49 protein-coding genes and 1 pseudogene (2 of these 50 only partly in view) are annotated in these 56,470 nt (G+C 64.7%); 14 read left to right on the forward strand and 36 right to left on the reverse strand.

What is annotated here, in order from left to right; all coding sequences use genetic code 11:
• The 23 genes from ACSQ3Q_RS15985 to surE all read right to left on the reverse strand — a co-directional run.
• Positions 1 to 386: the 5' portion of a phosphoribosyltransferase gene (locus ACSQ3Q_RS15985; protein WP_436135331.1), read on the reverse strand. 139 nt of this gene lie to the left of the window's left edge; the window shows 386 of its 525 coding nt (coding positions 1-386); the start codon lies at positions 384 to 386; the stop codon falls past the left edge of the window.
• A gap of 40 nt (positions 387 to 426) precedes the next feature.
• Complete coding sequence (locus ACSQ3Q_RS15990) at positions 427 to 1,803, reverse strand: adenylosuccinate synthase (protein ID WP_436135332.1); 1,377 nt, start codon at positions 1,801 to 1,803, stop codon at positions 427 to 429.
• A 27-nt stretch (positions 1,804 to 1,830) separates the two neighbouring features.
• Positions 1,831 to 2,979, reverse strand: coding sequence for an ATP phosphoribosyltransferase regulatory subunit (locus ACSQ3Q_RS15995; protein ID WP_436135333.1), 1,149 nt, complete (start codon positions 2,977 to 2,979; stop codon positions 1,831 to 1,833).
• Positions 2,980 to 3,068: 89 nt separating this feature from the next.
• On the reverse strand, positions 3,069 to 3,251 hold the full coding sequence (locus ACSQ3Q_RS16000; RefSeq protein ID WP_436135334.1) for a DUF2065 domain-containing protein: 183 nt from the start codon (positions 3,249 to 3,251) through the stop codon (positions 3,069 to 3,071).
• Positions 3,252 to 3,293: 42 nt separating this feature from the next.
• A complete protein-coding gene (gene hflC / locus ACSQ3Q_RS16005) occupies positions 3,294 to 4,202 on the reverse strand; it encodes a protease modulator HflC (protein WP_436135335.1) in 909 nt (302 codons plus the stop codon).
• Positions 4,203 to 4,211: 9 nt separating this feature from the next.
• A complete protein-coding gene (gene hflK, locus ACSQ3Q_RS16010; protein WP_436135336.1) occupies positions 4,212 to 5,576 on the reverse strand; it encodes an FtsH protease activity modulator HflK in 1,365 nt (454 codons plus the stop codon).
• A 53-nt stretch (positions 5,577 to 5,629) separates the two neighbouring features.
• On the reverse strand, positions 5,630 to 6,811 hold the full coding sequence (gene hflX / locus ACSQ3Q_RS16015) for a GTPase HflX (protein ID WP_436135337.1): 1,182 nt from the start codon (positions 6,809 to 6,811) through the stop codon (positions 5,630 to 5,632).
• A 59-nt stretch (positions 6,812 to 6,870) separates the two neighbouring features.
• A complete protein-coding gene (gene hfq, locus ACSQ3Q_RS16020; protein ID WP_436135338.1) occupies positions 6,871 to 7,125 on the reverse strand; it encodes an RNA chaperone Hfq in 255 nt (84 codons plus the stop codon).
• Positions 7,126 to 7,231: 106 nt separating this feature from the next.
• Positions 7,232 to 8,575: a ribosome biogenesis GTPase Der gene (der, locus tag ACSQ3Q_RS16025; protein ID WP_436135339.1), complete on the reverse strand. Its 1,344-nt coding sequence runs from the start codon at positions 8,573 to 8,575 to the stop codon at positions 7,232 to 7,234.
• A gap of 17 nt (positions 8,576 to 8,592) precedes the next feature.
• A complete protein-coding gene (gene bamB / locus ACSQ3Q_RS16030; protein ID WP_436135340.1) occupies positions 8,593 to 9,759 on the reverse strand; it encodes an outer membrane protein assembly factor BamB in 1,167 nt (388 codons plus the stop codon).
• 2 nt (positions 9,760 to 9,761) lie between these two features.
• Complete coding sequence (locus tag ACSQ3Q_RS16035) at positions 9,762 to 10,451, reverse strand: YfgM family protein (protein WP_436135341.1); 690 nt, start codon at positions 10,449 to 10,451, stop codon at positions 9,762 to 9,764.
• Between the two features lie 14 nt (positions 10,452 to 10,465).
• Positions 10,466 to 11,734 (reverse strand): histidine--tRNA ligase, encoded by a 1,269-nt coding sequence (hisS, locus tag ACSQ3Q_RS16040; RefSeq protein WP_436137013.1) that lies wholly within the window; start codon positions 11,732 to 11,734, stop codon positions 10,466 to 10,468.
• A gap of 142 nt (positions 11,735 to 11,876) precedes the next feature.
• Positions 11,877 to 13,157, reverse strand: a complete 1,281-nt coding sequence (gene ispG / locus ACSQ3Q_RS16045; protein WP_436135342.1) for a flavodoxin-dependent (E)-4-hydroxy-3-methylbut-2-enyl-diphosphate synthase — start codon at positions 13,155 to 13,157, stop codon at positions 11,877 to 11,879.
• Positions 13,157 to 14,083 (reverse strand): helix-turn-helix domain-containing protein, encoded by a 927-nt coding sequence (locus ACSQ3Q_RS16050; protein WP_436135343.1) that lies wholly within the window; start codon positions 14,081 to 14,083, stop codon positions 13,157 to 13,159. Before ACSQ3Q_RS16050 ends, ispG begins: the two co-directional genes overlap by 1 nt.
• Positions 14,076 to 14,909 carry a type IV pilus biogenesis/stability protein PilW gene (gene pilW, locus ACSQ3Q_RS16055; protein WP_436135344.1) on the reverse strand — a complete coding sequence of 278 codons (834 nt, stop codon included), beginning with the start codon at positions 14,907 to 14,909 and terminating at the stop codon, positions 14,076 to 14,078. Before pilW ends, ACSQ3Q_RS16050 begins: the two co-directional genes overlap by 8 nt.
• Positions 14,910 to 14,945: 36 nt before the next feature.
• On the reverse strand, positions 14,946 to 16,067 hold the full coding sequence (rlmN, locus tag ACSQ3Q_RS16060) for a 23S rRNA (adenine(2503)-C(2))-methyltransferase RlmN (protein ID WP_436135345.1): 1,122 nt from the start codon (positions 16,065 to 16,067) through the stop codon (positions 14,946 to 14,948).
• 84 nt (positions 16,068 to 16,151) lie between these two features.
• Positions 16,152 to 16,577, reverse strand: a complete 426-nt coding sequence (ndk, locus tag ACSQ3Q_RS16065) for a nucleoside-diphosphate kinase (protein ID WP_056173919.1) — start codon at positions 16,575 to 16,577, stop codon at positions 16,152 to 16,154.
• 91 nt (positions 16,578 to 16,668) lie between these two features.
• Complete coding sequence (locus ACSQ3Q_RS16070; protein WP_436135346.1) at positions 16,669 to 18,270, reverse strand: pseudouridine synthase; 1,602 nt, start codon at positions 18,268 to 18,270, stop codon at positions 16,669 to 16,671.
• Complete coding sequence (gene scpB / locus ACSQ3Q_RS16075) at positions 18,270 to 19,019, reverse strand: SMC-Scp complex subunit ScpB (protein WP_436135347.1); 750 nt, start codon at positions 19,017 to 19,019, stop codon at positions 18,270 to 18,272. Before scpB ends, ACSQ3Q_RS16070 begins: the two co-directional genes overlap by 1 nt.
• Positions 19,020 to 19,164: 145 nt before the next feature.
• On the reverse strand, positions 19,165 to 20,082 hold the full coding sequence (locus tag ACSQ3Q_RS16080) for an RluA family pseudouridine synthase (protein ID WP_436135348.1): 918 nt from the start codon (positions 20,080 to 20,082) through the stop codon (positions 19,165 to 19,167).
• A gap of 123 nt (positions 20,083 to 20,205) precedes the next feature.
• The gene (locus ACSQ3Q_RS16085) at positions 20,206 to 21,135 is read right to left on the reverse strand and encodes a peptidoglycan DD-metalloendopeptidase family protein (protein ID WP_436135349.1); all 930 of its coding nucleotides are present in this window, start codon (positions 21,133 to 21,135) and stop codon (positions 20,206 to 20,208) included.
• A gap of 12 nt (positions 21,136 to 21,147) precedes the next feature.
• Entirely contained in the window at positions 21,148 to 21,924 is a 777-nt protein-coding gene (locus tag ACSQ3Q_RS16090; RefSeq protein WP_436135350.1) for a protein-L-isoaspartate(D-aspartate) O-methyltransferase, read from the reverse strand.
• Entirely contained in the window at positions 21,921 to 22,709 is a 789-nt protein-coding gene (surE, locus tag ACSQ3Q_RS16095; RefSeq protein ID WP_436135351.1) for a 5'/3'-nucleotidase SurE, read from the reverse strand. Before surE ends, ACSQ3Q_RS16090 begins: the two co-directional genes overlap by 4 nt.
• Positions 22,710 to 22,869: 160 nt before the next feature.
• Between surE and ACSQ3Q_RS16100 the strand changes: the two genes are divergently transcribed.
• The 4 genes from ACSQ3Q_RS16100 (at position 22,870) to ACSQ3Q_RS16115 (ending at position 29,435) form a co-directional block, all read left to right on the forward strand.
• Positions 22,870 to 23,844 (forward strand): NADPH:quinone oxidoreductase family protein, encoded by a 975-nt coding sequence (locus ACSQ3Q_RS16100; RefSeq protein WP_436135352.1) that lies wholly within the window; start codon positions 22,870 to 22,872, stop codon positions 23,842 to 23,844.
• A 165-nt stretch (positions 23,845 to 24,009) separates the two neighbouring features.
• Positions 24,010 to 25,560 carry a GGDEF domain-containing protein gene (locus tag ACSQ3Q_RS16105; protein WP_436135353.1) on the forward strand — a complete coding sequence of 517 codons (1,551 nt, stop codon included), beginning with the start codon at positions 24,010 to 24,012 and terminating at the stop codon, positions 25,558 to 25,560.
• A 135-nt stretch (positions 25,561 to 25,695) separates the two neighbouring features.
• The gene (locus ACSQ3Q_RS16110) at positions 25,696 to 27,279 is read left to right on the forward strand and encodes an alkaline phosphatase D family protein (protein ID WP_436135354.1); all 1,584 of its coding nucleotides are present in this window, start codon (positions 25,696 to 25,698) and stop codon (positions 27,277 to 27,279) included.
• Positions 27,280 to 27,575: 296 nt separating this feature from the next.
• Entirely contained in the window at positions 27,576 to 29,435 is a 1,860-nt protein-coding gene (locus ACSQ3Q_RS16115) for a gamma-glutamyltransferase family protein (protein WP_436135355.1), read from the forward strand.
• Between the two features lie 194 nt (positions 29,436 to 29,629).
• Here the strand turns inward: ACSQ3Q_RS16115 and ACSQ3Q_RS16120 are convergent, their stop codons facing one another.
• The 3 genes from ACSQ3Q_RS16120 to ACSQ3Q_RS16130 all read right to left on the reverse strand — a co-directional run bounded on the left by ACSQ3Q_RS16120 (position 29,630) and on the right by ACSQ3Q_RS16130 (position 31,808).
• On the reverse strand, positions 29,630 to 30,070 hold the full coding sequence (locus ACSQ3Q_RS16120; RefSeq protein WP_436135356.1) for a cupin domain-containing protein: 441 nt from the start codon (positions 30,068 to 30,070) through the stop codon (positions 29,630 to 29,632).
• Positions 30,071 to 30,256: 186 nt separating this feature from the next.
• Positions 30,257 to 31,012 (reverse strand): sulfite exporter TauE/SafE family protein, encoded by a 756-nt coding sequence (locus tag ACSQ3Q_RS16125; protein WP_436135357.1) that lies wholly within the window; start codon positions 31,010 to 31,012, stop codon positions 30,257 to 30,259.
• A gap of 136 nt (positions 31,013 to 31,148) precedes the next feature.
• Complete coding sequence (locus ACSQ3Q_RS16130) at positions 31,149 to 31,808, reverse strand: pyridoxamine 5'-phosphate oxidase family protein (protein ID WP_436135358.1); 660 nt, start codon at positions 31,806 to 31,808, stop codon at positions 31,149 to 31,151.
• 78 nt (positions 31,809 to 31,886) lie between these two features.
• Between ACSQ3Q_RS16130 and ACSQ3Q_RS16135 the strand changes: the two genes are divergently transcribed.
• Entirely contained in the window at positions 31,887 to 32,813 is a 927-nt protein-coding gene (locus ACSQ3Q_RS16135) for a LysR substrate-binding domain-containing protein (protein WP_436135359.1), read from the forward strand.
• Positions 32,814 to 32,868: 55 nt separating this feature from the next.
• Here ACSQ3Q_RS16135 and ACSQ3Q_RS16140 read toward each other — a convergent pair whose 3' ends face one another.
• Complete coding sequence (locus ACSQ3Q_RS16140) at positions 32,869 to 33,435, reverse strand: carboxymuconolactone decarboxylase family protein (protein WP_436135360.1); 567 nt, start codon at positions 33,433 to 33,435, stop codon at positions 32,869 to 32,871.
• Between the two features lie 151 nt (positions 33,436 to 33,586).
• Here ACSQ3Q_RS16140 and ACSQ3Q_RS16145 point away from each other — a divergent pair, with 151 nt between their 5' ends.
• Both ACSQ3Q_RS16145 and ACSQ3Q_RS16150 read left to right on the forward strand, forming a co-directional pair.
• Positions 33,587 to 34,489: an AraC family transcriptional regulator gene (locus tag ACSQ3Q_RS16145; RefSeq protein WP_436135361.1), complete on the forward strand. Its 903-nt coding sequence runs from the start codon at positions 33,587 to 33,589 to the stop codon at positions 34,487 to 34,489.
• 229 nt (positions 34,490 to 34,718) lie between these two features.
• A complete protein-coding gene (locus tag ACSQ3Q_RS16150) occupies positions 34,719 to 35,231 on the forward strand; it encodes a hypothetical protein (RefSeq protein WP_436135362.1) in 513 nt (170 codons plus the stop codon).
• 24 nt (positions 35,232 to 35,255) lie between these two features.
• On the opposite strand, the gene ACSQ3Q_RS16155 is transcribed toward ACSQ3Q_RS16150, so the two are convergent.
• Both ACSQ3Q_RS16155 and ACSQ3Q_RS16160 read right to left on the reverse strand, forming a co-directional pair.
• Entirely contained in the window at positions 35,256 to 36,914 is a 1,659-nt protein-coding gene (locus ACSQ3Q_RS16155) for a diguanylate cyclase domain-containing protein (RefSeq protein ID WP_436135363.1), read from the reverse strand.
• Between the two features lie 10 nt (positions 36,915 to 36,924).
• A complete protein-coding gene (locus ACSQ3Q_RS16160) occupies positions 36,925 to 38,025 on the reverse strand; it encodes an ABC transporter substrate-binding protein (protein ID WP_436135364.1) in 1,101 nt (366 codons plus the stop codon).
• Between the two features lie 60 nt (positions 38,026 to 38,085).
• Between ACSQ3Q_RS16160 and dnaG the strand changes: the two genes are divergently transcribed.
• From dnaG to ACSQ3Q_RS16180, 4 genes are all read left to right on the forward strand, one after another.
• A complete protein-coding gene (gene dnaG, locus ACSQ3Q_RS16165) occupies positions 38,086 to 40,152 on the forward strand; it encodes a DNA primase (protein ID WP_436135365.1) in 2,067 nt (688 codons plus the stop codon).
• Between the two features lie 254 nt (positions 40,153 to 40,406).
• Positions 40,407 to 42,788, forward strand: a complete 2,382-nt coding sequence (rpoD, locus tag ACSQ3Q_RS16170; protein WP_436135366.1) for an RNA polymerase sigma factor RpoD — start codon at positions 40,407 to 40,409, stop codon at positions 42,786 to 42,788.
• A gap of 286 nt (positions 42,789 to 43,074) precedes the next feature.
• Positions 43,075 to 44,100: a Bug family tripartite tricarboxylate transporter substrate binding protein gene (locus ACSQ3Q_RS16175; RefSeq protein WP_436135367.1), complete on the forward strand. Its 1,026-nt coding sequence runs from the start codon at positions 43,075 to 43,077 to the stop codon at positions 44,098 to 44,100.
• A gap of 155 nt (positions 44,101 to 44,255) precedes the next feature.
• Positions 44,256 to 45,836, forward strand: coding sequence for a methyl-accepting chemotaxis protein (locus tag ACSQ3Q_RS16180; RefSeq protein WP_436135368.1), 1,581 nt, complete (start codon positions 44,256 to 44,258; stop codon positions 45,834 to 45,836).
• Between the two features lie 187 nt (positions 45,837 to 46,023).
• Here the strand turns inward: ACSQ3Q_RS16180 and ACSQ3Q_RS16185 are convergent, their stop codons facing one another.
• The 3 genes from ACSQ3Q_RS16185 to ACSQ3Q_RS16195 form a co-directional block, all read right to left on the reverse strand.
• Positions 46,024 to 47,049: a tripartite tricarboxylate transporter substrate binding protein gene (locus tag ACSQ3Q_RS16185; RefSeq protein ID WP_436135369.1), complete on the reverse strand. Its 1,026-nt coding sequence runs from the start codon at positions 47,047 to 47,049 to the stop codon at positions 46,024 to 46,026.
• A 71-nt stretch (positions 47,050 to 47,120) separates the two neighbouring features.
• On the reverse strand, positions 47,121 to 48,260 hold the full coding sequence (locus tag ACSQ3Q_RS16190; RefSeq protein WP_436137014.1) for a CaiB/BaiF CoA transferase family protein: 1,140 nt from the start codon (positions 48,258 to 48,260) through the stop codon (positions 47,121 to 47,123).
• Between the two features lie 151 nt (positions 48,261 to 48,411).
• Positions 48,412 to 49,398 (reverse strand): hydroxymethylglutaryl-CoA lyase, encoded by a 987-nt coding sequence (locus ACSQ3Q_RS16195; RefSeq protein WP_436137015.1) that lies wholly within the window; start codon positions 49,396 to 49,398, stop codon positions 48,412 to 48,414.
• A gap of 154 nt (positions 49,399 to 49,552) precedes the next feature.
• Between ACSQ3Q_RS16195 and ACSQ3Q_RS16200 the strand changes: the two are divergent.
• The 3 genes and pseudogenes from ACSQ3Q_RS16200 to ACSQ3Q_RS16210 form a co-directional block, all read left to right on the forward strand.
• Positions 49,553 to 50,437 (forward strand): annotated as a pseudogene (locus tag ACSQ3Q_RS16200) (LysR family transcriptional regulator); the annotation flags it as partial.
• Positions 50,438 to 50,935: 498 nt separating this feature from the next.
• On the forward strand, positions 50,936 to 51,250 hold the full coding sequence (locus tag ACSQ3Q_RS16205; RefSeq protein ID WP_056173851.1) for a winged helix-turn-helix transcriptional regulator: 315 nt from the start codon (positions 50,936 to 50,938) through the stop codon (positions 51,248 to 51,250).
• 138 nt (positions 51,251 to 51,388) lie between these two features.
• Entirely contained in the window at positions 51,389 to 51,748 is a 360-nt protein-coding gene (locus ACSQ3Q_RS16210) for an FKBP-type peptidyl-prolyl cis-trans isomerase (protein ID WP_436135370.1), read from the forward strand.
• A 115-nt stretch (positions 51,749 to 51,863) separates the two neighbouring features.
• On the opposite strand, the gene ACSQ3Q_RS16215 is transcribed toward ACSQ3Q_RS16210, so the two are convergent.
• The 4 genes from ACSQ3Q_RS16215 to ppsA form a co-directional block, all read right to left on the reverse strand.
• Positions 51,864 to 52,379 (reverse strand): hypothetical protein, encoded by a 516-nt coding sequence (locus ACSQ3Q_RS16215; protein WP_436135371.1) that lies wholly within the window; start codon positions 52,377 to 52,379, stop codon positions 51,864 to 51,866.
• A 206-nt stretch (positions 52,380 to 52,585) separates the two neighbouring features.
• Entirely contained in the window at positions 52,586 to 54,676 is a 2,091-nt protein-coding gene (locus tag ACSQ3Q_RS16220; protein ID WP_436135372.1) for a VC_2705 family sodium/solute symporter, read from the reverse strand.
• Positions 54,669 to 55,031, reverse strand: coding sequence for a DUF4212 domain-containing protein (locus ACSQ3Q_RS16225; RefSeq protein ID WP_436135373.1), 363 nt, complete (start codon positions 55,029 to 55,031; stop codon positions 54,669 to 54,671). Before ACSQ3Q_RS16225 ends, ACSQ3Q_RS16220 begins: the two co-directional genes overlap by 8 nt.
• 49 nt (positions 55,032 to 55,080) lie before the next feature.
• Positions 55,081 to 56,470: the 3' portion of a phosphoenolpyruvate synthase gene (gene ppsA, locus ACSQ3Q_RS16230; RefSeq protein ID WP_436135374.1), read on the reverse strand. 1,001 nt of this gene lie beyond the right edge of the window; 1,390 of the gene's 2,391 nt are visible here — the last part of the coding sequence; its start codon lies off the right edge, out of view; the stop codon is at positions 55,081 to 55,083.

Consider the following 56,470-nt stretch of genomic DNA (forward strand, 5'->3'; position numbering starts at 1 on the left):
ACCGCGCTACGCAGTTCGGTGATGGGGGCATAGTTAGTCTTCAGCATGTTGATCACAGCGTGCAATGTGTGACCCGAGTCTGCAAGGTCATCCACCAACAGGACCTTGCCTGCGATCTCGCCTTTGGGTGTTGTGATGAACCTCGCAATGTCCAAATGGCCTTGTACCGTCCCAGCCTCCGCACGGTAAGAACTGGTAGACATGATGGCCAGCGGCTTGTCGAAAATGCGGCTGAGAATGTCTCCGGGGCGCAAGCCGCCGCGAGCGAGGCACAGAATCGTGTCGAATTCCCACTCGGACTGATGCACCTTGAGCGCCAGCTTCTCAATCAGGCTGTGGTACTCGTCGTAGCTCACGTAAAGGTGCTTGCCGTCTTCAGTCAACATGAAATAGCTCCTGCTTATATAAGAGACTCGTGTCGTCAGATCAGTCGGCAACGTAAGGGTGGCGCATCATGATCGTGTGATCCCGATCCGGGCTGGTCGAAATCATGGCGATCGGCACACCAGTGACCTGCTCGATGCGCTCCAGATAGTTGCGCGCGCTCTGAGGGAGCTTGGAATAGTCCGTGACGCCCACAGTGGATTGACTCCAACCGGGCAGTGCCTCGTAGATCGGAGTGCAGCGGGCGATGTCTTCAGCTCCCATGGGCAGCAGGTCAATGTGCTCACCGTCGAGTTCGTAGCCAGTGCACAGCAGCAGTTCTTCCAGACCGTCGAGCACGTCAAGTTTAGTGATACACAAGCCCGAAAGACCATTGACCTGGGCGCTGCGCTTGAGCAGTGCCGCGTCAAACCAGCCGCAGCGGCGGCTGCGCCCCGTGGTTACGCCCTTTTCAGCGCCCACGGTGCTCATGTGATAACCAGGCGTACCGGGGACTTCCCAATCCAGTTCGGTAGGGAAAGGTCCTCCACCAACACGCGTGCAATAGGCTTTTGTAATCCCAAGGATGTAGTGCAGCATTCCTGGGCCCACGCCCGAACCTGCTGCTGCGTTGCCTGCCACGCAGTTGCTTGATGTAACGTACGGGTAGGTACCATGGTCTACGTCGAGCAAGGTGCCCTGCGCACCTTCAAACAGCAGATTGGCACCTGCGCGATTCGCTTCGTTCAACTCGCGAGAGACATCCGCCATCATGGGCTTGAGCAACTCAGCGTGGCGCATGGCCTCTGCATACACGATGTCAAATTGCACCTTGCCGTCCTGGATGTACTGCTTCAGACCGTCTCCAAAGACGAATGAGGCCGAACCGAGGTACGTAGTGAGTACGTGGTTGTGCAAATCAAGCAACTCGCGCAACTTGGCGGCGAAGCGCTCGGGGTATTTCAGATCCTGCACACGCAGCGCGCGGCGTGCAACTTTGTCCTCGTAGGCCGGGCCGATACCACGGCCTGTCGTGCCGATTTTTTCAGTCCCGCCTTGTTCACGCGCCGCTTCCCGCGCAACATCGATTGCGGCGTGGAAAGGCAAAATCAGCGGGCACGCCTCGCTGATGCGCAGGCGCGAGCGCACCTCAACCCCCGCCTTCTCAAGGCCTTCAATTTCTTCGAAGAGCTTGGCCGCCGACAAGACCACGCCGTTGCCGATGTAGCACTTCACACCGGGGCGCATGATGCCGCTGGGGATCAGATGCAGCGCAGTTTTCACGCCGTTGATCACCAGTGTGTGACCCGCGTTGTGGCCCCCTTGGAAGCGCACGACGCCCTGAGCGCTCTCGGTCAGCCAATCGACCAACTTGCCTTTGCCCTCGTCGCCCCACTGCGTTCCGACCACTACTACGTTGCGACCTTTGGTTGCTTTCATCTCAAACCCACTTCAATATTCAATTGCTTAAACAGCCTGCACGACCCACCGGTCCGCAACCCGCACTAGTTCCCGGTCGCAGTGAAACTCGTCCACTTCGCTCTCATGCCCCGGCAATACACACACGACGGTCTCCCCTGCTGCGCGCAACTGCGCGATGGCCGCGTTGACGTCAGAAGCTTCGCCCCATGGCGCCCGAATAGCGGCTTTCAACGCGCGGGGCAACACCACGCTTACTACTTGCTTGATGTCCAGGCTGAAACCCGCAGCCGGGCGATTGCGGCCGAATACGGCGCCAACTTCGTCATAACGCCCACCCCGCACCAGCGCATCACTTGCGTTGGGAGCATAGATTGCAAAGCGCGCGCCGCTGTAGTACGCGTAGCCGCGCAAGTCAGCCAAGTCGAAGGTAACAGTGGCCCCATCAAGACGAGATGCCAGCCACTTCAAATTTGATAGCAGACGAGGCACATCAGAAAAGCGCTGGAGCACTTTTTCCGCCTCAACCAACACACTCTGATCTCCATACAGGTGCGGCAATGCCATAAGGCCTTCGCGCGAATCCCGCGGGAAATCGCGGGTCAGCACCGCCAACTCGCCCGTGTCTTTGGCTGCCAGTGCCGCATGGATCGCTGCGAGCACTTGGGCATCCGGCGCTACACCTCGCAGCAGGCTGCCCACGACCCGCACGTCCGCCAGATCGACCGTCGTATCTTGAACATCTGCTACGCGCAGGCACTCACGAGCCAGCTGCAACGCTTCGAGGTCGGCTTCAAGCCCCGCGTGTCCATAGATTTCTGCACCGAACTGCAGTGGCTCGCGGGTGGCATGGGGCCTGTCAGGGCGCGTGTGTAAGACCGGGCCGCAATAACACAGGCGCGTAATACCTTGGCGGTTGAGCAAATGTGCGTCAATGCGAGCAACCTGGGGAGTCGTGTCCGCCCGCAGCCCCATGGACCGGCCGGACAATTGATCTACAAGTTTGAACGTTTGCAGATCCAGCGCTTCGCCCGTGCCCGTCAGCAAGGATTCAAGATGCTCCAACAACGGCGGCATGACCAGTTCATAGCCATAACAACGGGCTGTATCAAGCAGCCCGCGACGCAATTCTTCGATGTGCCGCGCTTCGGACGGCAAGACATCGGCAATGTGATCCGGCAGGACCCAAGCAGACATGGAGAAAAGGGGAGGCTGTTAAAACCGCGATTCTACCGGGAGCCGAGAAGGGCCCCGACAGACATCCTGCTGAACACGATAGAAGGGAGTCAGAACCAGAACATTGCCAAACCAGCCAAGATGGCCAACAGGGCAAAGAAACGGATCTGACCGTCCTGCAATTGCGCGATCTGGCCGACCGCCCGCCGCCAGGCTTGCGGCGAAAGAAAAGGCAACAATCCTTCGATCACAAGGACCAGCGCAAGCGCTGCCCACAGGCTCTCAGAACTCACGAATGGGCAGACGACAGCAAGCGCAAGGGCAGTCCGACAAGATTACTTACGGGCAGCAGCAGGCGCAGCCGCCGACGTTCCACCGCGGAAGGTCTTGAAGAACTCCGAGGACGACGGATCCAGCACCATCACATCGCTCTTCTTATTGAAGCTCAGCTTGTAAGCCTCCAAGCTCCGATAAAACTGCGCAAACTGGGGATCACGGCCAAACGCCTCGGCATAAATTCGCGCTGCTTCAGCGTCTCCCTCGCCCTTGATCTTTTGTGCATCGCGGTACGCATTTGCAATTGTGATTTCACGCTGGCGGTCTGCATCCGCGCGGATTTTTTCACCCTCGGCGGCGCCTGTAGAACGCAGCTCGTTGGCTACGCGCTTGCGCTCGGCCTCCATACGGCGATAGACAGATTCGGTGATGGCTTCAACGTAGTCGACCCGGGTGATTCGCACATCCACGACGTCTACGCCCCAAGGCTTGGCACCACGAACTGTTTCCAGGACCTCGCGCTTGACGTCGGCCATCAGCGCTTCGCGCTTGAGGGACAGCAGGTCTTTCACCGTACGCTTGTTGATCTCTTCCTGGAACGCATTGCGCACCACGCGATTGAGCTGCATTGCGCCAGAACTTTCATCAAGCCCCACATTGCGGATGTACTCGGTGGGCTCCGAAATGCGCCAGCGCACGTACCAGTCGATTACGACGCGCTGCTTTTCCGCTGTCAGCATCGGCTCGGTGTCACTGCTGTCCAGTGTCAAGAGACGCTTGTCGATGTACGACACATTCTGAAAGGGCGGAGGCAACTTGAAGTTGAGCCCCGGCTCGGTGATGACTTCTTTGATCTGGCCTAGCGCATACAACACACCAAACTGCCGCTGGTCCACCACGAAAAGCATGGAGCTCATGAGGGCAAGCACCACCAGCAGGGTGGTTGCAATAAATCCAACTCTGTTCACGAGCAGCTCCTAGCGAGATTCACGATCACGGGTGCGACTGCTGTCGCGCGCCCGAGGGTCATTCGAAAAGGTGGACGGGGGCACAGCGGCCGGAGGAGCCACCGGTGTCGCGGGGCTCGCAGCCGCCGCGTCCTGCGAGCCGCTGGCCACGCTCTGCATGATTTTGTCGAGCGGTAGATAAAGCAGATTGGAACCTTGGCGTGACTCCACCAAGACCTTGGTCACGCTGCCGTAGATCTGTTGCATGGCTTCCAGGTACATGCGATCACGCGTGACTTGCGGCGCTTTTTGGTATTCCGCCAAAACGGACGTGAAGCGCTGTGTATCACCCTGTGCCTGCGCCACGATGCGGGCTTTATAAGCAGCCGCTTCCTCGTTCAACCGCGATGCAGAACCAACGGCGCGCGGAATCACGTCGTTGGCATACGCCTGGGCTTCGTTTTTGGCGCGTTCCCGCTCTTGCCCTGCTTTCAAAACGTCGTCAAACGACGCTTGTACTTGTTCGGGCGGCCGAACGCCTCCCTGCTGCAGGTTGATGCCGACCACCTCAACGCCTACCTTGTACCGATCAAGGATCGTTTGCATGAGTGCGCGTACCCGCGGCGCAATCTGGTCGCGCTCCTCGGCCAATGCCGTGTCCATACGCATCTTGCCTACAACCTCACGCACCGCCGTTTCAGCGGCCTGCACCACGGCGTCCGAGGGATTTTTGCTCTCGAACAGCCAAGCACGGGCGTCGCTCAAGCGGTATTGCACGGCAAACTTGATTTCGACGATGTTCTCGTCTTCCGTGAGCATTGCAGACTCGCGCAAGCCCGTGCTCTTGATGACGGTATCGCGTCCCACATCCGCAGACCGGATCTGCGTGACAAAAACCAATTCGTGGCGCTCGATGGGATAAGGCAGGCGCCAGTTGAAGCCCGCCCCTACCGTGCTCTTGTACTTCCCGAACTGGGTAATAACGGCTTGCTGGCCTTCCTGCACGATGAAGAAACCCGTCCCCATCCAGATGACAAAGGCGATCCCAGCAATCAAACCAACACCCACACCAGCGCTCTTCATGTCTGGCTGAAAGCCGCCGCCCGAACCGCCGCCGGAACCACGGCCTCCGCCATTTTTTCCGCCAAATAGCCCACCCAGTTTTCGATTGAGATCGCGCCAGAGCTCGTCGAGATCGGGGGGCTGGCCGTTGTTGGGACGCTGGTCGCCTCCTCTGTTGCCAGACGGCTGACTCGCTGGCCGGTCATCAGGCCGGACAGTGTCATCGGGTTTATTGTCGTCACCACGCCCCCATCGAGGGTCGTTCAGATTGAACATGCCCCGTACACGGTCTGGCAGCGAAGCCCAGCGTAGGGTGCGTTTTTGAAAAGTCATACGCAAAGTCTCTGGTTCTCTGGTGGCGTTGGTAATGCCGGCATTGTGCCCAATCAGGCCAAATCCCCTGGCAATTCAATGGCGGCATCAGGGGTCATGTTTTCCTGCGCGGCAGCGACGACTGTGGACGCAAGCGAACCGCGAAGTGCATCCAAGCCTTCGCCGGACCGTGCACTCACAAACAGCCGCGGAAGCATCTGCCCGTCCACGTCATAGTGATCCTGCAGAACCGACGGGCGCTGCTCGGGCGCCAGTGAATCGAGCTTATTGAAGATCAGTATCTGGGGAACGTCAGCCGCACCGATCTCGTGCAGTACTTTCTGCACTTGGGCCATCTGCTCCGGAAAACCGGGATTGGAAGCATCGACAATGTGTAGCAGCAGGTCGGCATCCACAGCTTCCTGCAACGTGGCCTGGAAGGCATCCACCAAGCCATGCGGTAGATCGCGAATAAAACCCACTGTGTCCGACAGCGACACGGATCGCCCGGCATCACCCAAATACAGCTGCCGCGTTGTCGTATCGAGCGTCGCAAAGAGCTGGTCGGCTGCATAGGCTCGCGCCTTCACCAACGCATTGAAAAGCGTGGACTTCCCTGCGTTGGTATACCCCACCAGAGAGATATTGAAGGTCTCTCGCCGCTCCCGCTGCCTGCGCTGGGTGGACCTTTGACGCTTGACCTTTACGAGGCGCTCGCGCGTCCGTTTGATGGCGTCGCTGATCATCCGGCGATCCAGCTCAATCTGCTTTTCGCCAGGACCGCCACGGGCACCGATGCCCCCGGTTTGACGCTCCAAATGGGACCAGCGTCGAACCAGCCGGGTGCTTAAATAATGAAGCCGAGCAAGCTCCACCTGGAGCTTGCCCTCATGGCTGCGCGCGCGCTGCGCAAAGATCTCAAGGATCAGAAGGGTACGGTCATTGACCGGAAGCTCAAGATGACGCTCAAGGTTGCGCTGCTGCGCAGGGCTCAGCGACTGGTCAAAAAGAACCTCGGAGGCGCCATGCATTTGCGCCAGGGTTCGTATCTCGTCGGCCTTGCCGCTGCCCACAAAAAGCGCTGCATCGGGCGCCTTGCGCTTGCAAGTCATCCTCGCCACGGGATTCATACCCGCAGTTTGCGACAGCAAGCCCAACTCCTCGAGATCACCGTCAAAATGGGGAAGACCAAAGTCTACCCCCACGAGCAGCACGGGTGTGCCACCCGGCGGAGAAGAGGTCGTCGAACTACTCAAGGCAGAGGGTCCTCTCGCGCCGTAGGGGCAAGAAGCAGCAATCAGATCGGAGTAACAACTCAGGCGTTATTGCTGTCCGCATCCGGGGTTTCGGCAGTAGAAAAGTTGACTGCGCGACCCGGCACGATGGTGGAGATTGCGTGCTTGTAGACCATTTGGGTGACCGTATTGCGCAGCAACACCACATACTGGTCGAAAGATTCGATTTGCCCCTGGAGTTTTATGCCGTTTACCAAATAAATGGAAACCGGCACATGCTCCCGACGCAGGGCGTTCAGGAAAGGGTCTTGCAAAAGCTGGCCTTTATTGCTCACGATATTCTCCGTGTTCAAAGATGTTGTTGTAAACCAGCACCTTACCACACGAAAAGAGCCGCGCCATCCGTGCAGCGCATGGCCCTTTCACACCCCGGCCTTTCAATCAGGCATCATCCCTATCCGCGAAGGGATTGTGGGAAGTTTTCATCTCGATGCGCAGAGGAGTGCCGACCAAATCGAACTCTTTGCGAAAGCGCCCTTCCAGGAAACGCTTATAGGCGTCCGTCACATGTTCCAGAGAATTTCCATGAATAACGATCACCGGCGGGTTCATGCCACCCTGGTGCGCATACCGCATCTTGGGGCGGAACATCCCCGCGCGCTTCGGACTTTGGAACTGTACAGCCTCCAACAAGAGGCGAGTGAGTACAGGCGTGGACATCTTGCAGGTCGCTGACTTGTGCGCTTGAGCAATTGACGCCCATAGAGGGCCCAATCCCTGGCGCTTCTTCGCCGAAATGAAGTGCATTGCAGCAAACTTCAGGAAGGCCAGCCGGGTCTCAATGGAACGCTCCAAAAGCTGGCGCTGATAGTCGTCTACCGCATCCCACTTGTTTACCGCTAGCACTACCGCGCGACCGCTCTCCAGGATATAGCCTGCGATGTGAGCATCCTGGTCGGTGACACCCTGCGTGGCATCGAGGAGGAGCAGCACCACATTCGCAGACTCAATAGCCTGCAGCGTCTTGACCACCGAAAATTTCTCGATGGCTTCGAAGACTTTGCCTTTGCGTCGCAAACCGGCGGTATCTACCAATTCAAAGCGCTGTCCATTGCGCTCGAAAGGCACGGTAATCGCGTCGCGGGTCGTTCCAGGCATGTCGAAGGCGACCAACCGTTCCTCACCCAGCCACGTATTGATCAGTGTTGACTTGCCGACGTTTGGCCGCCCCGCCACCGCCAGCTTGATCACGCTCTTGTCTACTTCGGCATCTGCATCGTCGGGATCGGGCAGCTGCAAAGGCTCGAGCGCCACGTCCACAAGGCCACGGATACCTTGGCCGTGCGCCGCCGAGACCGGGAAGACCTCGCCGAGGCCCAACTCATAAAACTCGGCGAGCTGCACACCTTCCAGCATGCCCTCGGCCTTGTTCGCCACCAGCACGCACGGCTTGCTCAGCCTGCGCAAGTATTTGGCAATGTCATGGTCCTGCGCAGAAACACCCGCCCGCGCGTCCACGACAAAAACGACTACGTCCGCTTCGGCGACCGCCTGCTGGGTCTGCTTCGCCATTTCACGATAAATGCCGCTGGCTGCGTCAGGCTCGAAACCTCCAGTGTCGATGACGATGTACTCGTGCTTGCCCTGCTTGCCATTGCCATAGTGCCGATCTCGTGTCAGCCCTGCAAAGTCAGCAACGATGGCATCACGCGACTTGGTGAGACGATTGAAAAGCGTCGATTTACCGACGTTCGGACGCCCCACGAGGGCGATAACTGGCTTCATTGAATACGACCGATCAATCAATCAGGACGGAATCCGTAGACCCCACCATTGCGCGTCACTACGACCAGCGTATCTGCCGCCACGACTGGCGCTGCGGCAATGCCAGACCCGTCCGTGGCAACACGATTGAGCGGCGTACCGTCCGCACGGGAGAGCAAATGCACCAAGCCGCTTTCGTCGCCGACAACCACCGACCGGCCCAAGAGCAGCGGTGCAGTCAGTCTGCGGTGCTTGAGCCTGTCGGTAGCCCACAGACGCGACCCGTCGCTGCGGCGCCATGCGATCACAGAACCATTGCTTTCAGAACCGAATACTGCATCACCATCGCCGTGTACGCCCTCAGCCCCACTGGCAGGTTGTGTCCAGACCGTCGATCCCCGGGCAGCGTTCACACAGCCCACCGCAGCTTGGAAGGCTCGAGCACAAACGCTATCGCCGATGCGGGTCGCGCGCCCCACCAGTTCCACCAAGCGCTCTACATCATTGGTACCACGCGAGCTGCCCAGCGGAGCCTCCCATCGAACGCTTCCATTGTCGGGATTCAGGCCCACCATACGTCCGGAAAATCCGACCACCAGGGTATCGCCAACAGCCAGCATCAAGCCAGCCTGACGCAAAACCAGCGCTTCACCTGGCCGTTGCTGATTCCAGAGCCTGCGGCCTGTGGCGCCGTCATAAGCAGCAACGGACCGATCGGCGGACAGTACAAAGACACGACCGCCCGCCACCAGCGGCGGAGTGAACACCTGAGCCGCCAACGGCTGGCGCCAACGCTCGCGCCCAGATTCCAGCAGAATCAGCGCGTTGGTACGGGAAACCACAGCGGCAGACTTGCCGTCGCTTCCGACACCTGCAGACAAAGGCTCACCCAGCGCGGTGCGCCACACATCTCCGCCCGTGCGCGCATCCACAGCCGCCACGACACCATCGGCCGAGGCCAGGGTGACTACGTTGCCAGCTGTGTGAATGTCCAGAGGCATTCCGCTGACCGTGCCGATGCGGGCAGTCCATGCCTGACGCACGCCCAAAACGGCCACATTGGCCCCAAGGTCTCCAGGGACCGGCTTTGCACTGCCGCTGTTCCAAAGGGAGCATCCCGCCAAAGTGGCCAACAGCACCACGGATGACACGGCTCGCACGAAGGGCAGCCCACCTTGAAGGCTATTGCTGAGGTTGCGCACCATGATCACTTCGCCCCTTCCGAAGGCGCGGTGGTTGCCGCGATAACCACGCTCTGGGGCGCAACACCCAGCGCGCCCAATTTAATTTCAACAAGGCGGCGGTATTCAACGCCTTCCTCAAACGCTTTATAGGCCTTGGTGTACTCTGCAATCGCCTCTGCGCGCTTGTCCTGAAGCACCAGAATGTCGCCCTTGCGATCCGCAAAGACCGCTTCAAACTCGACAGGGGGACTACCAGCAAGCTGCTTGAGCGCGTCGTCGTAGTTCTTCTGATCCATCAGCACACTGGCAAGGCGCAGCTTGGCGAGTGCTTTGAGGCCGTCGTCGCGCGCATGCTCTGCCACCCAGCCAAGCGATTCCTTGGCAGCATCGGCATTGCCCGCGTCTACCGAAATTTTCGCCAACGTCAGCCCAGCTTGCGCAGCCTGCGTGGTGCCCGCGTACTTCGCTTTGAGGTCCCCAAAAGCTTGAGTTACTCGCGCTTGGTCTCCAGACCGTGCGGCTACATCCACTGCATCGAAAAGCGCTGCAGCTTGCCCCGCCTGACGGTTCTGCCAATACTGATAGCCGTTCCAGGCGGCTAACGAACCTGCGACCACAATCAGCACCGAGCTGATCAAGGTGCCCCAGGTATTCCAAAAATGCTTGAGTTGGTCAAGCTGTTCTTGTTCTTCAAGATCGAGGTGATTTGCCATGGCGTGTATTCGGTTTACCTTTTGGATTGTAGGGTGGGCGCCCAGTCGGAGACAGCATTGAGCGGATGCTCTGCCTGAGCCCCCCCTGCGCCGTCGCGAAGCGACTTGACCACGACCATGCCTCTGGAAAGTTCATCGTCGCCAAAGACGAGCGCGTAAGGTGCGCCGCTCGCGTCGGCCTTCTTGAACTGGGATTTCATGCTCCCCATGCCCTCCCCTCCTGCCGGGGTAGCGTGCATTTGCACACTCACTCCCAGCGCACGGAGGCGCTCTATCGTGCTCACCGCAGTGGGCAAAGCAGCGACATTGGGAATCACCGCATAAACGTCGGGTGCGAGCGCTGGCACCGCATGGGTTTGCTCTTTCAAAAGCTCGAGCACACGCTCCACACCCAGTGCCCACCCCACTGCGGGAGCGGGCTTGCCACCGATCTGCTCGATCAGGTAGTCATAGCGGCCGCCACCGCAGATCGTGCCCTGAGAGCCCAATTGATCCGTGACAAACTCAAACACTGTGAGGTTGTAGTAGTCCATGCCACGTACCAATCGGGGATTGACAGTCCAGGGAACTCCGTTGGCTGTGAGGATGGATTTGACCGCATCGAAGTGCGCAAGGGACTTCGCCCCCAGAAAATCGATCAGGCGAGGCGCAGTCTCTACCAAACCCTGCATAGCCGGGTTCTTGGTGTCGAGAATGCGCAGGGGATTGCTGTGCAAACGGCGCCGGGCCTCCTCATCAAGCACTGCAGCGTTCGCTTCAAAATAAGCAATCAACGCTGCGCGGTGGGCCTTGCGCTCGTCGGGCTCACCCAGGCTGTTGAGCTCCAGGCGCACGTGTTGCAGCCCCAGTTCTCGCCACAACGACTGAGCCAACAAAATCAATTCAGCATCGACTTCCGCGCCGGAGAAACCCAGAGCTTCAGCGCCGATCTGGTGGAACTGGCGATAGCGCCCGCGTTGTGGGCGCTCATGGCGAAACATCGGTCCCATGTAGTAGAGCCGTTTGCCTCCGTCATAAAGCAACGAGTGCTCCGCTACGGCGCGCACCACGCCGGCTGTCGCCTCAGGGCGTAAGGTCAGTTGCTCGCCATTGAGCCGATCCTCGAACGAATACATCTCTTTTTCGACGATGTCCGTCACCTCGCCAAGACCACGCACGAACAATGGAGTGGGTTCGACGATGGGGGTCCGGATGTTGCGATAGGCATAGCGCGCCATCAGGGCACGCACTTTCGCCTCGAGCCATTCCCACCGCGCAGACTCTGGCGGGAGGATGTCGTTCATGCCCTTCACGGCCACCAACTTTTCCGGCTTGGATGAAACAGCGCTTTTTTCGTTGCTCACAAATGTTCTTTTCTTGGATCTAGCGATAGGGCGGCATTGAGGTGCACTCCACGCGACTGCGTGAAGCACACGTCGTGCGATGTCAGCTCGCAGTCACCGCAGCGCCAAAGCGCTTCTCGATGTACTGCTCGACAATTTGATGGAATTCCGTGGCGATGTTGTCACCCCGCAGGGTCAGTGCCTTCTCGCCATCAATGAACACAGGAGCGGCCGGCGCCTCGCCCGTGCCCGGCAGGCTGATGCCGATGTCGGCGTGTTTGCTCTCGCCAGGACCATTCACGATGCATCCCATGACTGCCACACGCAAGCTCTCCACTCCGGGGTACCGCACGCGCCACACCGGCATCTGGGCACGCAGGAAGTCGTCAATTTGTTTGGCGAGCTCCTGAAAAGTCGTGCTGGTGGTGCGGCCGCATCCCGGGCATGCAGTGACGCTGGGCACAAAAACGCGCAGACCCAAGGCCTGCAGTATCTCGGACGCCACCACCACTTCTTGGGTGCGAGCTTCGCCGGGCTGGGGCGTTAGAGAGACGCGGATCGTGTCACCGATCCCTTCCTGCAACAGAACCGACAGGGCAGCAGCAGAGGCCACCGTGCCTTTGGTGCCCATCCCAGCTTCTGTAAGTCCCAGGTGCAATGCATAGTCGCATCGCCGGGCCAACTCGCGATACACCGAGATCAGGTCTTGCACGCCGCTCACCTTGCAAGACAGGATGATCTGATTCCCATCCAGGCCCATCTCTTCGGCTCGCCGGGCCGACTCGATCGCGGAAGTGATGAGTGCCTCGTACATGACTTGGCGTGCTTCCCAAGGAGAGGCGCGCCGGCTATTGACGTCCATGAGATCAGCCAACAATTCCTGGTCCAGACTGCCCCAGTTCACACCGATGCGCACAGCCTTGTCCCAGCGGATCGCCGCTTCGATCATCTGCCCAAATTGACGATCCCTCTTGTCGCCTTTGCCCACATTTCCTGGATTGATGCGATATTTCGAAAGCGCCTGCGCACAGTCCGGGAAGTCCGTCAGCAAGCGGTGGCCGTTGTAATGGAAGTCACCCACCAGCGGCACGCTCTCACCCATGCGGTCCAGCTGTTCCCGGATGTAGGGCACCGCCGCAGCAGCCTCCGGGGTATTGACGGTAATGCGAACAAACTCGGAGCCCGCTTGTGCCAACTCCTTGACCTGGATGGCCGTACCAATCGCGTCCACTGTGTCCGTGTTGGTCATGGACTGCACGCGCACCGGCGCATCGCCACCGACTGTCACGATCCGCGAACCCCAAACCACCTTGGCCTGACGGGAGCGCCGGGGCAGAGGCGAGGCCACCGCTACGGGCCCGAATTCAACTGGAAGCTTTTGCACTATTTCACCTCGAAGCGGGCGACGTTCTCGCGCGACACGCCCGCCAAATCAAAAGGTTTGCCGCGCACGAACACTTCGGTGGCGTCCGCCCGCCCCACCACCACAGCCAGCGGCGCCGGGGCGTTGACGGAGACGGACTCGTCCGCGGCGAGATTCCGCTGCAGCACCACGGTACCGGACGCATCCTTGACCTGCACCCATGACTGGCTTCGCGCACGCAATACCAACGTGCCTGATGTGGCCGCCGCGGCATTGGTTGCTTCGCTTGCTGCACCCAAGGGCGAAGCGGCTTGCGCAGCTACGACATCGGCCGCAGGTCCCGCAAGCTTCGTAGCTGACTGAAGTGAAGGAGCATCCTTGCCCGCGACTGAATCATTCGAATTGGCACGAAGTGCCTCAGGCACAGGGGCCTGCGTTGGCGTCTGCGGTGCCATTGCCACTGGCTCGGCGGTATCGCCCGACGTAGAGGCGACCCGGGCGGACGGGATGAAGGATCCGCCCTGCTCGCGTGGGAAGAAAAAGACGACCAACGCTCCGGCCAACAACGCCAACACCACAACCGTCACAGAGCGTGAGGTGGAGCCCGTCGAGAAGGATGCGGACGACCCCGAGGACTTGCCCGCGCCGACCTTGACCGGAGCATTAAGCCCCGCACTGTCTGCAGACAAGCGCGGGCTGTGGCTTTGCGGCAGCAGGGAGAGAATGGGTGCCGGATCCACCTTGAGCGTCCGGCAGACACTTGATGCCAGGGCCCTCACGAAGACCGTATCGGGCAGCGCTGCGTAGTTGTCAGTTTCCAGCGCTTCAAGCTTGCTCACGGGTACTTTCAAGGCCACCGCCAACGCGGCAATGTGCATACCGGTCGCCTGACGCGCTTCCCGCAGCAGACCGCCCGCCGTAGCTACCCCTTCCACAACCTCACTCATTGAAAGCCCCGCGTTCGTATGCACCAAATTCCCGTGACTCCGGGAACCGCTTGCGCAACTGGTCTGCCAATTGCCTCATGGCGACGGAGTCGCCCAGAGCACGCTCCACCTTGATCCCCAACCACAACGATTCCGAATTGGCGAACTGTCCGTTGTTCAGCCGCCGGATGTAAAACTGCGCCCTGTTGAGCTCATTGCGACGCAGCAGCAGTGCAGCCAGGTGATATCCGACTACCGGATTGGCAGCGTCGAGCTCATACGCTTTGAGCAGCGACTGCTCGGCTTCCACAAACTGGCCAGCGCTTGACTGGCAAAGGCCACGCGCCATGAGGGTCTTGGCCCGCGCCGCATACGCAGGATTGGCCAGAGCACGCCCGAAATGCTGGTCCGCATCCGCAAACTTCTGTTGCTGACAAAGGAGCCATCCGTAGTTGTGGAGAAGGTTCGGATCCCCGCCGCGCAATGCAAGCGCACGACGGAAGCTGTCGTCCGCCTGGGCCAGATCGTTCAGCCGCATATAAATCAGCCCACGGAGGTTGAAAGCGTCCGCGTACGTTGGGTCTATCACCAACGCTTGCTTGACCTCGTCCAGGGCCACCGCAGTCTGGTTATTCTCGAAATAGTTGGACGCCAGCTCAAGCCGGATGCGCGCGCGCCGCCGCCCCTCGGGCTCATCAGAGGGCGTCACGATCCCTGCATTGGAATCAGTGACCGCAGCGCCAGGACTGGTAGAGCAGCCTTGAAGTGCCGCCATGCAGGCAGCAGCCCCACATGCCATGAGTGCCCAGCGGCCCCATTGCTGCCAGCTTCCAACCAAACCCACCATGTAGAGCCTCCTTAAGGTAACCCCAATGCTTGTTGATCAAGTCACCGGTTTGAGCACGATTGTGCGCTGCTTCGCCATACGCTCGGCAGCCCGCGTGCGGTCTTTGACGTCCCCTGCCAATTGGCCGCAGGCAGCGTCAATATCATCGCCGCGCGTCTTGCGCACCGTCGTGACAATACCCGCATCACTCAAGACTTTGGCAAAAGCCAACACTTGATTTTGTGGCGACCGCAGCAGCCCCGACGCGGGAAATGGATTGAAAGGAATCAGGTTGAACTTGCAGCGCACGCCAGCGCCCCGGGCTGGCCTGACCAACTCGATCAACTGCTGCGCATGCTCCAACTGGTCATTGACGCCATCCAACATGCAGTATTCAAACGTGATGAAGTCGCGCGGTGCGTGCGCCAGATAGCGGTTGCAAGCGTCCAGCAGTTCGTGGATTGGGTACTTGCGATTGAGCGGCACGAGGTTGTCCCGCAGCAGATCGTTCGGCGCGTGCAGTGATACCGCCAGCGCCACCGGGCAATCCAGCGACAAACGATCCATCATCGGGACGACGCCTGACGTTGACACAGTGACCCGTCGGCGCGACAGCCCGTAGCCGTGATCGTCCAGCATGGCACGCAGCGCGGGAACCAGCGCCGTGTAGTTCTGCAACGGCTCTCCCATCCCCATCATCACAACGTTGGAGATCACCCGCTCTTCCGAATTGAATCGTTTGCGCAAAGAGTGCTCAGCGAACCACAGCTGGGCAATGATCTCGCCGGTGGTCAGGTTTCTGCTGAACCCCTGGTGACCAGTCGAGCAAAAACGGCATCCGACGGCACAACCGGCTTGGGACGAGATACACAGCGTCCCACGATCTTCCTCAGGAATGAACACCGCCTCCACCGCATTGCCGTCACCCACGTCGAACAGCCACTTCACCGTGCCGTCCGAAGATATGTGCTCGGAAATCACCGGCAAAGCCTCGACGCGGGCGCAGCCCTTGAGCTTGTCGCGCAAGGCCTTGGCCAGATCGCTCATGGCATCAAATTGACTCGCTCCACGCTGATGAATCCAGCGAAAAAGCTGGGTAGCGCGAAACCGCTTCTCGCCCAGTTGCTCGCAAAAAGCCGCGAGCCCGTCGAGGTCAAATTCCAGAAGATTCGTGGTCATCGCGCCGACCTCCCATGAGGTCGGGCGCAGTGCTCCCCATGGCGCAGACATCCCGCAGCGGGAACAGGCATGGGGATCACCATATCAACGCGAGTAAACGTTCAGGCCAGGGAAGAAGAAAGCAACTTCCGCAGCAGCTGTTTCCGCGGCGTCAGAGCCATGCACTGCATTGGCATCGATGCTGTCTGCGAAGTCAGCGCGGATGGTGCCGGCTTCTGCCTTCTTGGGGTCCGTGGCGCCCATCAGTTCGCGGTTCTTGAGGATGGCGTTTTCGCCTTCCAGGGCCTGGATCATCACAGGGCCGGAGATCATGAAATCCACCAGGTCCTTGAAGAAAGGACGCTCTTTGTGCACGCCGTAGAACTGCTCGGCTTCCAGACGCGACAGGTGCACCATGCGGGCAGCCACAACCTTCAGGCCAGCGGCTTCAAAGCGGGCGTAGATCTGACCGATGACGTTCTTGGCCACTGCGTCAGGCTTGATGATGGAGAGAGTGCGTTCGATTGCCATGTTGAATTCCTGAATTAATGATGTTGCTGTGATTCGTTTGTCCAGCGGACAAAGCCCTCGATTCTAACCGGGGCTGCCGCAGGTCGATGTGTCAACGCCCACCGCGCCGAGGGCCACCGCCGCTGCTACCGCTGCCGCCGCCACCGGGACGGCGCTTGTCCTGGCGCTGGCGCGACAGACTGTCTGTGCCGATGTAGCCGACCGAAGTCTTCATCGGGTCAGGTTGCGAGCTGCTCCCCGAGTTACCGCCGCGGCCCCCCTGCCCCTGGCCGCCGCCCTCACGGCGCGGCTTTTGTCCGCGTGCAGGACCTTGCCCGCCAAACGCACCGGTAGGGGTGGGGAATCCGTCGCGGCGCGGGCCACCGTTGCCGCGGGAGGCATTGCGGCCGCCACGCTGGCGTTTGTCACCATTGCGGGCGCCAGCATCGCTGTTTGCGCCTGCAGGGCCCTCAGCACGCGGCGGCGCACCTTCTGACGCGCCAGCGTCGGCAGCCCGGACCAGCGCGCGGATATCACTGTCGTCAAGCTCCAGCCATGCCCCGCGCTTGAGACCGCGCGGCAACACCATGGCGCCGTAGCGGATACGAATCAGGCGGCTGACGGCATGGCCCACGGATTCCAGCATGCGGCGCACTTCACGGTTACGCCCTTCCGAAATCGTGACGCGGTACCAGCAGTTTGAACCCTCGCCGCCGCCCTCCTCAATGGAGCCAAAGGAGGCCATGCCATCGTCCAGGCGCACACCGTCCAGAAGCTTTTGCTTTTCTTCGTTGCTCAGCGCGCCCAGCACGCGCACGGCATACTCGCGCTCCAAACCGAAACGGGGGTGCATCAGCTTGTTGGCCAGCTCGCCAGAGCTCGTGAACAGCAGCAGCCCTTCGGTGTTCAGATCCAAACGCCCTACGGATTGCCACTTGCCCTGCATCAAACGCGGGAGCTTGCGGAACACGGTAGGCCGGTTCTGCGGATCGTCGTGGGTCACTACCTCACCGACAGGCTTGTGGTACGCAATCACGCGAGCCGGCGGTGGGTCGATGCGGAAACGAATGGGCTTTCCATTGACCTTGACCTGATCACCAAACTGGATGCGCTGACCAATGTGGGCGGGCTCGTTGTTTACCGAGATGCGCCCTTCCAAAATGAGCTGCTCCATCTCCAACCGCGACCCCAAGCCGGCCTGGGCCAGCACCTTGTGAAGCTTGGGGGTTTCTACCTGGGGCAACAACACGCGCTTGGGCGCGACTGCGTCTGCCGAACCCTCTTCCTCATCGAAGCGCCCCGACACCACATCGGCGAACTGGTACCCCTCTACGGCGAGCGGGCCGGGATTGCGCTGATTGCCGCGCGCTCCGCCGCCTTGGCGCGAAGGGGGTTGCCGACGGGAATCGCCGTGGTTTGGGCGCCCGTTCCGATTTTCCGACCTGCCGGCCTCTGCTGCTTCTGCCGGCGCCGCTGCAGCATCCGCCCCGACGGCTGCACCCGCATCGGCGGCCGCGTCAGGCCGAGCGAGGTCCACAGGCGGCGCCAAGAGCTCAGGCTGCGCAAGCGCTTGCAATTCAGGCGCAGCATCTGCCACGGCAATCGCCGGTGTCGCCTTCTTGCGGGGCGCACGTTTGGCCGTAGGCTTCTTGGCGGTCACGCCTGATTCTGCATCTGGCTCGGCAGGCATGTTTTCGGGGGTCGAATCGTTCATCAAGTATTTCCCTGGATACCGCCCTGGGTATCGGCATCGGCATCGTCATCGCGGAGACCAGTCTCCACATTCTCAAAAAAATCGTCTCTCACCGGCGTGGGCGGCGGCTCAGGTGCCGCTAGCGGTGCTGCGTCATCCTGGGCTGCCACCTCGGGCTCAGCCATCGCCAACTCAGGCTCAGGTTCTATGACCCCTTGCGCCGCAGCTGCCATGGCTTCCAGCACATTGGCATTTCCTGACGGATCGTCCAGGACCGGCAGTTGGTCCAGCGACTGCAGGCCCATGTCGTCCAGAAACTGCCGCGTGGTCGCAAACAGCGCCGGGCGCCCCACGGTCTCGCGGTGGCCAATCACCTCGACCCAGCCGCGATCCTCCAGCTGTTTGATGATCAGGCTGTTGACCGTCACCCCCCGGATGTCCTCAATATCGCCTCGCGTCACCGGCTGGCGATACGCAATGATCGCAAGCGTCTCCATGGTCGCTCGCGTATAGCGCGGCGGTTTTTCCGGGTGCAGTCGGTCCAGATACTCGCGCATCTCGGGGCGGCTCTGAAACCGCCAGCCCGTGGCCACCTGAACCAGTTCAACGCCGCGTTGCGTCCATTCCAGCTGCAATTCGTGCAGCAGCTGTTTGAGTGTGTCAGAGCCCAGCGCATCGTGAAACAGTACGCGCAGCTCGCGCAACGGTACCGGCTGCTGCGCGCAAATCAGCGCAGTTTCGAGGACCCGTTTGGCATCCACCGTATTCATGGTTTAGCGATTCCTGGAAAAAGTGCCACGCGCTACGGCGGTGTCACATCAACAGCAGGGAGCAATCAATAGCGCACTGTGCAAGGCGCCGCGCGACGCAAAGGCCCGGCGGGATTCCGTCTTCGGGCAGGGGCCAGTATGGCCATCAGGGCGCATTGTAGCCCAGGCCCCATAAAGCCAAGGCTTGGCGCATGTCCTGCGGCACGGGGGCCTGAAACTCCAGCGCCTGCCCCGTCACAGGATGGGCAAACGCCAGCCGGTAGGCGTGCAGCGCCTGGCGCTGCATGGCTTCCACGGGCGCGCCCCCATACAGGGTATCGCCCACCAGCGGGTGCTTCAGGGACGCCATGTGCACCCGGATCTGGTGCGTGCGCCCCGTGTGCAAGGTGCACTGCACCCAGCAGCCTTCATCCGAGCCCTCGAGCCAGCGAATGTCGGTGCGCGCCGCTTTTCCAGCATGAACCGAGAGGTCCACCACGGCCATGCGCAGGCGGTTGCGTGGATCCCGGCCGATCGGGGCATTCACTGTGCGGGTTTTTGGCCCGCTCCAGGCACCGTGCGCCAAAGCCACGTACTGGCGCTTGACGCTTCGCTCCGCAATCAGCGCAACCAGCGCATCCATCGTCGCGCGGTCGCGGGCCACGACCATGAGGCCACTGGTGTCCTTGTCGAGGCGGTGAACAATGCCCGCGCGCGGCACGGTCAGCGCCTTGTCGTCCCGGGCGAGCAAGCCATTGAGCAAAGTCCCGCTCCAGTTGCCCGGCGCCGGGTGCACGACCAGGCCCGCCGGCTTGTTCACCACCAGCAGGTGCGCATCCTCGTAGACCACATCAATGGCCATGGGCTCGGGCCGAAAAGCCTGGCTTTGCAGCGTCGGCCGCATCTCCAGCACGAGCTGGTCGCCTGCCTTCACCTTGGCGGCGGCCTTGATCGCGGGCTTTCCTTGAACACTGACTAGGCCTTGCGACAACAACTGCTGGAGGTAGCTCCGTGAGAACTCGGGCACCAGCTCTACCAGTGCCCGGTCCAGCCGTTCCCCGTGCTGGGCGACACCAACGGTCATCGTCCGAAATTCACTGCCGACATCATCGGCAAAGCCTTCCGGCTCGTCGACGAGCAGATCGTGGGTGCCCTCCGCTGATTCCGCAGGGGCCGTCCTACCGCTGGGCGGCGGATTCACCACGGCTTAGCGCGAAGGCAGATAGCGCGAGGGATCGACAGGCTTGCCCTGCCGGCGGATCTCGAAGTGCAGTTTCACGCGGTCCGCATCGGTATTGCCCATCTCGGCAATCTTCTGGCCCTTGCGCACCGCCTGGTCTTCCTTGACCAGGAGCGTCTGGTTGTGGGCGTAGGCCGTGAGGAAGGTGTTGTTGTGCTTCAGGATGACCAGATTGCCATAACCGCGCAGGCCCGCACCGGCATACACCACGCGTCCATCTGCCGCAGCCAGAACCGGGTCGCCGGCCTTGCCCGAGATGTCGTAGCCCTTGTTCCGGGCTTCGTCAAACCCGGCGATCAAAGAGCCCGGGGCGGGCCAGATAAAGGCCAACTCGTCATCGCCGCCCGCCGCGGCGGGTGCAGCCGGTGCCGCGGCCGGAACGGGTGCGGCGGCCACTGCCGGGCCCGAAGCTGCGGAAGCACCAGGCTTGGCCGCGCTGGCTGGTGGTACCGGCGTGCTGGCGGGCGCGGCTGGCGTGACGGAAGACGAGGTGACCGGGCGCGTGACCACGCCTGTATCGGAAGCCACAGCCGCGGAAGGCGGTGGAGTAGCCGTCACGCGCAGCACCTGGCCGACTTCGATCAGATTCGCGTTTTCAAGGTTGTTCCAGCGCGCGATGTCTTTCCAGCTCTGGCCGGTCTCCAAACCAATACGAATGAGGGTATCCCCGGGCTTGACCGTGTAATAGCCGGGCTTGCCTGCGTTTTCCACGCCGGGCAGCGGCTTGATGGGAGCACCCACCACCGCGCCGGGCTGAACAGCCGGTGCAGGTGCGGAGGACGAGGAGGTGCCCCGGTCTTCCACAGGAGCCTTGTTCAGCCGGGTGCCGCAACCGGTGAGCGCAAGCCCCGCCAGCGCCACGGTAAACCCAACCACAAGACCACGCGATACGAACATAAGCAATTCCCTTCAGGCAATCCCCGATTTTAGAGGGACAAAATGGACCGGCTCGAGCACGTTTTGTTTCAATCCGTGCGAGGTTTTGTCGATCACGAGCAACATCTGCTGCCCACCGGCCACCGCCATGGGGGCCACCAGGCGCCCTCCCACGGCCAGCTGGTCGCACCAGGCCTGCGGCAAAGCGTCACCCCCAGCGGCAGCAATGATGGCGGCGTAGGGCGCGCCCTTGGGATAACCCAGCATGCCGTCGCCAAAAAGCAGATGCACGTTGGCCAGGCGAAACGGCCGCAGGTTGCTGCGGGCCTTGTCGTGCAGACCGCGCAGGCGCTCCAGGGTGTAGACCTCCCGCGCCAGCTGACTCAAGACGGCCGCCTGGTAGCCGCAACCGGTGCCGATCTCCAGCACCCGCCCCAAGCCACCGGCGCGGGCACCCTCTGCGCCCAGCAACAGCTCGCACATGCGCGCAACCACACTCGGCTTGGAAATCGTTTGCCCCAGGCCAATGGGCAGGCTCGTGTCTTCATAGGCCTGGTTGACCAGCGCGCTGTCCACAAAGCGGTGGCGCTCCACTGCGCCCATGGCCTGCAGCACGGCGGGCGACGTGATGCCGCCAGCGGCCAGTTTTTGGACCATGCGTGTGCGCACCGCCACGGAATCGAGCCCGACGCCGGCCGGCGGCAAGGCACCGGGCCGATGGGCTGGCTGCGCGCTTTGTGCGGGCCTTGACGGCAATGGCGCCGCAGCGCCCGGCAGCCGCGCCGGGAACCCGGGGCGACGCTGCGTCATGCCGCGGGGGCGCCCTGCGCCCCCTCCACCCAACGCGAGGCGGTCTGCGCCCAGTAGCCCAGGTTGTCGTGGTCCGTGAGGTCCACCTTCAGCGGCGTGACGGACACATGGCCTTGCGCCGTGGCGTGGAAGTCGGTCCCTTCCGCGTCGTCCTTGGCGGCTCCGGCGCCGCCGATCCAGTACATGGCCTCGCCGCGCGGGCTCTCCTGCACGATCACCCGCTCGGCCGCATGGCGGCGGCCCAGGCGGCAGAGTTTGATCGACTTGAGCGCATTCAGGGGCAGGTTGGGGATGTTCACGTTGAGCAGCCACGGCGTCTCGGTCACCAGCTGCTGCGCCACCATCTGCGCGACCATCTCGCGTGCCTTGGCGGCTGCAGCCTCGATCTCGCCCCAGCCTTTGTCGACCTGAGAGAACGCGATGGCGGGGATGCCGAACAGATAGCCTTCCATCGCCGCACCCACGGTGCCTGAATAGATGGTGTCGTCGCCCATGTTGGCGCCGTTGTTGATGCCAGATACCACCAAATCAGGCCGATACCCCAGCAACCCGGTGAGGGCGATGTGCACACAGTCCGCTGGCGTGCCGTTCACGTACCGGAATCCGTTGTGCGCCTTGTGCACCGACAGCGGCGAATGCAGCGTGAGCGCGTTGGACTTGGCGCTGTTGTTGTGCTCGGGCGCGACCACCTCGACCTCCACGCCGTCGAGGGTTTTGAGCGCATCGTGCAGTGCCACGATGCCTGGAGCCTGGTAGCCGTCGTCGTTGGAGATCAGAATTTTCATGGGTTGCAGCAGGGAGTGCAACGGATTGTAGGTGGCCGTCCGTCTGCCCAACCTGGGCACAACGACAACGCCCACGCCATGCCGGCCGGTCGCTCGTGGGACATCGGGGGCCCCGAGGCCCCGCCTATCATCCGCGGCAACATTGACAGGAGACCTCTTCATGCACGCTTGGCTTTGCACCAACCCCGTCGGCGTCGACGCCCTGAGCTGGACCGAACTGCCCACCCCCACCCCCAAGGCGGGCGAGGTGCTCATCGAGATCAAGGCAGCCAGCCTGAACTTCCCCGATCTGCTGATCGTGCAGAACAAGTACCAGATGAAGCCGCCCCTGCCCTTCGTGCCCGGCTCCGAGTACGCGGGCGTCGTGGCCGCAGTAGGTGACGGCGTCACGCACCTCAAGGTCGGCCAGAACGTGGCCTGCCTGTCGGGCACCGGCGGGTTCGGCACCCACACGATTGCGCCAGCCGCTCTGTGCATGCCCTTGCCCGATGGTTTCTCGCATGTGGACGCGGCGGCCTTCATCATGATCTACGCCACCTCGTACCACGCGCTGGTCGACCGGGCCCAGCTCAAGGCCGGCGAGACGGTGCTGGTGCTTGGCGCCGCAGGCGGCGTGGGGACGTCGGCCATCCAGATCGCCAAGGCCATGGGTGCCCGCGTGATCGCCGCAGCCTCCAGCGACGAGAAATGCGCGCTGTGCACCTCGATCGGCGCGGACGCGACCATCAACTACAGCAAGGACAACCTGCGCGAAGCCATCAAGGCGCTGACCGATGGCAAGGGCCCCGATGTGATCTACGACCCGGTCGGCGGCGACTTTGCCGAGCCCGCGTTTCGCTCCATCGCCTGGCGCGGCCGCTATCTGGTGGTGGGTTTTGCCTCGGGCCCCATCCCTGCGCTTCCATTCAACCTGGCGCTGCTCAAGGGCGCCTCCATCGTGGGCGTGTTCTGGGGCGACTTTGCCAAGCGCGAGCCCAAGGCCAACGCCGCGATGATGGGCGAGCTCGCGCAGTGGTACGCCGCGGGCAAGGTCAAGCCCGTCATTGACCGCACCATGCCCATGGCCGAGCTGCCCGCGGCCTACGCGCACATGGGCTCGCGCGGGGTGATGGGCAAGCTCGTGATGGTCAACTGAACGCCACCGGGAGGGGCGGCTGGCGCCACCCTCCCTCCGGTCCTGGCCCTCGCCCCGCCAGGGGGCCGGTTCCAGGCGGGCCATTTCGCCATCCGGCGGGGCCCGCAAAACCGCACGCTGTGTCAAACTCGCGCCTCCTGCTCCCTCTGACACTGGTGTCCGCACATGGCCGACCGCTCCCCCTCCGAAATCGCACGCGAGACGCTCAAGCAGTTGGCCGCCCGCCGGCTTCCGCCCACGCCCGATAACTACCTGGCGTTGTATGACGAGATTGCGGGAACCCGAAGCCCGCAGCCCTTCCCCGAGGTCCCACTGCACCACATCCTGCGCGTGCTGCCCGGCCAGACGCCGGCGCAAAAACGTTTGCTCGGCCAGTTCGAACGCGCCGTCAACAACAAGGACTGGACCGCCGTACAAAGCGTGCTGGTGGGCTACGCCAACCTGGGCCTCACCCCCGCCGCGGCATCTGCCACCGCCCCGATTGAGACCGCCGCAGACGCCGCCGCTGCCGGCGCGGCCCACATCCTTCCCGACGAGTTTGCGCAGCTGCTCGCCCGCCTGATCGACAACACGCTGCCAGCGCTGGGTGAAGACGACGCCCGCGTCATCGAGATGGCGCAGCAGCTCATCACCTTCTTGAAGGAACCCGCGCCGCCGGTGTCCACCGTCCAGCTCATGCTGGGCAACTTCACCTACCGCCTGTCGTTCGCCACCGAGGAGCAGGCGGCCATCCGCACCAGCCTGCTGGAACTGTTGCACATGGTGTTCGAGAACATCGCCGTGCTCAGCGTGGAAGACCGCTGGCTGCTGGGCCAGGCCGAGGCGCTGATGGCCGCCTCGACGCCGCCGCTCACCCTGCGCCGGCTCGACGACGTGCAGCGCCGGCTCAAGGACGTGATCTTCAAGCAGGGTGAGGCCAAGGCTCGCACGCTGGAGGCCCAGGAGCAGATGAAGGACATGCTCTCCACCTTCATCGAACGGCTGGCCAAGATCACGGCTTCCAGCACCACCTACCAGGGCACCATGGCGCGCTGCGCCGACCTGATCGGCAAGGCCAACACCCTCGAAGAAATCGCGCCCGTGCTGCAAGAGGTGATGACCGCCACGCGCTCCATGGCGCTGGACAGCCGGGTGGCGCACGACGAACTGCACGATCTGCGCGAGCGCACCGAAGCCAAGCGTGCCCAGGTCGCCAAGCTGCAAGAAGAACTCGACCGCGCCAGCGCGCAGGCCCGGCACGACCCGTTGACCGGCTCGCTCAACCGCAAGGGCCTGGATGAAGCGATGGAGCGCGAGATCGCCCGCGCGCGCCGCCTGGGCTCGCCGCTGTGCCTGTCGCTGCTCGACGTGGACAACTTCAAGACCATCAACGACCGCCTGGGCCATTCGGGTGGCGATGCCGCGCTGGTGCACCTGGCGCAGGTCACGCGCGAGGTCATGCGGCCGCAGGACCTGCTGGCGCGCTACGGCGGCGAAGAATTCGTGCTGGTGATGCCTGACACCACGGTCGAGAACGGCGTGGCGGCGATGACACGGCTGCAGCGCGAACTCACCACCCGTTTCTTCTTGCAGGGCTCCGAAAAATTGCTCATCACCTTCAGCGCGGGCGTGGCCCAGCTGACCGACAGCGAAAGCAGCGCCGACGCCATCCGCCGTGCGGACCAGGGGATGTACCTGGCCAAACGCTCGGGCAAGAACCGGGTGATGACCGCATAGGCTGATGAAGCACCCCCTGAGTCGCCTTCGGCGCCTTCCCTCTCTCCTGCGGGAGGGAGACGCCACCAGCGCAGCGGGGCGGCCCTTGCGCGGTGGCCACTGGCCTGGGCCGCGCCAGCTTTCAAGCGCAGCGCAATGACGCAAGATCAGAGGCGAATCTTTTTGCGGCGAGCCGCCTGGGCTGCCGCCGCCACCGCCCTGCCCCGCTGGGCATGGAGCAATCCACCTTCCCTGCCATCGAACCCTTTCGCGCTCGGCGTGGCCAGCGGCGACCCGGCGCCGGACGGCGTGGTGCTGTGGACTCGGCTGGTGCTGGCGGACCCCGCACAGATGCAAGCCGCCCACACCGTGCGGTGGGAGGTGGCGCACGACGCGCGGTTTGCGCAGATCGTGCAAAAAGGAGAAGCCACCGCGCTGCCCGCGCTCGGCCACAGCGTGCATGTGGAGCTGCACGGCCTGGCGCCGGGGCGCTGGTACCACTACCGCTTCATGCTGGGCGACGCCGTGAGCACGGTGGGCCGCACACGCACCGCGCCCGCGCCGGGCGATCTGCCGGATGCTTTGCGCGTGGCCTTTGCCTCGTGCCAGCGCTGGGAGCACGGCCACTACGCCGCGTGGCGCCACCTGGCTGCCGACCAGCCTGATCTGGTGCTGTTTCTAGGCGACTACATCTACGAATACGCCACGCCGAAAAACACCGCGGACCTGGCGCGCACGCACAGCCTGCGGCTGGCCACCACGCTGGCTGACTACCGCGACCGCTACGCGCTGCACAAAAGCGACCCAGCCTTGCAAGCTGCGCATGCCACCTGCCCATGGGCCGTGACGTGGGACGACCACGAGGTGCAAAACGACTACGCCGGCGCCTCTGGGCGCGGCGACGCTGCAAGCTTTCTGGTCCAGCGCGGCGCCGCGTGGCAGGCCTTCTACGAGAACATGCCTCTGCGCGCAGCCAGCCTGAACCGCCCCGTCGCCGATACGCGTTGGGACGCCCTCCAGGTCTACCGCCGCCTGCGCTGGGGCCGCCTGGCGCACATCCATCTGCTGGACAGCCGTCAGTACCGCAGCTGGCAGGCCTGCCGGCCCACGGACTCCGCCAGCAGCGGCGCCGTGCGCGGCGGCAGTTGCGCCGAGCTGGCCGACCCCGCCCGCTCGCTGCTGGGCACGGCGCAGGAACAATGGCTCGACGCCGGCCTGGCGACCGACGCCGCCGCGCAGGGCGCCACGCGCTGGAGCGTAGTGGCGCAGCAGACGCTGTTCTCGCCGCGCCACTACCCGTCCGGCACGGTGTCCACCGACAGCTGGGACGGCTACCCCGCTGGCCGCGCACGCCTGCTGCAATCGGTGGCCCGCCACGCACCGCGCAACACCGTGCTGCTGGGCGGCGATATCCACCAGAACTATGTGTGCGAGGTGCGGGCTGACGCACAGCGCGCGGGTTCGCCGGTGCTGGCCAGCGAGTTTTGCGGCACTTCGATCAGCTCGCGCTCAGGCACCACGCAGGACAAGGTGGACGCGGTCGCGCGGCACAACCCGCATGTGCTGCTGGCCCGGTGCGACCAGCGCGGCTACGGCCTGGCGGACATCACGCCGCGGCGATGGACCACCACCCTGCGCGTGCTGGACGACCCGATGCGCGCGGACAGCAGCGCCAGGACGCTGGCACGCTTTGTGGTCCATGACGGCCGGCCGGGGCCGGTTCTCGACGCCAGCAGCTGAGGCGTTGTGGGGACTTGCCCGAGGGGATGCGCAGCGCGAGCGAAGACATCTATACGCCTCATCCAGCGGTCGTCAGCGGAGTGTGGCGGCAGGCGCTCGCAGCAGCGCAGGGATCGCGACCACGTGATGCGGCCAAACGCGAATGCTATGTATTTAATAGCTATTAGCGCTTACCTATCAAGCGCTAGAGGCCTAAAACACCCAAAATCCAAGCGCCTGTAGCGCAATGTAACGCCGCGCCCCTGCCTGAGCACCGCGCCGTACGATGGCCGCTTCGTGCCACGAAGGAGAAGCCCATGCCAGCCACAACCACCGCCGCCGCCCGCCTAGCGCCCGCCCACCCCACAGCGAACCGGCGCAGCGCCCCAGGCCTCGCCGCCGGTGCCGCACTCGCCGCCTTGCTGGCCGGCTGCGCCAGCGCCCCCTCGCAGTTCGCCTACACCGTGCCCGCCCAGCCCGAAGGCTCATCGGGTTACACCGAAAAACCCGGCTGGGCCACCGAGAAATTCGCCGTGGCCGCTGCCAACCCGCTGGCCACCGACGCGGGCTACCAGATCCTGAAAGCCGGCGGCTCGGCCATCGATGCCGCCATCGCAGTGCAGATGGTGCTGACGCTGGTGGAGCCGCAATCGAGCGGCATCGGTGGCGGCGCCTTCCTGCTGCACAGCACCGGAAAAACGGTGGAGGCCTATGACGGCCGCGAGACCGCGCCCGCTGCGGCCGACGAAAAACTCTTCCTGGGCGCCGATGGCAAACCTGTGCCCTTCTATGACGGCGTGGTGGGCGGCCGCTCGGTCGGCGTGCCCGGCACCGTGCGCATGCTCGAGATGGCGCACAAGCAGCATGGCAAGCTGCCCTGGGCCACGCTGTTCCAGCCCGCCATCACCCTGGCCGAGGGCGGCTTCAAGGTCAGCGCGCGGCTCAACACCCTGGTGGCGGCCGATGCCCACTTGAAGAAGGATCCGGTGGCCGCCGCCTACTTCTACAAGGCCGATGGCGATGCCCGCGACGTGGGCGTGAACCTGCGCAACCCCGAGCTGGCCGCCGTGCTGCGCAAGATTGCCGCCGAAGGCAGCAAGGCCCTGCACGAAGGCGAGATCGCCCAGGCCATCGTCGACAAGGTACAAAAGCACCCCACCAACCCGGGCAAGCTCAGCATGGCCGACCTGGCCGGCTACCGACCCAAGAAGCGCGAGGCGCTGTGCCACGACTACCAGGTGGCCAGCAAAGATTTCCGCGTGTGCGGCTTTCCGCCACCCAGCTCGGGCGCCATTGCCATCGGGCAGATCCTGGGCATCCTCAAGAACACCGACGCCGCCGCCAAGCCGCTGCAGGACGGCATCCCCTCGGCCGACTGGCTGTACCTGTACACCGAGGCCGCGCGCCTGGCCTTCGCCGACCGCGCGCAGTACGTGGGCGACCCGGACTTCGTGCAGCCGCCCGCCGGCAGCTGGAGCAGCCTGCTCGCCCCGGCCTACCTGGCCGAGCGCGCCAAGCTCATCGGCCCGCAGAGCATGAAGGTCGCGCAGCCCGGCAACCCCGGCGCGGTGAAGACCAGCTATGCGCCCATGCCCGACCAGCCCGAGTACGGCACCAGCCACATCAGCATCGTCGACGCGTTCGGCAACGCGGTGGCCATGACCACCACCATCGAAGACCAGTTTGGCGCGCGGCAAATGGTCAAAGGCTTCCTGCTCAACAACGAACTCACCGACTTCAGCTTCGCGCCCGCCGACGCGCAAGGCCAGCCCATTGCCAACCGCGTGCAGCCCGGCAAGCGCCCGCGCTCGTCCATGGCGCCCACGCTGGTGTTCGACAAGGCCACGGGCGAGTTGCTGATGAGCGGGGGGAGCCCCGGCGGCGCGGCCATCATCCACTACACCGCCAAGACGCTGTACGGCGTCTTCAACTGGGGCCTGATGCCGCAGCAGGCCATCAACCTGCCCAACTTCGGCTCCATGAACGGGCCTACGCTGCTGGAGGAAAAACGCTTCCCGCCCGCCACGGTGGAAGCCCTGCGCGCACGCGGCGCCGAGGTGCGCGAGATGAACATGACCAGCGGCCTGCAGGCCATCACGCTGGGCAACGCCCATGGCAAAAAGCTGTGGATGGGCGGCGCCGACCCGCGGCGCGAGGGTGTGGTGATGGGCGACTGAGGATCAACTTCAAGCAAAAAATGCCGCTACCGCTTTCTGGATAAGCGCCAGCAGCTATCAAAAAAAGAGCGTTCTGCAGTCCGTGCTGCAGAACGCTCTTTTTGCTGTGGCACGCCGGCTGCTGCCGCAATGCGGGTGCGGGCAAATCGGCCGCACTTCACACTACTGCGTCACTGCATCACCGGCTCAGCAGCTCACTGCTCGGCAATCACATCCACAAACACCAGCGGCTCGGTGCCGGTATTGACCAGGCCATGCGACTCGCCCTTGCGCACGATGGTCACGTCGCCCGGCTTCACCGCCACGTCCTTGCCATCCTTGTCGCGGAAGGTGCCCCGGCCCGAAATGATGATGTAGGTGTCTTCGTTGGTCGTGTGCTTGTGAAAGCCGATGGAGTCGCCCGGCTGCAGCGTGAGCCAGCTGATCTCCTTGATCGCATGGTCCTTGAGCGCCTTGTCGCGCGTGAAAGCGTATTCGCCAATCAGCGTGCCCTTGCCGCCGCCCGCCGCCTCCTTGTTGACCTTGATCAGCTCTTCCTTGGTAAACACGTCGGCCAGCGCCGGTGCGGCGGCCAAGGCCAGGGCGATGGCAGCGCCGGCAGCGCGGGCCAGGGTTTTGTTGTGTGTTGTTGTCATGAAGTCTCCTCGGTGGATGAAGCCGCGGCTGCGTTTGCGTTTGCGTTTGCGTTTGCGTTTGCGTTGACGTTGCTGCAGCCTGGTGCGGCGGCCACGCCTGCGTGCAGCGGGGCGCGTGCCGGGGAGCATGTTAGGCCCGAACGCGCGGCCTCGCTGCCAAGCCGTCAGGGTTCTGACGGTGTGCCGCTACCCCAGCCGCGCCAGCACCTTGGGCACGCTCGCCACCAGCATTGCCACACCCGACAACGTCAGCATGCCCAGCACGATCTGCCGGAACCGCGCGTCGCTGATGCCGTGGTACAGCCGCGCGCCCAGCAGCGTGGGCACCAGCATGGCGGGGACCACGATGGCCAGCAGGGGCAGGGCCTCGCGGGTGATGAGCCCTGTGGCCGCGTAGGTGGCAAAGGTCACCAGCAGCATGGCCAGGTTGAAGTTCTGGATGATGGCGCGCTGCACGTCCTTGTCCATGCCACGCAGCGTGCACCACAGCGTGGGCAGCACGCCGGTGAAGCCCCCCAACCCGCCCATCATGCCGCCCGCCATCCCGACCACCGCGTCGGCCACGCGGCCGCCGCGGGTGATGCGCGGCAGTTGCTTGGCCATGAGCATCGCCGGGCACCACAGCACCAGCAACATGCCCAGCACCAGCTTGAAAGCGTCCATGTCCAGGCGCGGCAGCACGGCCACGCCCAGCGGAATGCCCGCCAGGCCGCCCAGCACGAAGGGCAGCAGCCGTGCCTTGTCAAAGCCCCGGCGCACCGTGGCCGCTGCCACGAGTTGGCCCACGAGGGCACCGCACACCGTCAGCACAGCCGCCAGGCGCGGCTCCAGCGTCCAGGCCCAGAACGACATGGCCACCATGCCAAAGCCAAAGCCCGACAGGCCCTGCACAAACCCGGCCGCTATGGCGCCCAACGCCACCACCCAAAGTATTGAATCCATCGCCTCGAACTCCTCCGTGGAGTGGCTAGTGTCCGTCAGTTGCTGGACCCGCCTTTGGGGGCGGGCCGCCAAGCCGCGTGGCTACCGCAGTGCGATCGCTGCAGGGTTCGGTGCAGCGTTTCGGTGGCTCTGGGCTTCAGTACAGCGTCGCCTGTTGCCGCGCCGGCAGCTCCTTGTCGTACGTCGCGCCATCAAACGCATCGTGCGTGATGGCCGCAAGGATCGCCCCGGGCGTGGGCACCGTGCGTGGGGTGCCGGGGGGTACGGCGTCCCACAGGCGTGAGCGCTGGATGGCGCGGGCGCACTGGAAGAACACGGTTTCCACGTCGACCACGATCACGCATTTGGGCGGCTGGCCGTTGACCACAAAACGTGCGAGCAGCTCGGGCGCGGTGCTGATGCGGGCGCGGCCATTGACGCGCAGGGTTTCGCCCACGCCGGGGATCAGAAACAGCAGTGCCACGCGCGGGTCGGTCAGGATGTTGCGCAGGCTGTCGGCACGGTTGTTGCCGCGGCGCTCAGGCAGCAGCAGGGTCTTGTCGTCCTGCAGTTGCACAAACCCGGCGGGGTCGCCCCGCGGCGATGCGTCCAGCCCATCGGGGCCGCTGGTGGCCAGCATCACAAAGGGCGAAGCTTCGATCATGGCGCGGTAGGCGGGGTGCACGTTCGGCACCTCTTTGTAGACGGAGGCATCGCTGGGCTTGCCCATGAGCGCTTCAAGGTGCGCCAGGGTGTTGACGGCATGGGGGTCGGCGGATGCGGCGAGGGGTGTGGCGTGGTCTGTCATGGCGGTCATTGGGGGGTGATGAAAATCCGGGCCGGAGTCGATGGTGCGCGAGCTGGCCGGCGCTGACAAATGACATTGCAGCGCAGCATGCGTGACAAAATCGCACGCATGCCGCCCACTCTGCCACAGCGCCTGCCACCGCTTCATGCCGTGCGGGCGTTTGCGGCGGCCGCGCGGCACCTGAGCTTTACCCGCGCAGCGGCAGAGCTGCATGTCACGCACAGTGCTATCAGCCGGCAGGTCCGCGCACTGGAAGAACATCTGGGCGTGGCGCTGTTTGAGCGGCGCGTGCGGCAGGTGCTGCTCACGCCCCACGGCCTGCAATTTTTTACGCAGGTAGAGCCCGCACTGGCGCAGATTGGCGCAGCCGCCCAGGCGCTGATGGCACCCTCTGGCACCCGCACAGTGACGATCAACGTGCGCCCCTCGTTTGCGGTGCGCTGGCTTATCCCGCGGCTGCCGGCGTTTGTGGCGCAGTGCCCCGACATCGAGCCCAACGTGGTCACCAGCACCGTCACCCCCGACCAGGCGGGCGCGCCGTTTGACGTGGCGATACGCCGCGGGCTCGGCGGCTGGCCACACTCCATCGCCGCGCAGCCGTTTTTGCATGATGAGGCGCTGGTGGTGGGCACGCCCGCGCTGTGGGCCGCCCACCCCGTGAGGGCGCCGCGCGACCTGGGGGCGCATGTGCTGCTGTGGTCGCGCTCGCGCCACAGCGATTGGGAAGACTGGAAGAAACAGGTGGGCGCACTCGGGCTGCAGCCGGCCGGCCAGCTGCAGTTTGACCACCTGCACTTCGTGCTGCAGGCGGTGCTGGACGGCATGGGCTTTGCGCTCGCGCCGGCCTCACTCATGGCGCAGGACCTGGCGGCCGGCCGCCTGGTCTGCCCGCTGCCGGGCCTGGCCTTGCCGCTGGCGCGCCACTACTACGGCCTGGCGCCCCAGCCGTCGCCGCAGGCGCTGAGATTTGCGGCGTGGCTGGAGCAAGAGCTGCACGCGGCCAGCGCAGCCTGAGCTGGCCCAACCCGGGCTGACCGGCCCAGCCGCGTGCCTGCCGCGCCGCGCCGGGTCAGCGTGCGGCGCGCAGCTTGACGCTCGGAAAATCCACCGGCACGGCCAACGCCACGTTCACGTAGTTGGTGAAGAGGTTCAGCGCCACGTGCGCCACGACTTCCACGATGTGCTCATCGTTCAAGCCCTGGTCGCGCAGCGCCTGCACGTCGGCCGCATCAACTTGACCGCGCTCGTTGACCAGCTTGAGCGCAAAGCGCAGCACGGCGGCGGTGCGGGGGTCGGCTGATTGCCCCGACTGTGCGGCGAGCAGGTCGTCGCCACTCACGCCGGCCTTGCGGCCGAGCGCGGTGTGGGCCGCCAGGCAGTAGTCGCAGGCATTGCGGTCGGCCACCGCGACGGCGATCTGCTCGCCCAGCGCCGGGGCCAGCACGCCGCCGCCCAGTGCGCCGAAGGAGCCCAGCATGCTTTGCAGCGCAGCGGGCGAATTGGCCACCGCGCGGAACATGTTGGGCGTGCTGCCGAAGGCGCCATGGACCTGGTCGAGCAGAGCGCGGGCGCGGCCGGTGGCCGTGGCGGGGTCGACAAGACCCACGTGCGCTGGGGAAGTGGAGGTAGGGGACATGGTGTTTTCCTTGGAAGTTGTGGGAGATACGGTCGGCCGATGCAGCGGGCTGCGCCGGGTGCCTGAAGACAGCACCCCGCCAGTGTCTGGCGATAGCGCATACCATCGGGCATTAAAAATCCATCATTCATACCAATCCATCCAGACCCATATGCACAAGACGGACAACACCCCCGAGCCACCAGCGGCAGCCCTCGCGCCCTTTGACCGCCTGTCTTCCCTGCTGGAGCGGTTCCGCGTGCGTGCGCACCTGTTCCACAAAGGCCCGCTGTGCGGCGTGACGCACTACGCAGCAGCCCCTGGCCGGGGTTTTTTGCACGTGCTGCGCAGCGGCGAAATGGTGGTCACCCACCAGCCCCTGGCCGGCCCGCCGGAGCGGCTGGAGGTGCGTGAACCCAGCTTGCTGCTTTACGCGCGGCCGCTCGCGCATTACTTTCACAACGCGCCCGTCGATGGGGCGGACTTCACCTGTGCGGCGCTGGACTTTGACGGCGGCGCCAGCCACCCGCTGGCCCGTGCCCTGCCCCCGCTGATCGTGCTGCCGCTGCACGCGGTAGATGGCCTCCAGCAGGCGCTGGATCTGCTGTTTGCCGAGACCGACCGCCTGCGCTGCGGCCACCGCGTGCTGGCCGACCGGCTGTTTGAAGTGGTGCTGTTGCAGCTGCTGCGCTGGCTGCTGGACCATCCGCAGGAAGCGCACACGCCGCCGGGCCTGCTGACGGGCCTGGCCGACCCACGCCTTGCGCGCACGCTCACGGCTTTGCACGATGCGCCGGGCCAGGCATGGGGCCTGGAGCAGATGGCCGCGCAGGCCGGCATGTCGCGCAGCGCCTTTGCGGCCCGCTTCAAGACGGTGGTGGGCGAGACGCCAGCGGAGTACCTGGCGCACTGGCGGCTGACGCTGGCGCAGGCGCACCTTCGCGGTGGCCGGTCGATCAAATCGATTGCGCAGGAGCTGGGGTATGCCAACCCGTCTGCGCTGTCGCGGGTGTTTGCGCAGAAGCTGGGCATGTCGCCCCGCGCCTGGCTGGATGACAAGGCCGCACTGGTTTGAGGTCGTTGGGAAAAGCTCGACGACGCCGAGCACCGTCACCACAATGCCGTCGATGCGGTGGACGCTGCGGGGTGGTGCGCCGAGGCATGCCGCAACAGCCGCGGGGGTCGCCCCACACCAAAAATATTGATAAAAATCGGCCCTAGCGCTTATTCCTATTGCACTTATAGCTATTTAATTTATAGCAACCCAGTTGGAAGTCCATTCGCCTCGAAAGGAGCCCCCCGCCATGAACCCCGCCCTCTCCCAACTCGCCGCTGAATGCGGATTGGCCGACGAAGCCCGCGCGGGACTGCGCCTGGCTTTTGGCCTGGCCTGCGTGCAGCGCGTGCGCCATTTGCTGGAAGACCCCGAGGCCATCGCCGGCCTGGACACGCTGGCCGGGTTCATTGCGGGCACCGTGGATGCGGCCACGCTGGCGCACACGGCAGCGCGCTTGAAAGAGGTGGCGTCGCACCACCGGGGCTCGCAATCCATCGACGGTTCGGCCCACGCTGCCGTGTCTGCCACCTACGCCGTGGCCCATGCGCTGGCAGGGCGCGCGCTGGACGCCGCCAGCTACGCCGCCTATGCCACCGTGTACGCGTATGGCGGGTACGCGGTGCAGGACGCGTCTGCGTTTGAGCCGGAGCAGCAGTGGCAGGTACAGGCCCTGCAGAGGTTGCTGGGCGAAACATCGCGCGGGCAGGCGCAGGCACGGCACGCCGGCGACCCGCACTGCCCGGCCTATTCATCGGGCTGACCTGCACGCCAGGCCGCACAGGGCTCAGTGGCGGCCGCGATGGCCCTGCTTGGCGCGGTACATCGCGGCGTCGGCACTCGCCAGCAGGTTGTGCGCGTCCTGCGCATCGCGCGGGAACAGGCTCACGCCAATGCTGGGCCGCACGGGCAGCAGCTGGCCCTTGATGTCGAGCGGTGCGTCAAACGCGTTCTGCAGCTTGGCGGCCACCTGCAGCGCGGCTTCTTCAGAGTCCACGTTCTCGCACAGCACCGTGAATTCATCGCCCGCCAGCCGCGCCACAGTGTCGGCCTGGCGCACGGCGCCGGTGATGGTGCGCGCCGCAGCCTGCAGCACCAGGTCGCCCACCGCGTGGCCGTGCGCGTCGTTGATGCCTTTGAAGTCGTCCAGGTCCACGAACAGCAGCGCGCAGTTGCGGCCGCTGCGGCGCGAAAGCTCCAGGGCCTGCGCCAGCCGCTGCTCGAACATGCGGCGGTTGGGCAGGCCGGTGAGCGCGTCGTGGTGCGCCAGGTGCGCCATGGCGTCGCGGCTGGCGTTCAGCTCGGTCATCTGGCGGCTGATCTGCTGCTCCATATCCTCAAAGCTGCGCGCCAGCTCGCCGATCTCGTCCTCACGCTGCAGCGGCAAATCGCTGTGGGGCCGGCCCTGCGAAAACGCCTGCGTGGCCCGCACCATGGCCTTGAGCGGCCCGGTGACCAGGCGCGACACCCACGCCGCCAGCAGCACGCCCAGCACGCTGAGCACCACCAGCACCTTGAAGATGCTGCGGCCCAGGTCCAGCACCTCGCCCTGCACGGCCGCGAGCGGTTGCGAGAGGCCCACCACCATGAACCGCCTCTCGCCATCGCGCCCAAACGGCATGCGCACGAACGAGAACACGCGGGCTTCTTCGTCGTCGGTGCCCGGCAGGCCAAACACGGCCTCCGTCTCGCGGCCATTGACCAGCGCCGCGGCCGGGGCAAAGGTTTCCTGCACCAGGATGCGCTGGCCGCGGTCAAATCCGAAAGCCTGGCTGGCATCGGGGTGGACGAGGAAGTCTCCCCACCGGTTGCTGAGGAAAAAACCGTACGGCGCCGGCAACGCGGTGTTGAAGTTGCGCAAGAACCGCTGCGCCGCCACCCGCACCACGACCACGCCGCGCACCTGACCGCCACGCACCACGGGCGACGCCATGCTGAACACGGGCAGTGCCTCGGCATCGGCGGCGCCCTCGTGGTTGATGCCGAACTCCGACACGTAGACCTCGCCGGCGCCCAGGCCCAGCGTCTCGAACACAAACGGGAAATGCGACTTCTCCTGCAGCTCGTCCTCGCCTGCGCGGACCCAGGCGTCGCCCTTGCGGTCGATGCGCACCAGCTCCAGGCCGTAGTCCTGCGCGCCGATGTAGCGAATCTGCAGGTAGCTGGGGTGGGCGATCAGGCTGGCGCGGAAGACGTCGGCCAGCGCATTGCGGTCCTGCTCGATGGCGGCCACGCTGGCCAGAAACGCCGCATCGCGCTCCACTGTGCCAAAGCCGGCCTGCATGTGGCGCGCCAGCACCTGGGTGGTGGCCAGCAGCGCCTGCTCGGCCCTCCCCTGCAGGCGGGTGCGGCTGGACTCGAAGGTGTAGTAGCCCGCCAGCACGGCGGCCAGCACACTGAAGGACGCCAGCAAGACCCCCAGCCGCAGTGCAATGCCCCATTTCATGCGGCGCTCCTCAGAACCTGGCCGGACGGTCGCCCGACAGGATGCGCTGCCACAGCTGTGCGCGGCGGGCTTCGTCTTCCACCGGCTCCAGCCACACGATGCTGCCGGCAGGGGCGTCTGCCGACAGCGCTGGCGGCTCGTCGAGCGTGTTGGCCAGCCCCTGGCGGCGCGTCAGTTCGCGGCTGACGGCGGGGTCGAGCATGTGGTTGATCCACGCTGCGGCCAGCTCGACCTGGGTAGAGCGGCGGGTGACGGCCCAGCAGTCGAGCCAAGCCAGCGCACCTTCGCGTGGAACCACATAGCCCACGTCAAGCCCCGCGTCGCGCATCTGCTTGAGCTGCTGCTGCCCATAGTTGGCATGCATCACGGCAATGCGGTGCTTGCGAAACAGCTCCAGCGACTCCTCGGGCAGGCTGTAGAACGCACGCACGTTGCGCCGCAGGGCCACCAGGTCCTTGGCCAGGGGGCTGAACTTGTTGGCATCGATGTGAAACGGCGGCAAACCGCGGTACATGGCCGCGAGCGAAAAGCCGTGGCTGCTGCCATCGAACATCAGGACCCGGCCGCGCCAGCGCGGGTCCCACAACACGGCGATCGACTGCGGCGGGGCGCTGAACGCCTGCCGGTCGTAGATAAGCCCCATCTCGGAGTAGGTATAGGGCATGCCATACACATCGGTGCCCTGCGTGATGCCGGCGATGGACTGCAGGCTGCGAAAACGCGGCAGCTGGCGCTGGGTGTTGGGAATGTTGCCCAGCGGCAACGGTGTGAGCAGCCTGCGCGCCGCAAAACGGGCGATTTCGGCCGTATTGGCGGCCACGAGGTCGAATGCCGGGCCCTCGCGGTTGGCCACCTGGGCGCGCAGCACCTCGTCCGACGCCACGGTGGTGATCTCGACCTTGACGCCATGACGCTTCTCGAACGCGGCCACGATGTCAGGGTCGGCATACCCCGGCCAGGAGAGCACCCGCAGTACGCTGGCAGCCCGCGCGGGCAGGGCCCACAAGGCGGCAGACGCCAGCGGCAGCAGCACCGCCACGTCACGACGGTGCAGCCGCCGCACCGAAGTGCTGGACGCATTGCCCGCCCGCCACCCTGCCGTGACTGCCATGCCGAAAGCCCCGCTTCTGCAATATCTGGTAACAAATAGTTTACGCGGACAATACGCTGCGTGACGATCCCTCAGTCTTTCATTCAGGAACTGCTTGCCCGCGTTGACGTGGTCGACATCGTGGGCCGCTATGTGGAGCTCAAGAAAGGCGGGGCCAATTTCATGGGGCTGTGCCCCTTCCACGGCGAAAAATCCCCGTCTTTCAGCGTAAGCCCCGCCAAACAGTTCTATCACTGCTTTGGCTGCGGCAAAAACGGCAACGCGATCAGCTTTCTGATGGACCACGCGGGCATGGGCTTTGTCGAGTCGGTGCAGGACCTGGCCCAGAAAGTCGGCCTGCAGGTGCCGGACGACGACATTTCGCCCCAAGAAAAAGAACGCGCCGCCGCCGCGCGCCAAAAACAGGCCACCCTGACCGACGTGCTGGAGAAAGCGGGCGACGCCTACCGCCGACAGCTGCGTGAATCCCAGCGGGCCATTGCGTACTTCAAGGGCCGCGGGGTCTCGGGCGCCATCGCCAAGCGCTATGGCCTGGGCTATGCGCCCGAGGGCTGGCGCAGCCTGGCGAGCGTGTTCCCGCACTACGACGACCCGCTGCTGGAAGAGAGCGGCCTCGTCATCGTGGGCGAGGAAGGGCAGGACAAGCGCTACGACCGGTTTCGGGACCGGGTGATGTTCCCCATCCGCAACGTCAAGGGCGAGTGCATCGGCTTTGGCGGGCGCGTGCTGGGAGACGACAAGCCCAAATACCTGAACTCGCCCGAAACCCCGGTCTTCCACAAGGGCCGCGAGCTCTACGGCCTGTTCGAGGCGCGCACCGCCATCCGCGAGCACGGCTACGCACTGGTCACCGAGGGCTACATGGACGTCGTGGCGCTGGCCCAGCTGGGGTTTCCGAACGCGGTGGCCACGCTGGGCACCGCCTGCACGCCCGAGCATGTGCACAAGCTGCTGCGCTTTACCGAATCGGTAGTGTTCAGTTTTGACGGCGACGGCGCAGGCCGGCGCGCCGCCCGCAAGGCCCTCGACGGCGCCCTGCCCCACGCCACGGACACGCGCAGCATCAAGTTTCTCTTTCTGCCGGCGGAGCACGACCCCGACAGTTTCATCCGCGCCAACGGTACGGATGCGTTCGCCAAACACGTGAGCGATGCGGTGCCGCTCAGCCGCTTTCTGGTCGAGGCCGCCAGCGAAAACTGCGACCTGGCCACCGCCGAAGGCCGCGCCCACATGGCCAGCAACGCCCGCCCGCTGTGGACGGCCCTGCCTGACGGCGTGCTCAAGCGCCAGGTGCTGAGCGAATTGGCGGATCTGACCCAGCTCAAGGCCCAGGATTTGGCGGACCTGTGGGGGCAGGCCAGCGCGCGCGAGGCTCCGCGCACCGCCCCCGCCAGTGCAGGCGGCGCACCGGCCCGGTACGCGCCCTCTGCGTACGAGCAGGAGGCGCCGTCGTGGGACGCTCCGCCCGACGCTGGGTCGTGGCAGCCGCAGGGCGAGCCCACCGGCGGCGGATACGGCGGCGGATACGGCGGTGGCTATGGTGGCGGATACGGCAGCGGCGACGCGGGCTACGGCAGCGGCTACGGCCCCAAGCCGGCGTTTCGCAAAAGCGGCGACTGGAAAAGCAACTGGAAGAAAAAAGACAAGGACGCCCCCTGGCCACCCCAGCCGCGACTGCCGCGCACGCCCACGGCCAGCCGCACGGACCACGCTGCGCGGCTACTGCTGTCGCACATGGCGTTTCTGGAAGAGCTGACCCACGACGACCACACCACCCTGTGCGCCCTGCCGTCTCCGCACGGCCCACTGTTCAGCTGGCTCGAAGCGCAGTTTCATGAACAAGGCTCCCTGCCCTGGGCCGTGCTGCGCGAAAGCCTGCGCGAGCACGAATGCGAGGCCCTGGCCGTGAAGGTGATGACGGGATCCCACGCCCAGACCGAGGGGGATCTGCAGGAACTGCGGCTGGAGCTGCGCGATCTGCTCAACCGCATGCAGGTCGAGGACATCGAGGCAGAGCAAAAGGTGTTGATGCTGCAGGCAGCCCAGGACCCGTCCGCCCTGGAGCGCTACCGCGTGCTCGAACAAAAACGCAAGGTTTTGCTCGGCATAGGCGCCAAAGCGGCTTGAAATCCGCCTCGACGGTATAATGTAGGGTTAGTTAGCGGCAAGAGCGACAGCAGCACCTCCGAACCGGGCACACGTGACAAACGCGCACAACCAGCCCAATCATCGCAAGGACTGCACACCAAATGATCGCCCAGACATCTTGCCCCTGAGGGTTTCCCCTCAAAAGCGATGACCTTCCGAGGCTCGCTTGCCACCCGCGCCGGGATCTGTGGCGTTGCGTTTTCTTTGTGTCCGTTTTTGATTCTGAGGTGTCCATGCCCGCTCAAAAGTCCGCGAAGCCGCTCAAGACTGCTCCTGCTCCCGCCGCCAAGGCTGTTCCCACCCCTGCTGCCAAGGCGCCCGCAAAGGCCGCGGCCAAAAAGTCTGCCCCTGCGCCCGCCCCAGTGGCCAAGAAAGTGAAACCAGTGCCCGTGAAAAGTTCTGCCGAGCTGACCAAAGCTGCCGATGAATTGCTGAAGAAGAAGCCTGTCCGCGCCAAGGCTGCTGCTGCCGCGTCCGACGAGGACGACACCCCCAAGAAGCGCCCTGGCCGCCCCGCCAAGGCTGCCGCCGACGGCGATGCCGATGCCAAGTCACCCGCCAAGCGCGGCCGCAAGCCCAAGGCCGGCGCCGCCAGCGTGGAAGGCGGCGATGACACCGACCTGTCCGACATCGAAGCGGACCTGGAAGGCGAAGTCGAAGAGACCACGGAGGCCGCTGCCACGGTCGAGAAGGTCAAGCCGCTGCGCATGAAGATCAGCAAGGCGAAGGAACGCGCCTTGATGAAGGAATTCGGCCTGGACGAAACCGTCCTGTCCGAAGAAGACATGCAAAAGCGCCGCCAGCGCCTGAAGGCCCTGATCAAGCTGGGCAAGACCCGCGGCTACCTCACGCACGTCGAAATCAACGACCACTTGCCCGACAAGCTGGTCGATGCCGAAACCCTTGAAGCCGTCATCACCACGCTGAACGACCTGGGCGTGGCGGTGTACGAGCAGACGCCCGATGCCGAAGCGCTGATCATCACGGACAACGCCCCCGCAGGCGCCACCGAAGAAGAAGCCGAAGAAGCCGCCGAAGCCGCGCTGTCCACCGTGGACTCGGAATTCGGCCGCACCACCGACCCGGTTCGCATGTACATGCGCGAAATGGGCACCGTGGAGCTGCTCACGCGCGAAGGCGAAATCGAAATCGCCAAGCGCATCGAAGGCGGTCTGATGGCCATGATGGAGGCGATCAGCGCATCGCCCGCCACCATTGCCGAGATCCTCAACATGGGTGAGGACATCCGCGAAGGCAAGGTCGTCATCTCGACCATCGTGGACGGTTTTTCCAACCCCAACGAGGCCGACGACTATGTGGCCGAAGAAGACTTCGACGAATTCGACGAAGCCGACGACGACGACGGCAAGGGCGGCTCCAAGGCGCTGACCAAGAAGCTCGAAGAACTCAAGAAGCAGGCGCTGGAGCGCTTTGACAAGCTGCGCGAGCTGTTTGAAAAAGTGCACAAGGTGTACGACAAGGAAGGCTACGGCACCCCTGCGTACGTCAAGGCCCAGCAGGCCCTGTCGGCCGAGCTGATGACCATCCGCTTTACCGCCAAGACCATCGAGAAGCTGTGTGACATGGTGCGCGGCCAGGTGGACGACGTGCGCAAGAAAGAGCGCGAGCTGCGCCGCATCATCGTGGACAAGTGCGGCATGCCCCAGGAAACCTTCATCAAGGACTTCCCGCCGAACCTGGTGAACCTGAAGTGGGTCGAAAAGCAGGCGACCGCTGGCAAGCCCTGGTCGGCCATCATTGCGCGCAACATCCCGCCCATTCAGGATCTGCAGCAAAAGCTGATGGACCTGCAGTCGCGTGTGGTGGTGCCGCTGACCGAGCTCAAGGGCATCAACAAGCGCATGAACGAGGGTGAAGCCACCTCGCGCGATGCCAAGAAGGAAATGATCGAGGCCAACCTGCGCCTCGTGATCTCGATCGCCAAGAAGTACACGAACCGCGGCCTGCAGTTCCTCGACTTGATCCAGGAAGGCAACATCGGCCTGATGAAGGCGGTGGACAAGTTCGAATACCGCCGCGGCTACAAGTTCTCGACCTACGCCACGTGGTGGATCCGCCAGGCCATCACCCGCTCGATCGCCGACCAGGCGCGCACCATCCGTATCCCGGTCCACATGATCGAGACGATCAACAAGATGAACCGCATCAGCCGCCAGCACTTGCAAGAGTTTGGCTTTGAGCCCGATGCGTCCATCCTGGCGGCCAAGATGGAGATCCCGGAAGACAAGATCCGCAAGATCATGAAGATCGCCAAGGAGCCGATCTCCATGGAAACGCCGATCGGCGACGACGACGACAGCCACCTGGGCGATTTCATCGAAGACGGTGCCAACACCGCCCCCATCGAAGCTGCCATGCAGGCCGGCCTGCGCGACGTGGTCAAGGACATCCTGGACGGCCTCACGCCGCGCGAAGCCAAGGTGCTGCGCATGCGCTTCGGCATCGAGATGACCAGCGACCACACGCTGGAAGAAGTGGGCAAGCAGTTCGACGTGACCCGCGAACGCATCCGCCAGATCGAAGCCAAGGCGCTGCGCAAGTTGAAGCACCCATCGCGCTCGGACAAACTGCGCAGCTTCATCGATTCGCTGTAAGCAGCCACTCGCTGCGCCGGCCACGCTGCATCAGGTCAGCGCAACGCCCTGCCCCGCAACCGCGGCGCAGGGCGTTTTTTATGGCCCGCTGCGCGTGTTTACCCTGATACTCTCGACAGCAGACTGACAGCCTGGGCAGTGACCATTGGCAGCCTGCCTTCAGTCACCCTGCACCTGCGCAGTCAAGCCATCAAGCCTGCTGGCGACCACCGCGCAACAGCGACTTCGCTGTGAATCGGTTGCGTAGAGGGCTGTGTCCCGTCCCCGTTCCATCACGAGGTAATCCATGACCGCCATCAACCGCCGCAAGGCCATCGCGCAAACGGCCCTCACCGCTACAGCGTGGACAGCCTTCAACCCTTCAGCCTGGGCGCAAGCCGGCAACAACGCTGCGGCGCCCCGCGCCACGGTGGCCAAGGCCCCCAAGCTGGCGGGCACCCTGCGCATCGTGATCCCGGCCAACCCAGGCGGCGGCTGGGACCAGACGGGCCGGGCGCTGGGTGCAGCCCTGGTTGCCGTGGGCGCGGCAGACCAGATCGAATACGAAAACATTGGCGGCAAAGGCGGCACGATTGGCCTGGCCAAATATGCCGAGAAATACGGCAACGATGCCAACACCCTGCTCATGGGTGGCATGGTGATGGTGGGCGCGGTGGCGCTGCAAAAGCCCGCCGTGGACCTCACCCAGATCCAGCCACTCGCGCGGCTCACCAGCGACTACCTGGTGGCTGCCGTGGCGGCCAAGTCGCCCATCAAGACCGCCAAGGACTTGACCGACGCCATGCGCGCTGATCTGAAGGCGGTGCCCGTGGCCGGTGGCTCTGCCGGCGGGGTGGACCACATCTTTGCGGGCGTGCTGGCGCGCGCCGCCAAGGCCAGCCCCGAGGCCCTTGTCTACAAGCCGTTTGCCGGCGGCTCCGAAGTCGTGGATGCGGTGATCTCAGGCAGCGCGGCCATGGGGCTGTCAGGCTACAGCGAGTTCAGCGATGCGATTGCGGCGGGCAAGCTGCGCGCCATCGGCGTGTCGTCGCGCCGCAGCGCCTTTGGCCTGCCGGCTTTTCGCGAGCAGGGCGTCGACGCGACCATGGCCAATTGGCGAGGCGTGTTCACCGGCAAAGGCATATCTGCCGCACGCATGTCCGAGATGCTGGCCGCCGTTGAGGCCGCCACGGTCCATGAATCCTGGGTCCGCACGCTCAAGAACAATCGCTGGGAACCCTCTTGGCTGACGGGCAAGGATTTGGCAGAGTTCATGGAACTGGACCTCACCACCGCGCGGGTCATGGTGTACCTGCTCAAGCTCAAGGCTTGAAGCGCCACACCACCGGGCCGCTGGTGTTGTACCCCCCGAGGGGACGGTGCAGCCGCCTGTGCTGGGCTGCACCCAGGCCAGCGCCGCGCTGGTCGAAGGTCCTGTACCTGGGCCACAGCGCGATAGAAACCGAAAACGACTTCCGGAGCCGACCGATGAAAATGTCCAACCACTCCATCGGCGCACGCATGGCCACCGCCCTGGGCCTGGTGCTCGCGCTGCTGCTGGGCGCAGCGCTGTTTGGCATCGCGGCCCTGTACCGCAGCCTTGGCACGTACGAAACCACGGTGCAGGAGCGCGTGGCCCAGGAACGCGCGGTGAGCCGCATGGAAAGCGAGTTCAAGACGCAAGTGCTTGAATGGAAGAACACCCTGCTGCGCGGTGAAGACTCGCGCAAGCGCGAGCTGCATTGGGCTGCTTTTCAAGCCAGCGAAAAGCGCGTGGCCGATGCCGCCAAGGCGCTGGACCCGCAGCTGACCGACGCGCAGGAAAAAGCGGCGCTGCAGAAATTCACCCAGGCCCACGCGCAGATGGCCGAGGGCTACCGCAAGGGCTTTGAGGTGTTCCAGTCGCTGGGCTTTGTGCCATCGGCCGGCGATGCCGATGTGGCCGACATCGACCAGGGCCCCGCCAAGCTGCTGACCGCGTTGAGCCAGCAAGTGGCGGCCAGCAGCGCGGCGATTGCCGAGCAGGCGGCGCTGAATGCACGGCGTGCGCTCATCAGCAGCCTGGTGGCGCTGGCGCTGGTCACGGCGCTGGGGGGCTGCGCGGGCTGGCTGCTCACACGCTCGGTGGTGCGGCCGCTGCGGGTGGCGGTCTCGGTGGCCAACAAGGTGGCTGCTGGCGACCTCACCACCAACATCGAAGTGGTGGGCCGGGACGAGCCCGCGCGGCTGCTGGAAGCCCTGCGCACCATGCAGGACAACCTGGAGAACGTGGTGTCCGGCGTGCGCAGCAATGCCGAGGGCGTCGCCAGCGCCAGCGCCGAGATTGCCCAGGGCAACGTGGACCTGAGCATGCGCACCGAAGAGCAGGCCTCGTCGCTGGACGAAACCACGTCATCGATGCAGCAGCTGCAGGCCACCGTGCAGCAGAACGCCTCCAACGCGCAGCGCGCGAGCGAGCTGGCCAAGAGCGGCGCGTCGGTGGCCCAGCGCGGCGGCGATGTGGTGACGCAGATGGTGACGGTGGTCCAGGGCATCCAGGAAAGCTCGCGCCGCATCTCCGACATCATTGGCGTGATCGACTCCATCGCGTTCCAGACCAACATCCTTGCGCTGAATGCCGCAGTAGAGGCGGCGCGCGCCGGCGAACAGGGGCGTGGCTTTGCGGTGGTGGCCAGCGAGGTGCGCAACCTCGCCACCCGCAGCGCCAGCGCCGCACGCGAGATCAAGGCGCTGATCCAGACGAGCGTGGAGCGCGTGCAGGCGGGCTCGGACCTTGCCCGCAACGCAGGCAGCACCATGGGCGAGGTTGTCTCGTCCATCCAGGGCGTGAGCGCGCTGATGGACGAGATCAGCCAGGCCAGCGCAGCCCAGACCGCGGACATGCTGCGCGTTACCCAGGCCATCGTGCGCATGGACGAAACCACCCAGCAAAACGCCGCCTTGGTGGAAGAAAGCGCGGCCGCAGCCGGCAGCCTGAGCGGCCAGGCGCGCCAGCTGGTGGAAGCGGTGGAGGTGTTTCACCTGCGTGGCGGGCACCGGACTCTGGCACTGCCGCCAGTGGCGCGCTGAACGCACTTTTGGGTGATGGCGGCAGCGTCGTGGCCGGTGCGAGCAATGGAACTGATGAAAAGCGTGTTGCTACCAAGTTAATAGCAACAAACCCTTATATATCAAGCGCTAGGCACCAATTTTTTTCATATTTTCGTCCTGGGCGGCCATTACAGCCGATCGATCGATGAATCGATCAATCGATCCATCAATCAATCTTTAGCCCGGACTGCTTGACCAGCTTGGCCATGCGCGCCACCTCGGCGCGGAAGAACGCAACCGTCGCATCCGGCGCGGTGGGCTGCAGCTGGTAGCCCTGGGCCAGCAGGGCATCGCGCACCTCCGGCACGGCCAGCGCGGTGCGCACGCCTTGGTAGATGCGCTCGGCCTCTGCCTTGGGCAGGCCCGCGGGCCCGACGATACCCACCCAGCCATCCAGCACGTACTGCGGCAGGCCCTGCTCGGCGATGGTCGGCAGGTCCGGCAGCAACGGCGACCGGGTGGTGGACGACAGGCCGATGGCCTTGAGCGTGCCGGCTTTGACATGCGGCGCGGCCACCGCCACCGCGATGAACGCGAGCTGGATCTGCCCGCCCATCACATCGGCGGTGAGCGGCCCCATGCCCCGGTAGGGAATGTGCTTGATGTCCACCTGCGCCTCGTGCACAAACATTTCTGCCGCCAGGTGCAGGATGGTCCCGTTGCCCGACGACCCGTAGTTCAGCACGCCGGGCTGCGCCTTGGCCAGGGCGATGAGTTCGCGCACATTCTTGGCTGCGACGGACGGGTGCGCCACCAGCACGAAGGGCGTCGCACCGATCACGGTGATGGGCGTGATGTCATCGACCGCGTCGTAGGGAATGTTCTTGAAGACGCTGGGGTTCACCGCGTGGTTGTTGGACACCATGCCCAGGGCCGATCCGTCCTTCGGCGCCTTCACGATCATCGAGGTGCCGGTGATGCCGCCCGCACCGGGAAAGTTTTCGATCACCACCGCGCGCCCGAGCGACTTGCCCAGCGCCGGGCCAAAGGCGCGCGCGACACCATCCACGCCGGACCCGGCACTCACCGGCAGGATGAGGCGCAGCGGGCGGTCGGCCGCGGCCTGCGCCCAGGAGCTGGCGGGTACCGCCAGGCCGGCGGCTGTCAGCGCCAGCAGTGCGGCCAGCGTGGTTCGGCGGTGTGGGTCCGTGGGCTGGCCGGGGGATGCCGGCTCAAAAAGATCGTGTTCCATCGCGGTTGTCTCCGTTGTGGTGGGGATGGCATTCAGGGCCCGGCGGTGCGTTGCCACCGGGCTCACTGGCTTCAGGCCACGGCGTGGCTGTCTTGCAGCGCCTTGATCTGCTCGGTGGTGTAGCCCAGCTCCTGCATCAGGGCCGCGGTGTGCTGGCCCAGCACGGGCGGCTGCAGCCGCACGCCCAGGCGCTGGCCGTCCATGCGCAGCGGGAACAGCGTGGTGCGCACGGTCTCGCCCGCCCGCTCGCCATCGGGCAAGGTGATGTCGGCCAGGCCACCCGTGGCGATGAGGTGCGGGTCGTCAAACAGCTGCTCGGGGCGGGAGATGGGGGCAAATGGCAGGCCGTGTTTTTCAAAGATGGCCGCGAGCTCGGCCGCGCTGAACGCAGCCAGGCGCTGGCGCAGGTCGGGCATCAGTGCGCCGCGGGCACGCACACGGTCGTTGTTGGTGGCCAGCAGCGGGTCGGCCTTGAGGTCGGCAAAGCCCATGGCGTTGCAGAAGGTGATCCATTGCGCGTCGCTCACGGCGGCCAGAAAAATCTGCTCGCCATCCTTCACGCTGAACACGTCGTACAGCGCCCACGATGAAATCCGGTCCGGCATGGGCGCGGCAGGCTGGCCGGTGACGGCGTACTGCATCATGTGCTGGCCCACCAGGAAGACGTTGTTTTCGAACAGGGCCGAGTCCACCTCCTGCCCGCGCCCCGTGATGCCGCGCTGCATCAGCGCCGCCATGGCACCGATGGCGCCGAACATGCCGCCCATGATGTCGTTCACGCTGGTGCCCGCGCGCAGCGGGTCGCCCGGACGGCCCGTCATGTAGGCCAGGCCTCCCATCATCTGCACCACTTCGTCGAGCGCCGTGCGGTGTTCGTACGGGCCGGGCAAAAAGCCCGTGTGGTTGACGTAGATGAGACGCGGGTTCTGCGGGCTCAGCGCCGCGTAGTCGAGGCCATATTTGCCCATCACGCCAGGCTTGAAGTTTTGCGCGACTACGTCGGCCGAGGCTGCGAGCTTGCGCGCCACTTCCAGGCCTTCGGTGCTGCGCAGGTCGAGCGCAATGCTCTTCTTGTTGCGGTTGAACATGGGGAAGAAGCCGGCGCCGGCGCCCAGCAGGTGGCGCGTGCGGTCACCGTCCACCGGTTCGACCTTGATGACCTCGGCCCCCAGGTCGGCCAGCACCATGCCGCAGGTGGGGCCCATGACCATGTGCGTGAATTCGACGACGCGCAGGCCCTGCAGGGGCAATGCGCGGGGTGTGGAGGCCTCGGCGGGCTGGTCCGGCGGCTTGGATGAGGAAGAAAAGGCGGTGTGGGGAGTCATGCGGCGACGATACGGGATGGAGGGAACACGCAGCCGTTCAGCCTGTGGCGACAGCGTGGGCTGCGCGCCCGGTGTCAGCCGACGAAGAGGCTGCACCTGCGCCAAATCCACCACCCGGCAACCCCGCCTGCCACAGCGTGCCGTGCAGGGTCTCGCCCGCCAGCCAGCCCGCCACACGCTGGCGCAGCACCAGCAGTGCGGCCAGGTCTATGCCGGTGGCCACACCCATGCGCTCAAGCATGAACACCAGATCTTCAGTGGTGACATTGCCGCTGGCACCCGGCGCGTGCGGGCAACCGCCGATGCCGGCCAGGCAGGCGTCAAACCGCGTGATGCCAACCTGCCAGGCGGCGTAGGCATTGGCCAGCCCCAGGCCGCGCGTATCGTGAAAATGCGCACACCACAGCCGCTCGCCCACCAGCGCGCGCGCCTTCTCAAACAGGCGCGCCACCGACGCCGGGTCGGCATAGCCCACGGTATCGGCCAGGCTCACGCGGTCGGCGCCAGCGTCGAGCAAGGCCTGCATCAGGCGCAGGACTTCGCTCTCAGCCACTTCGCCCTGCAGCGTGCAGCCAAACGCCGTGCCCACGCCGCCTTCGATCAAGGTGCGGCTCCCGCTGGCATCGCGCAGCGCACGGATGCGCGCCACCTCGGCCACCACTTCATCGGGCGTCTTGCGCAGGTTGGCCAAGCTGTGGGCATGGCTGGCAGACAGCGGCACAACCATCAGGTCTGCACCGCATTCGAGGGCGCGCTCTGCCCCCTTGTAGTTGGGCACCAGCACCGAGGCAAACAGGCCCGGCAGGGTCTTGGCATGCGCCAGCACCTCGGCCGTGTCGCCCAGCTGCGGCAACAAGCGGGCAGGGACAAAGGAGCCCACCTCGATCTCGCGCTGGCCCGCGGCGTAGGCGGCGTCGAGCCAGTCGATCTTGTGGGCGGTGGAAACGACGGTAGCAATGCTTTGCAGGCCGTCGCGCAGGCCGACCTCGCGCACCACTGCGGTGGCGGCGCCCAGCATTGGCATACCGGTGGGCAGGGTGTTTGGCGATGCAAGGTTGCTCACGGGGTTCTCCAGTTCCAGGTGCGCAAGCCCATTCTAGAAATTCCAATCTGAATCAGAAAATCCATTTAGGAAGCCATATGATTCCAAATCGGAATATCTAAACCGCCTACCTGACATGCGCGACCTCGACCTGCAAACGCTGCGACTCTTTGCCACCGTCTGTGAACACCGCAGCATTGCGCGCGCGGCGGAGCAGGAGTCCATCGTGGGCTCGGCCATCAGCAAGCGGCTGGCGCAGCTGGAAGACACGGTGGGCACGCCGCTGCTGGTGCGCAAGCGGCGCGGGGTCGTCCCCACCCCGGCGGGCGAAACGCTGCTGGAGCATGCGCGCACGATGCTTGCCAGCGTGGGCCAGATCGAGCGCGACATGGCGGCGTATGCCACCGGCACGCGCGGTCATGTGCGCATGCTGGTCACCGCGTCGGTCATGGCCGAGGCGCTGGCCGACGATGTGGCAGCCTTTCTGCAAGACCCGGCGCACCGCGACATCCAGGTAAGCCTGGAAGAACGCGTGAGCCCGGACGTGGTGCAGGGCATCCGTGACGGCAGCGCCTCGGTGGGTATCTGCTGGGACGCGGCCGACCTGTCGGGCCTGGAGGTGTGCGCCTACCGCAACGACCACCTGGCCGTGGTGGCGCACGAGTCGCACCCTGTGGCGCAACGCCAGAGCGTGCGTTTTGCCGAGGTTCTGGACCACGAATTCGTCAGCATGCCGGCGCTGAGCGCGGTGCAGGTGCTGCTGGCCCGCGCCGCAGCGGTCGAAGGGAAAATGCTGGCCCACCGCGTGCTGGTGTCCAACTTTGACGCCGCCCTGCGTGTGGTGCGCGCCAACCTGGCCATCAGCGTAGTGCCGCAAGAGGTAGCCTTGCCGTTTGCAGCGATGGCCCCGGTGCGTGTGGTGCCGCTGAGCGACCCCTGGGCCCGCCGCCGCTTTGCGATCTGCTACCGCAGCGAACAGGCGCTCAGCCCGGCGGCGCGCTTGCTGGTGGGTCATCTGGCCGGGCTGGGGTCGATGCTTCTTCGCTCCCGTGAGTGGGAGGGAAGCACGGGGCGTGAGGTGAAGGGTGAAAGCGCGATCGCTGTAGACATCTGCAGTCCACGCAGCAAAACCATCACGGTCGCCACGCGCCCATCAGCTCCTGGGCCGGACCGTAAGTAGCTCTTCAAATCTGGCATTTGCGGCAGGCTTTTTTCGTCGATTCCACGGCCTGTTCCCGGTTGCGCGCACCCGCCGAAAAGACGGCGGCAACGCTCAGTCAAGTCGATGAATGACACCCCCCAGAACACGCCACTACTAAGTTCACGGCACCGTGGCCTCGTCGCAACAGTTTGATATGTAACGCCCTATTTTTGGGGGTTAGCGCATATGTGGTGTGCATTGTGAGCTACCAAACTTGTAGCAAAATCGGTTCCGGGCTATAGTCAACGCACAACAGCAGGCGGCCTGTATCCGCCCGCACCGAATTTCGATCCAACACTTGCGCGAGGAGAAGCGTCCATGAGCTCCAAAGAAAATGCCGCCATCAACCAGTTGTTCGAGCGGCTCGAATGCCGGTACGCACTGCGCGTGCTGTGGGCCCTGAAGGACGGCCACCCGCAGACGTTCCGCCTGCTGCAGGACAGCGTCGGGGGCATCACCCCCAACACGCTCAACACCCGCATCAAGGAGCTGCGCGAAGCCGGCTTCGTGGACCATGGCAGCGACGGCTACACCGTCACCCCTTCCGGCGCCGACCTGCTCAAGCGCCTGTCCGACGTGCAGGCCTTTGCCACCCGCTGGGTCGCCGGCCGCGCCAAGAAACAAACGCCCTGACAGCAGGGCCCCCTCCCCGCACCCGCGGGGCGCCGCCAAGGCAGCGGGGTCGCTTAAAATACCAGTCTAAATAGCTGCTAGCGCATATCCATGCGGCGTTAGCAGCTATATTTTTAATAGCATTCGAGGAATTTGATCATGGCATTGACCACCACCGCATCCGGCCTGCAGTACGACGACACCACCGTGGGCGACGGCGCTGAGGCCACCAAGGGCCAGAACGTGTCGGTGCACTACACCGGCTGGCTGTACAACAACGGCGAGCAAGGCGCCAAGTTCGACTCCAGCCGCGACCGCAACGATCCGTTCGAGTTCTCGCTGGGCGGTGGCATGGTCATCAAGGGCTGGGACGAAGGTGTGCAAGGCATGAAGGTCGGCGGCCAGCGCACGCTGATCATCCCCGCCGCCCTGGGCTACGGTGCACGCGGCGCCGGCGGCGTGATTCCACCAAACGCCACGCTGAAGTTCGATGTAGAACTGCTGAAGGTCGGGCGCTAAGCCCTTTCACCCCGGCGGCCCACAGTGGCCCCGAGCAAAAAAGGCGGCCTCAAGGCCGCCTTTTTTATGGCTGCGCCGTGCTGTGCGCAAACCACCCAACACGCACAGACCGAACTCAGTCGAAAAGCGCCTTGTCGAGCCGGGCGAACTTCTCATCGCCCACCAATTCGCGGATCTTGGGGGCCAGCGTTGCCAGATCCTCAAAACTGCCCGCGCCTTCCACCGCCAGGTTCAGGCGAAACCCGCGCAAACCCATGCTCGAGGTCAACTGGGTGGCAATCGGGTAGGCCGCCTCGTAGCGTTCTTTGGACGTGCGCCCCGAGCCCTCGACAGGCGAGGCCACCGTGCCCAAATCCATCGCGGCAGCGGCCGATGCAGCGTCTTCGGCCGGGGCGGGTTGGGGCTTTGCAGCGGCTGGCACGGCCTGCCCCGCCAGCGGCTCCAGCAGCCCCTGGTCGAGCATGGCCTGCACATCGTCCTGGGTGATGCCCATGGCTGCGGTAGCGGCCAGTACCTCGCGGGTGGAACGCTTTCCGTCAAAAAGAATGAACGCCGAGCGTTGGCGCGAACTGAGGCTGCCGCGCCGATCCTTGAGTGAATCGAGCCCAGCCTGCGTTTTGACGAGAACCATGAATCTCCTTGAACTGAACACTGGCCGGGCATGGCGCAAGCCGCCTCCTCCACCAATGATTGAAGTCCAGATTCGCACGTTTGCGGGCGGTTGAAAATCGGGGTTTACGCATAACGCGGGAACGCTGGCGACCACGCTGAGGGGCGCCTGGGCACCTCGGCAACTGCACGCAGCATTGCGGCTGCGCTGCGGCAGCCCCTGCAAAACTACAACTCAGACCGGACGCGCGGCAGCTCGGGCGCGGGCCGTGTCACCCAGCTCACCACCAGCGCCACCAGCAGCCCGGTGGGCACGCCAAACACGCCGGCCGAAATAGGCTGGATGCCAAACCACAGCCCGTCGGCCAACATCCAGCTGGGCAGCGCCCGCATGGCGGACACATGCGACAGCATGTAGTAGACCGCGACGCCCAAGCCCGCCAACATGCCTGCCACCGCCCCCTGGCGGGTGGTTCCGCGCCAGAAGATGCCCAGCACCATCACCGGCACAAAGGCCGAGGCCGCGAGCGAGAATGATGCGGACACCATGGGCAGGATCTCTGCCGGCTTGAGCGCAGCCACGAAGGCCGCCGACAAGGCCACCGCCAGCAGCGTGAACTTGGTCAGAATCACGCGCTGCTCGGGCGAGGCTCTCCGCGGCGTGTCGTGGAAATACAGATCGCGCACCAGCGCATTGCTGATGGTGAGCAGCAGCCCGTCCGCAGTCGACAGCGCCGCCGCCAGGCCACCCGCCGCCACCAAGCCTGACACCACGTAGGGCAGACCGCCCAGCTCCGGTGTGGCCAGCATGATGAGGTCGGCCCCCAGGCGGATCTCGCCAAACTGCACGATGCCATCGGCGTTCACGTCTTCCACCGACAGCAGCGAGCCATCCACCCGCGCCCATTGCGCCATCCAGTTGGGCAGCGCCTCAAAGCTGCTGCCGACCAGGTTCTGCATGACCTCGAACTTCACCAACACCGCCAGTGCCGGGGCGCTCAAGTACAGCAGCGCAATAAAGAACAGCGACCACGCCACCGACGCCCGGGCCCCGCCCACCGTGGGCGAGGTGTAGTAGCGCGTGAGCAAATGCGGCAGCCCGGCCGTGCCCACCATCAGGCAGAACATCAGCGCAAGGAAGTTGCGCCGCGTGAGCTCGTACTCGCGCTGCTCCTCCGGGCTGCCATTAGGGTCGCCCACGTAGGCTTGGCTGTGCAGCGGCAGCCCGCCCAAGGGACGGGCCCGCTCATAGTTCTCGCGCATCTCCCGCGTCCAGCGCTCGCGGGCTGCGGCAGCATCGCGCGGCAGCGCGGCGAGCTCCCGGCTGGCCGTGACGATGAGCCCCACATCGGCGTTCTGGGCCCGCAGGGCGCGGATGCGCTCGCGCCCCTTTTCGCGCTCGCGCTCCAGGGCACCTTCCACGTCTTTCAGCCGCACTTCGTAGTCTTTAGCGCGTTGCAGGTAGGTCTGCACCACCTGGTGCTCTGCGGGGGAGTCGAGCAGCTGGGCTTCCAGGTCGGCAATCTTGCTGATCTGCGTGCCATACACCAGCGGCGCAAGCGGGTTGCCCAGCTGCTTGTACGCCAGCCAGGACACCGGGATGAGGAAGGCCAGCAGCAGCACCACGTACTGCGCCACCTGCGTCCAGGTGATGGCGCGCATGCCCCCCAGGAACGAGCACAGCAGCACGCCCCCCAGGCCCAGCATGATGCCGATCTCGAACTGCACACCCGTGAGGCGCGAGGCGATCAGCCCCACGCCGTAGATCTGCGCCACCACGTAGGTGAACGAGCACAGCACCGCCGCCAGCGCCGCAATCACCCGCGGCCAGCGGCCACCGAAGCGCACATGAAAAAAGTCTGGCACGGTGTACAGGCCCATCGCACGCAGGTGTGGCGCGATCAGCATGGCCACCAGGCAAAAACCGCCCGTCCAGCCCAGCAGATAAGCCAGCCCCCCCGCCTGCCCCGGCGTGCCGGAGAACCCCTGAAGGTACAGCGCACCCGACAGGCTGATGAACGACGCCGCGCTCATCCAGTCGGCCGCCGCCGCCATGCCGTTGTACATGGGCGGAATGCCCCGGCCGGCCACGTAGTATTCCTCCGGATCGGTCGTGCGCCCATAGACGCCGATGCCGGCGTAGACCATGACGGTGAGAAAGAGAAAAATCGGGCCGATCCAGTGGCGCGACAGGCCCTGGTGTTCGGCCCAGGTCATCAGCGCGAGGAAGGCCAGCACCCCGGTCACATACAGCGCCAGGATGCGGTGCAGCCGCCACAGGTAGGCCCGGCCGGCGGCAGGCGGAGTGGGATCAGCCATGGGGTGGGGCGGCATCGCCGGTGGGTGCTGCCGCAGCGGCAGAAGCCAGCGCCGCGGCCTTGCGCTCGGCATCCTGTTGCTCAAACCGGTTCATGGCCCAGGCGTAGCTCACCACGATGGCGATGAACACCAGCACTGCGCCCTGGGCCGCAATCCAGTAGCCCAAGGGCCAGCCAGAGACGACGATGCCCTGCAAATCCCGCGCGAAATACGTGGCCACAAAAGAGACCAGCGCCCACAGCAGCAGCAGGCCGCCTTTGAGCTTGAGGTGGCGCACGTCGTGCAGATCGGGCGGGAACGGGCCCGCCATCTCCACATCGGGCGGGCGTGGGGGCTGCGGTTGCGACGACTGCATCACGAACCCGGAGTCGGGGGGTGCGTAGCGCGCATCACAGCCCCGGCGGTCAGCCCGCCAGTTGCTGCCAGGTGGCGATCACGCTGTCAGGATTGAGCGAGATCGACGAAATGCCTTCCTTGGCCAGCCACTGCGCAAAGTCGGGGTGGTCGCTGGGGCCCTGGCCGCAGATGCCGATGTACTTGCCCTCGGCCAGGCAGGCCTTGATGGCCTTCTCCACCAGCGCCAGCACCGCAGGGTCGCGCTCGTCGAAGTCCTGCGCCAGCAGCTCCAGGCCCGAATCGCGGTCCAGGCCCAGGGTGAGCTGGGTCAGGTCGTTGGAGCCGATGGAGAAGCCGTCGAAGAACTCCAGGAAGCGCTCGGCCAGGATGGCGTTGCTCGGCACCTCGCACATCATGATGACCTTGAGGTCGTCCTTGCCGCGTTGCAGGCCGTGGGTGGCCAGCAGTTTGGTCACGCGCTCGGCCTGGCCCAGCGTGCGCACAAAGGGCACCATCACCTGCACGTTGGTCAGGCCCATGTCATTGCGCACGCGCTTCAAGGCCTCGCACTCCATCGCAAAGGCTTCGCCGAAGTCTTCGCTGATGTAGCGCGCCGCACCGCGAAAGCCCAGCATCGGGTTTTCTTCCTCGGGCTCGTAGCGGCTGCCGCCAATCAGCTTGCGGTACTCGTTGGACTTGAAGTCCGACAGGCGCACGATCACGGGCTTGGGGTAGAACGCGGCGGCGATGGTGGCCACGCCTTCGGCGACCTTGTCCACGTAGAAGGCACGCGGGCTGGCATGGCCGCGGGCCACCGATTCCACGGCCTTCTTCAGGTCGGCGTCGATCTGTGGGTAGTCCAGGATGGCCTTGGGGTGCACGCCGATGTTGTTGTTGATGATGAACTCGAGCCGCGCCAGGCCCACGCCTTCGTTGGGCAGCTGGCAGAAGTCGAAGGCCAGCTGGGGGTTGCCCACGTTCATCATGATCTTGGTCTTGATGGCGGGCATCTCGCCGCGCTGCACCTCGGTGACCTCAGTCTCGAGCAGGCCGTCGTAGATGTGGCCGGTGTCGCCCTCGGCGCAGCTCACCGTGACCAGGGTGCCGTCTTTGAGCAGCTCGGTGGCATCACCGCAGCCCACCACGGCCGGGATGCCCAGCTCGCGCGCGATGATGGCGGCGTGGCAGGTGCGCCCGCCGCGGTTGGTGACGATGGCGCTGGCGCGCTTCATCACCGGCTCCCAGTTGGGGTCGGTCATGTCGGTCACCAGCACGTCGCCGGGCTGCACCTTGTCCATCTCGGAAATGTTGTGCACCAGGCGCACGGGGCCGGTGCCGATCTTCTGGCCAATGGCGCGGCCTTCGGCCAGCACGGTGCCCGAGCCCTTGAGCTTGTAGCGCATCTCGGCCTGGCCCTTGGACTGGCTTTTCACCGTCTCGGGGCGGGCCTGCAGGATG

Origin of the sequence: Acidovorax sp. LjRoot129 (assembly GCF_964253765.1) — a bacterium.
Taxonomy (GTDB): Bacteria; Pseudomonadota; Gammaproteobacteria; order Burkholderiales; family Burkholderiaceae_C; genus Acidovorax.

What these genes read in the sequence shown, in the direction of transcription:
- ACSQ3Q_RS15990 (WP_436135332.1), bottom strand. Translation starts at nt 1,803, where the DNA reads ATGAAAGCAACCAAAGGTCGCAACGTAGTAGTGGTCGGAACGCAGTGG.
- ACSQ3Q_RS15995 (WP_436135333.1), bottom strand. Translation starts at nt 2,979, where the DNA reads ATGTCTGCTTGGGTCCTGCCGGATCACATTGCCGATGTCTTGCCGTCC.
- hflK (WP_436135336.1), bottom strand. Translation starts at nt 5,576, where the DNA reads ATGACTTTTCAAAAACGCACCCTACGCTGGGCTTCGCTGCCAGACCGT.
- der (WP_436135339.1), bottom strand. Translation starts at nt 8,575, where the DNA reads ATGAAGCCAGTTATCGCCCTCGTGGGGCGTCCGAACGTCGGTAAATCG.
- bamB (WP_436135340.1), bottom strand. Translation starts at nt 9,759, where the DNA reads ATGGTGCGCAACCTCAGCAATAGCCTTCAAGGTGGGCTGCCCTTCGTG.
- ACSQ3Q_RS16035 (WP_436135341.1), bottom strand. Translation starts at nt 10,451, where the DNA reads ATGGCAAATCACCTCGATCTTGAAGAACAAGAACAGCTTGACCAACTC.
- hisS (WP_436137013.1), bottom strand. Translation starts at nt 11,734, where the DNA reads ATGAACGACATCCTCCCGCCAGAGTCTGCGCGGTGGGAATGGCTCGAG.
- ACSQ3Q_RS16050 (WP_436135343.1), bottom strand. Translation starts at nt 14,083, where the DNA reads ATGAGTGAGGTTGTGGAAGGGGTAGCTACGGCGGGCGGTCTGCTGCGG.
- pilW (WP_436135344.1), bottom strand. Translation starts at nt 14,909, where the DNA reads ATGGTGGGTTTGGTTGGAAGCTGGCAGCAATGGGGCCGCTGGGCACTC.
- rlmN (WP_436135345.1), bottom strand. Translation starts at nt 16,067, where the DNA reads ATGACCACGAATCTTCTGGAATTTGACCTCGACGGGCTCGCGGCTTTT.
- ndk (WP_056173919.1), bottom strand. Translation starts at nt 16,577, where the DNA reads ATGGCAATCGAACGCACTCTCTCCATCATCAAGCCTGACGCAGTGGCC.
- ACSQ3Q_RS16070 (WP_436135346.1), bottom strand. Translation starts at nt 18,270, where the DNA reads ATGAACGATTCGACCCCCGAAAACATGCCTGCCGAGCCAGATGCAGAA.
- scpB (WP_436135347.1), bottom strand. Translation starts at nt 19,019, where the DNA reads ATGAATACGGTGGATGCCAAACGGGTCCTCGAAACTGCGCTGATTTGC.
- ACSQ3Q_RS16080 (WP_436135348.1), bottom strand. Translation starts at nt 20,082, where the DNA reads ATGACCGTTGGTGTCGCCCAGCACGGGGAACGGCTGGACCGGGCACTG.
- ACSQ3Q_RS16085 (WP_436135349.1), bottom strand. Translation starts at nt 21,135, where the DNA reads ATGTTCGTATCGCGTGGTCTTGTGGTTGGGTTTACCGTGGCGCTGGCG.
- ACSQ3Q_RS16090 (WP_436135350.1), bottom strand. Translation starts at nt 21,924, where the DNA reads ATGACGCAGCGTCGCCCCGGGTTCCCGGCGCGGCTGCCGGGCGCTGCG.
- surE (WP_436135351.1), bottom strand. Translation starts at nt 22,709, where the DNA reads ATGAAAATTCTGATCTCCAACGACGACGGCTACCAGGCTCCAGGCATC.
- ACSQ3Q_RS16100 (WP_436135352.1), top strand. Translation starts at nt 22,870, where the DNA reads ATGCACGCTTGGCTTTGCACCAACCCCGTCGGCGTCGACGCCCTGAGC.
- ACSQ3Q_RS16105 (WP_436135353.1), top strand. Translation starts at nt 24,010, where the DNA reads ATGGCCGACCGCTCCCCCTCCGAAATCGCACGCGAGACGCTCAAGCAG.
- ACSQ3Q_RS16110 (WP_436135354.1), top strand. Translation starts at nt 25,696, where the DNA reads ATGACGCAAGATCAGAGGCGAATCTTTTTGCGGCGAGCCGCCTGGGCT.
- ACSQ3Q_RS16115 (WP_436135355.1), top strand. Translation starts at nt 27,576, where the DNA reads ATGCCAGCCACAACCACCGCCGCCGCCCGCCTAGCGCCCGCCCACCCC.
- ACSQ3Q_RS16120 (WP_436135356.1), bottom strand. Translation starts at nt 30,070, where the DNA reads ATGACAACAACACACAACAAAACCCTGGCCCGCGCTGCCGGCGCTGCC.
- ACSQ3Q_RS16125 (WP_436135357.1), bottom strand. Translation starts at nt 31,012, where the DNA reads ATGGATTCAATACTTTGGGTGGTGGCGTTGGGCGCCATAGCGGCCGGG.
- ACSQ3Q_RS16130 (WP_436135358.1), bottom strand. Translation starts at nt 31,808, where the DNA reads ATGACCGCCATGACAGACCACGCCACACCCCTCGCCGCATCCGCCGAC.
- ACSQ3Q_RS16135 (WP_436135359.1), top strand. Translation starts at nt 31,887, where the DNA reads ATGCGTGACAAAATCGCACGCATGCCGCCCACTCTGCCACAGCGCCTG.
- ACSQ3Q_RS16140 (WP_436135360.1), bottom strand. Translation starts at nt 33,435, where the DNA reads ATGTCCCCTACCTCCACTTCCCCAGCGCACGTGGGTCTTGTCGACCCC.
- ACSQ3Q_RS16145 (WP_436135361.1), top strand. Translation starts at nt 33,587, where the DNA reads ATGCACAAGACGGACAACACCCCCGAGCCACCAGCGGCAGCCCTCGCG.
- ACSQ3Q_RS16150 (WP_436135362.1), top strand. Translation starts at nt 34,719, where the DNA reads ATGAACCCCGCCCTCTCCCAACTCGCCGCTGAATGCGGATTGGCCGAC.
- ACSQ3Q_RS16155 (WP_436135363.1), bottom strand. Translation starts at nt 36,914, where the DNA reads ATGAAATGGGGCATTGCACTGCGGCTGGGGGTCTTGCTGGCGTCCTTC.
- ACSQ3Q_RS16160 (WP_436135364.1), bottom strand. Translation starts at nt 38,025, where the DNA reads ATGGCAGTCACGGCAGGGTGGCGGGCGGGCAATGCGTCCAGCACTTCG.
- rpoD (WP_436135366.1), top strand. Translation starts at nt 40,407, where the DNA reads ATGCCCGCTCAAAAGTCCGCGAAGCCGCTCAAGACTGCTCCTGCTCCC.
- ACSQ3Q_RS16175 (WP_436135367.1), top strand. Translation starts at nt 43,075, where the DNA reads ATGACCGCCATCAACCGCCGCAAGGCCATCGCGCAAACGGCCCTCACC.
- ACSQ3Q_RS16180 (WP_436135368.1), top strand. Translation starts at nt 44,256, where the DNA reads ATGAAAATGTCCAACCACTCCATCGGCGCACGCATGGCCACCGCCCTG.
- ACSQ3Q_RS16185 (WP_436135369.1), bottom strand. Translation starts at nt 47,049, where the DNA reads ATGGAACACGATCTTTTTGAGCCGGCATCCCCCGGCCAGCCCACGGAC.
- ACSQ3Q_RS16190 (WP_436137014.1), bottom strand. Translation starts at nt 48,260, where the DNA reads ATGGTCATGGGCCCCACCTGCGGCATGGTGCTGGCCGACCTGGGGGCC.
- ACSQ3Q_RS16195 (WP_436137015.1), bottom strand. Translation starts at nt 49,398, where the DNA reads ATGCCAATGCTGGGCGCCGCCACCGCAGTGGTGCGCGAGGTCGGCCTG.
- ACSQ3Q_RS16205 (WP_056173851.1), top strand. Translation starts at nt 50,936, where the DNA reads ATGAGCTCCAAAGAAAATGCCGCCATCAACCAGTTGTTCGAGCGGCTC.
- ACSQ3Q_RS16210 (WP_436135370.1), top strand. Translation starts at nt 51,389, where the DNA reads ATGGCATTGACCACCACCGCATCCGGCCTGCAGTACGACGACACCACC.
- ACSQ3Q_RS16215 (WP_436135371.1), bottom strand. Translation starts at nt 52,379, where the DNA reads ATGGTTCTCGTCAAAACGCAGGCTGGGCTCGATTCACTCAAGGATCGG.
- ACSQ3Q_RS16220 (WP_436135372.1), bottom strand. Translation starts at nt 54,676, where the DNA reads ATGGCTGATCCCACTCCGCCTGCCGCCGGCCGGGCCTACCTGTGGCGG.
- ACSQ3Q_RS16225 (WP_436135373.1), bottom strand. Translation starts at nt 55,031, where the DNA reads ATGCAGTCGTCGCAACCGCAGCCCCCACGCCCGCCCGATGTGGAGATG.